The following is a 57288-nucleotide window of genomic DNA, read 5'->3' as shown; positions in this document are numbered from 1 at the left end:
ACACTGAACTTACTGCAAGGGACATCGTTTATGCCTCAAATCAAGGATGCCATCTTATTTGTAGAGGATGATGAGTTGGTCTTCCCTGAAATGTTCGCCAGAGACCTCACCTCCCTCATGCAGCATGCAGAATCAATCAAAGGGTTGATCATCGGACGCTTCCAAAAGAAATCCGAGATGACAGAGGAACATTTGAGGTTCATTTTAGATAAACATCCAATGCTCAAACACATCCCAGTGATCTACGATGTCGATATCGGACATACGCAGCCGGTCTTCACCTTACCGATTGGCGGAGACGTGAAGCTAGCGTGTAAAGATGGAGCCGTGCAGCTGCGCATTCTATCATAAAACAGAGCCAAAAAAGCACCCAAATAAACGGTGCTTTTTTCTATGCCACGATCTTTTATAAAATTTTTTTAGAAAAAAGTGATCCAACCCTTTTCCCCCTTCGTTAAGTAGATGTAAAAAGAAAAGAGAGGAGGCAACAACATGTTTTCTGATGTACTTAGCCAATTATTTGATTCTATTTCTAACATTATTAATACGCTTGGGTAATGTTCAACACCTGCTGTCCTTAGAAGATAGCGGGTGTTTTCACATCAAAAAGCCCCACTCCTATAGTAGAGCGGGGCTTTTTTGTATTACATCTTTTCCGGTGCCGATACACCAATTAGTTTTAATGCATTAGCAAGCGTAATTTGTGTAGCTTTCATAAGTGAAAGACGTGCTGTTGTTTTTGTTTCGTTTTCTACATCAATGACCTTCTCGGCATTGTAGAAGCTGTGAAGGGCTGATGCAAGGTCATAAATATAGTTCGTCACGCGGTGCGGAATGCGCTTTTCAGCTGCTTCTGCTACAACTTCTGGGAAGCTGCCAATGATTTTGAGAAGATCGTATTCTTTTTCCGATTGAATGTGAGAGAAATCTGCTTTTTCAAGGTTCGGCTCGTAGCCTTTTTCTTCACCTTGACGCAGCATGCTGCAAATTCTCGCATGTGCATATTGTGCGTAGTACACAGGGTTTTCGTTAGACGTAGAGATGGCTAAGTCTAGGTCAAAGTCCATGTGTGTCGCCGCACTTCTCATCGCAAAGAAATAACGAGTGGCATCTAAGCCTACTTCTTCAATCAGGTCACGCATGGTGACAGCTTTTCCTGTACGCTTACTCATTTTCATCTTTTCACCGTTTTTGTAAAGGTGAACGAGCTGAATGATTTCTACTTCGAGCTTGCCAGCTGGATATCCAAGTGCTTGAATCGCCGCTTTCATTCGGGGGATATAGCCGTGATGGTCCGCTCCCCAAATGTTAATGAGCTGATCAAAGCCTCTGTCTAGTTTGTCTTTATGATATGCGATGTCTGGAAGCAAGTAAGTGAAGCTGCCGTCTTTTTTAATCAGCACGCGGTCCTTGTCATCGCCAAAATCAGTTGAACGTAGCCACGTTGCACCGTCTTCTTCAAAGACATAGCCTTTAGCGCGAAGGGTTTCCAGCGCTGGTTCGATTTTTCCGTTTTCATATAAAGAGGTTTCTGAATACCATACATCAAATGGGACACGGAAATTCTCAAGGTCTACACGCAATTTCTCTAATTCGTATTTTAATCCGTATTCACGGAAGAACTTCATCCGCTCTTCTTCTGGCTCATGCACGAAACGGTCACCAAATTCATCCGCAAGCTTTTGCCCGATGCCTTTGATGTCTTCTCCTCTGTAGCCGTCTTCAGGCATATCTTTCTCAAGACCGAGTGCCTCAAAGTAACGTACTTCTACAGATAAAGCGAGGTTATTGATTTGATTCCCTGCATCGTTGATATAGTATTCACGGCTCACATCGAACCCTGCTTTATCAAGGATGTTGCAAAGGGAATCACCTACAGCTGCTCCGCGGGCATGTCCAAGGTGAAGGTCACCTGTTGGGTTGGCTGAGACGAATTCGACTTGCACCTTTTGGCCGCCGCCTGTATTCGTTTCGCCATATGCCTCTTTTGCTTCAAGGACAGCTGGGATGAGCTTTGTTAAATACTGATTGTTCATATAAAAGTTAATGAATCCTGGACCTGCGATATCCAGTTTTTCAATAGAAGCTTTCCCTTTATCAAACGCTTTGACAATGTCCTCTGCGATTTGGCGAGGTGCTTTTTTCGCAATGCGGGCAAGCTGCATCGCCATGTTGGTGGAGTAATCACCATGAGTTTTGTCTTTCGGCACTTCTAAAAGGACATCTGGTACCTGGCTTTCATCAGCAAGTCCTGCTTTGACGACTGCCGCAATGATTTCTTCTTTTAACGCATCTTTGACCTGTTCTGCGATATTCATGAACGTAAATCCTCCTTATACGAAATCGATAATGTATGTAAATGCTTTTGATCTTCCCCTGTCAGCATATCGTACGTAATGTGCAGCAGTCCCTTGTCCACATCGAGATCAATGCCATGTGTGTGTACATCAAGCTGTAGTGTACCGAATGGCATCGTGTAATGTGTGACGGTCGTTTCTCCGATGAGAAAGCGCTGCTTCATTTGAATGGCCCCTGATCTCATGACAAAAATTTCTTTTTCACTCATTTTCACAACGGTTTTTACTTGACCCATTTCATGTTCTTCATGGTAAGTGAGATACGTTTTGTCATCCTTCTCTTGATACGTTCCAGTCGTGCGGAATTCGGTCGTTTCAGCCGGCTCCGTCTCTGGTTTCATCACTGACTTGACATGAATTGAAATTTGGTTTTGTGTCATTTTGCACTTCCTTTGCTAAGACCCGTTTAACTAAAATAGTATACCATATTCATGATCGCCTATCATACCATCATTTCTCTTCTTCACGGCGATTAAACTTCGTTTTTGATCTTCCGCCATCCCTTTAGAAAAAAAGAAACAGGACACTCACTAATACCACCAATCCAGCCTTTACGCCCAAGTCTTTTCTGTTGATTAAATAAAAAAGAGCTTGTACGCCTGAACTTGCCAAAAATACCTAAAAAAAATCAAATGGCACGATTTGCGTCTGCTTACATACCACCTGCATGAATAACGCAATGGCCGTCAGATAGAAAAAGCCTCGATCCTGAAACAGCCCCAACATCTCTTCCTTTGCTTCTTTTTTCGAAGCAAAAACGGGCGGCTCAGCTTTGAGCTCTCGTTTCAGCGTGAGAATGCCTGCCGCTAACACACATAAAGCGAGAAGCACCATCAATATAGAAGAAAACATGAACTGCCTCCTTTTCCATGTAAAAAAAGAGCTTGTCCACATGAGATGACAAGCTCCTCTATCAAGGTGTTATTTCACAAATCCAAGCAGCATTTCGCGTAAAAGCTTGCTCGCTGTATTCGCTGTTTGGTCAGAATGATCATATACAGGTGCTACCTCAACAAGGTCTGCACCGACTACTTGGACATCAGAACCTGCAATCGCATGAATAGATGCAAGCAGCTCTTTTGATGTAATACCGCCAGCATCCACCGTGCCTGTACCAGGTGCATGAGCCGGGTCTAATACATCAATGTCGATCGTCACATAAACTGGACGCCCCTTCAGCTTTGGCAATACTTGCTTCAATGGCTCCAGCACTTCAAATTTAGAAATGTGCATGCCCGCTTCTTTTGCCCATTCAAATTCTTCCTTCATCCCAGAACGAATCCCGAAAGAGAACACATTCTCAGGTCCAATAAGTCCTGCTACTTTACGAATCGGTGTTGAATGAGACAGCGGCTCACCCTCATATTCCTCACGAAGATCCGTATGTGCGTCCATATGAATAATCGCCAAATCAGGGTATTTCTTATGCATCGCACGGAAAACCGGCCAAGACACAAGATGCTCACCGCCCATTCCTAATGGAAACTTCCCTTTTTCTAAAATGCTGTCGACATACTCTTCAATTAAGTCTAAGCTTTTCTGTGCATTTCCAAAAGGAAGTGGAATGTCACCGGCATCAAAGAATGGCACCTCGTGAAGCTCACGATCTAAATAAGGGCTGTACTCCTCTAAACCGATCGATACTTCACGAATGCGGTTCGGACCGAAACGTGAGCCTGGGCGGTAACTGACGGTCCAGTCCATCGGCATGCCGTATAAAATGACTTTTGCATCTTCCCATGTCGGATGACTTCCAATAAACACTTTTCCTGAATAAGCCTCGTCGAATCTCATGCAAGATTCCTCCTTTTACGCTTCAAAAAATGCGCAAACTGTCATTTGCGCATTTCCACTTCGCTTGATTTATTTGATTAAGTCACTCACAAATTTCGGCAGAACGAATGCCGCTTTGTGCAATTCTTTTGTGTAATATTTAGTCTCAATATCAAAGAAACGGCTGTCTTCTACAGCAAGTGGATCATATTTTTTTGAACCGATGGTAAATGTCCAAAGACCACTTGGATACGTTGGAATATTCGCTGTGTAAAGCTTCGTGATTGGGAAAATCTCTTTCACATCGCGCTGTACATTTGTAATTAGCTCAGGTGTGAACCAAGGGTTGTCCGTTTGTGCCACGAAAATACCGTCTTCTTTGAGTGCTTTTGAAATTCCTGCGTAAAATCCTTTAGAGAACAGGTTCACAGCTGGTCCAACTGGTTCAGTTGAGTCCACCATGATGACATCATACTCATTGTCAGCTTCAGCAATGTGCATAAAGCCGTCTCCGACTTTAACATCTACACGAGGATCGTCTAGTTTCCCAGCAATAGAAGGAAGGAATTTCTTCGAGTATTCGATGACTTTGCCATCAATATCAACAAGTGTCGCTTTTTTCACACTTGGATGCTTCAGGATTTCACGAATGACACCGCCGTCTCCTCCGCCTACGACAAGAACATTTTCCGGGTTTGGATGAGTGAAAAGAGGAACATGTGCCACCATTTCGTGGTATACAAACTCATCTTTCTCAGATGTCATCACCATACCGTCTAAAAACAGCATATTGCCAAACTCTTCTGTTTCCACCATTTCTAAATGCTGAAAATCTGTTTGTTCTGTGTGAAGGGTTTTGTTCACCTTCAATGTAATACCAAAATTCTTCGTTTGCTTCTCTGTATACCAAAGTTCGCTCATTGTCCATCTTCCTCTCATCCAATAATAAACAAACATCTATTGTTAGCGCCTTTATCGGCTATGACTATATCGATTGTCCAAGAAAAAAGTATAGTGGATTCATATCAAATTGTAAAGAACCGCATGAGTTCTCTTCAATTTTAATGCACGCTCTTGCAATCATTTGTTTAAAACGGTTTTCTTTGTTCCATACTGATAAAAAACCGTCAAAATGGGGGCTTTGCATGGACACAATCATGAGTAATAAAAAAATCCGCATGACCGTGAAAACGATTCGAGCCTGTTTTTTTATCGGCTTGCTCGCTTTTCTATTTGCAGGCACTGTCTTTTTGACGATTCTTTTACTTGCCAAATGGCAAGGTGCCCCTTCTGTTCAAGTTCCCCAATCCACGACCATTTATGCAGCCGATGGTTCAAAGCTTGGAGAATCCAGCTTTGGAGAAAAGAGATATTGGGTGCCATTAAAGGACATGTCCCCTCATATCAGGCAGGCAGCTGTAGCTGTAGAGGATAAAACCTTTTATGAGCATCATGGCTTTGATGTGAAACGGATGGCGGGTGCTGCAGTGGCTGATATTCGTGCCATGGCTAAGGTACAAGGAGCCAGCACGATCACCCAGCAATATGCACGAAACCTGTATTTAGATCATGATAAAACGTGGAAGCGGAAGTGGAATGAAGCCTTTTACACGATCCGCTTAGAGCAAAACTATACAAAAGATGAGATTTTAGAAGGATACTTGAACACCATTTATTATGGTCACGGAGCGTATGGCGTAGAAGCGGCGTCCCGGCTGTATTTCGGGAAAAAAGCGAAGAATTTGACCCTCGCTGAATCTGCCTTACTTGCCGGTATCCCAAAGGGCCCTTCTCTCTACTCCCCTTATGTGAATGAAGAGAAAGCCGGCGCAAGAAAGAATATGATTTTGAGGCACATGCAAGAGGACGGCATGATTACGAAAAAGGCAGCCGCTGAAGCCGCGAAAGAAAAACTGTCCTATCGCCCTTTGCAGAAGAAGCAGCTGCAAGCAAAGCAAGCCCCGTATTTTTATGATGATGTAATTCGTGAGTTGAAACAAAGCTTGGGGTTAACTGAGGAGCAGATCGAAACCTATGGCCTTCATATCCAAACGACTTTAAATCCAGAGTTACAGAAAATCGCAGAGAAGACGTTAAAAAACACGATGTATTCGAAATCAGACATCCAAATCGGTTTTACTGCTATTCATCCCCAAACAGGTCATGTACTCGCCCTCATAGGGGGAAGAGATTATGAGAAAAGTCCATTCAACCGAGTGACACAAGCGAAAAGACAGCCCGGTTCAACAATGAAACCTCTTCTCTATTACATTGCCTTGCAAAATGGGTTTACACCAGCAACCGTCATGCGCAGTGAAGAAACGGTTTTTGAGCTCGATGATCAAGGAAGCGGTGCTGCTTATTCACCAAGCAATTATCATGGCTATTACGCCAATGATGGCATTACCATGCTTCAGGCCTTGGCGCTGTCTGATAATATTTATGCCGTGAAAACCCATCTATTTTTAGGAATGGAGCAGCTTGTACGTGCTGGCAAAACATTTGGAATCAACGAAAAACTAGATCAAGTGCCATCACTTGCCCTTGGCACGTCCCCTGTCAAACCAATTGAAATGACCAATGCTTACGCCATGCTGGTCAACGGCGGAAAACGCGTCAAACCAACCTTTATTACGAAAGTAACGGACGCAAAAGGCAACGTGCTTTATGAAGAAAAACAAAAACGAGAGCAAGTCCTAGATGAAAAAGCAGCATTTATTACCACCGATATGATGTCAGGAATGTTCAATGATCAGTTAAACGGCTATACGAGTGTCACTGGCCGCACCATTATGAAGGATCTCACACGAACATACGGAGGGAAATCGGGAACGACAGGAGCCGACAGCTGGATGATCGGCTTCTCTCCCCAGCTCGTCACAGGTGTGTGGACGGGCTATGATAAAGGGCGCACCATTGACTCGGTCGAAGAAACAGCCTATGCAAAAAAGATATGGGCATCCTTTATGGAATCAGCCCTCTCGAAGCAGCCAGCCTCCTCCTTCATGCCGCCAGACGGTGTAAAAGGTGTGTATATCAATCCAAAAACCGGCGATCTCGCAGGCCCAGGATGTGAATCAAAGGTATTCACCTATTTTATAGAAGGAACGGAGCCGACAGGTGTCTGCTACGGTGCTGAGGACAAAGCCTCTGAACAAGATCCGGTTCAAGATCAAAAACCAAAGAAATGGTGGGAAAAGTGGCTGAAACGTTAAAAAAAGACATGAAAAACCCCGAGATCTGCATCTCGGGATTCTCCATGTCCTAGCTTTAACACCAGTTTACTCAAAAACCAGCTGGAATTGGTAGCAATTCACCATTCTTCACAAAAATTTCACAATTATTCAGAGACAGACAATCCTTCTTTTAATTCATCTGTGGATGCTTCCCATAGTGCTTCATTATGACTCTTCAAGAAATCAGCCAGCACCTTTTTCGAGACGTCATCCATATGACTGACGACGATTTTTCGCTTCATTGATTTATCCATTAAATTCACATGCTCTGGAAGCGACTTATACCCGCGGCGGATTGAACGGTCGACGGTCATTTCACATGCCGTCACACCCGCATAATAAGGGCCTTCTTCTCTGCGGTCAATGGTTACCCATACGAGCCAATACGGCTTTCCGTTCGGTACCTCTTCTTTGCTTTTCAAGAATTTAATCCCTTTTTCCACGGCACTTCTCGCATGCATTGCACCAATATCAATGACCGCTTCCTTTTCCTCTACGTCAATGATCACTGGCGAAATGTTATCTAGGCTGAGCGCACCCGCTCCAAAGCCTCCGTGTCCGTCGGTTGCATCTGTTTTTTTAATGATATTAAAACCAATTGGTTTCTTCTTTTTACCTTCCATTCATTAAACCTCCTAAAGCAGCGGCTTCAAAATAAGTCCAAACCATTGAATGATTTGATCCCGCATTCCGATCAATGGACCAAAAATAAATTGTCCTAGCGGCGTGATCACGAATATGAGAAAAATAATGATCCCATATTGTTCGAATTGCGTCATTTTCGCCCGGATACGAGGGCTGACGACGTCCTCAATAATACGATACCCATCCAGCGGTGGAAGTGGCAATAAGTTAAATAGGAACAAAATGACGTTTAAGTTAATAAAGATTCGGAAGAAATAATCGACTCCCGGCTCAAAGCGCATGAGCGTCTCCCCACCAAATTTCTGAAGAAGCACGTACACGAAAAAGCCTAGAAACGCCAACACCAAATTACTTAAAGGACCAGCAATCGAGACGCAGATTCCTGCTAAGCGCGGGTTTTTAAAATGGTAACGATTGACCGGCACAGGTCTCGCCCAGCCGAATCCAGCCACAAAGATCAAAATCGTCCCAAATACATCAAGATGCTTCAGTGGATTTAATGTGAGTCTCCCTTGGTTCTTAGCTGTCGGGTCTCCGAAACGATACGCAACATATGCATGCGCCAGCTCGTGCATCGTAAATGCAACAACAAGCGTAATGGCGACATATGGAATAAGTTCTAATGGATACACAAGAAATTGGTCCAAAGGCATGAATCCCTCTTTCTTTCTATACAATGATTTACTTCATTCAGTATACTATAAGAAGTCCCTTAAACTAAAGGGAAGCGTAGCACGAAAAGGAAAAAGGAGGTTTTCGCATTGCCGATTGTCACCGTTCAAATGCTAGAAGGAAGAACAGACGAGCAGAAAAGAGCTCTTGTAGAGAAAGTCACTGATGCTGTTGTTGAAACAACAGGCGCAGGTGCAGAAAAAGTCTCTGTCATTATTGAAGAAATGAAAAAAGAACACTATGCCGTAGCAGGAAAACGAATCAGCGACCTGTAAGCATAAAAAAAGGACAAGCACATAGGGTGTTTGTCCTTTTGTCTCTTATTTTATCTGTACCACGCTTTGTTACGGTTCACTTGATTTTTATGAGCCGCATCAAAGAAATCGACTGTGTAGGAATAATCATAATTCATTAAGCAGACAATGCCGCTGCCTTGAGGGTCATGCGGTAAGCCAAAGTTATGACCGTATTCATGCGTAGCCGCTTTTGCTGTATTCGCTGTTCCTTGATCAAGGTTGACGGCAAATGCACTTCCGCTCGGTGCACTATTGTATACATATGCGATTCCGCCCGCATCAAAGTTTGGATTTGCTGTAAATCCTGTGACAAAATCGTATCCTCTGCCATCAAAGCTGCGCTGAAGGTTTGACAAGATTTGCTCTGCATTTGATCCAGAAGATGTCCAAGATCCTACTGCTTGTACGACAAAGTCTACATCATGGTCACGGTTAAAGGTGACGTCCGCTTGCTCAATAATGCTGACAATCCGCGTCTGCCAGTCACTATATTTCGCACGATACTGCGCATCTGCTACAGCATAGACCGTTACTTTCTGACTGCCTGTACTTGCCTTTGTTGAAATAGAATCTCCTGTATTCGCCTTAAAGGTTCTAGAGCCTACCTGCTTACCAGACTCATCTAATACCTTTGTTTTCACATCTCGTTCAATTGGAGGTGCTTTCGTCAAATCTTTAAAATCGTTTGCCTTTGGCAACCCCTCACTAATATGTGTTTCGAACGGCGCATGACCATGATCATGCCCATGACCAGCACTCGCGACTGGTGCCGAAGCTGAACTTACTCCCGGTAACAAACTACCTACCAATAAAAATGACAAAAAGACTGAACGCTTTTTCATTCCTATCCCTCCTTTGATTTTTACAAGGTTATATATTCACTGAAAATTCACCATTTTCCTTCTATTCAGTCAAAAACAGGGAATTAGATACACAGAAAAAAGTCGAAATACGTCATATTCACTAATTTTTCGGATATTTCAGCACACATTTCATCGAAAAATAGCGCTTTTGGTCTGGGTCTTACAAAACAAAAAAAGCCCTAAATGCTGGGCTTTTGCGAAACTAGTTCAATTCCTTCAATTGATCAATATAAGCAAGCGCATCCTCAAATTCTTCGTCCGTATAGCGCTGCTTGCTTTTAATGGTGAAGACCTTTTCCTTTACCTCATCTTCTGGCAGGTCATCAAAGTATAAAATTGTGGAGACGAGCTCTAGGAAACGAGACGACTGCTCGTTCATCTGCTGCGTCAGTACTTTGAGGTCAGGCATGTCCACTTCACACTGATCGAGAAACTCTTTCCCATTGTCCGTCAGCGAATAGCGATATTGATAGTATCCGCCCTTTTTTTCCTTCATTTCGTCCAAGAATCCAAGGTTGCACAGCTCTTCAATTCTGAGCGTCAACTCCTCTGAATAGGGGCCATAAAAATGAAAATCGTATTTCTCGTAAAAAGGCAAATCTAGCTTTTTTGCTATGTAAATCATCTTTTGCAGCTTCTTCCGTCCAACGATTTCCCCTGATTCAGAGAATACCTTCATCAACTTTGCATGCTCTTTCAACAAATTCCCGACATCTCCTTTTTCAGTACTTCCTTATCCCAATCCAAGCAGCTTCATGATCGCCTTCTTTTCTTCAGCTTTTTCCGACATATCTACAATTAAGTCCATCGGGAAATAAAGTTTATGATCGGTTCTTCGTTTACCGGAAATGGCGTCAACAATATCTGACTGTCTCGACAGCTCTTTAATATGACCACTTTGCGTCAAAAGGTGGATCGGCAGTCTCTCTTCTTCCTCTCCTGGTCTGTAGAAGTCGTAGGGCAAGTCAGAGGAAGAGTCGACGACTAAATAATAGTCAGGATCAATGCCTGCCTCCTTGAACAAGGCGGTCAGCTTGAAATATTTCGTCATTTCTTCATTCGGATTAAACTCTGTATATTGGAACAATCGGCGGTTCATAAAACGGCGGCACAAATCAGCCAGCACGTGATCTTCTTCGTCTTCCCACGCCTGAAAATAAAATAAGACAATGGATTCATCCAGCTTAATATAGTCCTCTGTGGTGACATTCCCCTCAAAGATCGAATAAAAATGAACAGGGGCATGTGTGAAAATATAGCCCGTTTCATGCAGCTCTTTTGCACGATGGAGAATTTTCGTTAAAATGACTTCCGCACTGCGTGTCACTGGGTGGAAATAAACTTGCCAGTACATTTGATAGCGGCTCATAATATAATCCTCGACCGCATGCATCCCGCTCTGCTTCATCACAATCTGATCTTCTCTCGGACGCATCACGCGCAAAATACGTTCCATATCAAAATGGCCGTAGCTGACGCCTGTATAGTAGGCATCACGCTGCAAATAGTCCATACGGTCGGCATCAATTTGACTTGAGATCAAACTGACCACCTGTTTGTTTTGATACGTTTTGGCAATCACTTCTGCCACATGCTTCGGGAAATCATCACTAACCCGGCGAAGCACTTCATTGACTTCGGTTTGCCCTAAAATAATATCTCTTGTAAACGATTCATGGTCTAAGTGGAAGACCTTTTCAAAGGAATGAGAAAATGGACCATGTCCGAGGTCATGAAGCAAGGCTGCACTCAGTACAAGCTCGCGTTCTCCCTCATCCCATTCCGGCCGACCTTTGAATACATCATCCACAATCCGTCTCACAATCTCGTATACACCGAGTGAATGATTGAAACGGCTGTGTTCTGCACCATGAAACGTCAAGTAAGTGGTTCCTAGCTGTTTAATTCGTCGCAGGCGCTGAAATTCTCTTGTTCCTATTAAATCCCATATTAATGCGTCCCGTACGTGAACATAACGGTGCACAGGATCTTTAAATACCTTTTCCTCAGATAATTTCCCTTTTGGATACGCCATCGTTTCGTCCCTCTTTTTTTAAGACGTGTTTCTATTATATCGGGTAACTTTCCCCGAAAACATCCTTGAATTTGCTGGTGAATGTGTTCTCAAAGATTGCACGGACGTAAAAAGCCCGACCTGACAGGGACGGACCTCTTTTTAGGTCGACTGAACACATTCAGTGACATTTATTTGACTTTTTTTTGAACCTTTTCGAGTAACTCATCCTCTGTTGGTGCGGATAATGGGCGATTGTTTACAAACGCAAAAGCCTTTTTTCGTCCTGGACCACAATAGGATTGACAGCCAATCTCAATTTTTGCATCAGGGTCAACCGATTTGAGTCGAGGCAGCAACGTCTTTAGGTTCGTCGCATCACAATCGTCACATACGCGAAACTCATTAGCCATGGTCTTACGCTTCCTTTCAATGATGAACTTCATTCTATATGAAACAGTTGGAAAACCAAGAGTCATAATATACCACCCAACATTGTACATCGAAGCGGCTGGACTTGCAAGACGCATTGTAACCGCCGATACGTGCTTACATAAAAGCTAGTATTTTCCACTATCCTTTTAGCAAACTTGTATAAACTTTCTTGAACTTGGCTAATCTAATACCATCAAATCATATGGGGGTTTAAACATGTCAAAACAAAGACAAGATGCTTGGTCAGAGGAAGATGATCTCCTCTTGGCAGAAACCGTCTTACGTCACGTCAGAGAGGGCAGTACACAGCTGAATGCGTTTGAAGAAGTAGGAGACAAGCTGAACCGTACCTCAGCGGCATGCGGTTTTAGATGGAATGCTGTTGTAAGGCATCAATATGAAAAAGCGTTAGCTCTTGCCAAAAAACAGCGAAAACAACGGATGCGCGCACTCGGAAATGGCCAGCCTGCAAAGAAACGATTACTCTATCAGCCGCAAGTAGAAGAAACGGTCACGCAAGAGGAATTCTCACAGGAGCTGGAACCAGCGCAGGAAGAAACGTTTGCACCAGCATCTGAAACAGCCGAGCAGCTCCAGTTTGTGGATCAAAGCTACAATGAAGAGTTAGCTAGTTTATCACATTTATTGTCACAGGCTTCTCATGTCGTAGAGAAAAAGCCAGAAGCCAATCCTTTTAGGCAGCAACAGGATTTAACCATCGAAGATGTCATTGATTTCTTGCGCCGCTATGAAGGCGATGGCCAGCAATCGTCTGCCTTACGCATGGAAAACAGCCGGTTAAAACGAGAAAACAACGAACTTTCACATAAAGTCACACAGCTAGAAGCGGAAGTGAAAAAGCTTGAAAAGGATCAGCTCACCATTCAAGAAGATTATGAAACACTTGTCAAAATCATGAACCGTGCAAGAAAACTAGTTTTGTTTGAAGAGGACGACACTGCCGCTCCAACCTTTAAAATGGACCGGAACGGCAACCTCGAAAAAATGGCAGAATAACCAAAAGTGCTCCCCATCTGCGGGAAGCACTTTTTAAATACCCAAAAATAACATCACACTAAAAAGGACATTAATTAAAAAGACGAACATAAAAATATACCTGACTTGTCTCACCTGAAAATCACCAAATATAAAAAGATAAAGACCTGCGATGCCAAGTGTCAGTACAGGCTGAAGAAACGGCACCAAAAGCGAAATGCCGTAGCCGGCTCCCATGATGACAGGAAGCCATAGTAAATAGAGGTAACCGCCGTTTTTGGATTTCACCAGAACCCTTCCTTTCTTTTTACGAAAACACCTTTTCATTCCGCTCAATCATCCGCGTCATGTTTTTCTCAAATTCCAGCTGTTCTTCTGCGTTCAGTCCTGACGCTGTCAGCTGATCACTGAGCTTTTGAAGCTCTTCTAGCAAAAGACGCATAAGAAGCGTACAATCGATAGGTTCACCGATTAATTCTGATAAAGACGCCATCGTATCAGGCTGTATATCAGGAAATACTGCCTTCACTTCTTGTCGTTTGTCCTTTAAGGCGGCGTTATAAAAACGACGGATCAAGTCGGCACGTTCCCGCCCGCTTCCATCTGCACACAAATAAATTTGCACAGCGACTCCACCGCGTAATCTACGCTGAGAAATGCCTGCAAATTTCTTTCCATTGATGCTTAGATCGTAGCTGCCCGGACAATAAGAGCCGACAATCTCATAAGCTTCAATGTCCACCTCATACTTAGACAGCATCCGGCGGACCAATTCCACCATCGCATCATACCCGCGGTCAATATCAATGCCCTTCTTTTGTTCTGCAAAGATTAATGACACATTCAAGACACCTTCATCCAGCACCACAGCAAGGCCGCCTGAATTGCGTACAATGACGCGATAGCCCTCTTCCTCAAGCAGTTTCACGCCATCTTGCAGAAATGGAAGTCTTGTATCCTGAATCCCAAGCACAATCGTATTGTGATGTACCCAAGAACGCGCTGTCGCTGGTGAGAGACCCTTCCCAACCGACGCACAAAGCGTATCATCCATCGCAAAGGATTGCTTCGGGTCCACATAAAGACCGAGGCTCGATTGATCTATGATTCGCCATTTCGGCTGTGTCAGTAACTCAATAGGTTCATTTTTCATGTCCTGCATATCCTCTCGTTCATAAACTGTGTTTATTATAACATGGGATGAATGGAGGGAGAATGAGAGAGATATCATCAAAATAGCTCCATGACATTTGGCGTCACAGAGCGTTTCAGTTGGATGATTTGGTTTTACTTTTCAGTGATTCATGCATTCAAGCAGTGTGATCATTCAATGATACATCCCTCACTCACCCATTTCAGCAAGTTTCCAGTCATCAACTCAGCATGCTGAGGGTCCATTACACCAGCATCAACAATCCATACCTTTTTCTCATCTTCAACCAGCCGCATGAGAAGTACTTGTCCGCCGCCATCGTCGCCAATCGCTACATAGCTGCTTGCATACTGATAGACTTCCCACGTTGCATTGCGTTCCGCAATGTCCTCAGTGCCGTATAGTAGGACATCGCCTCCAATGGAACATCCATTTGTCTGTTTCAGCAAGGCCTTATAAGCATGGGGCAGCACCATGTTAGCTGGGATTCTGCCTCTTTGATGTGTTTGTCACTTGCTGGTTCATTCATGTGACTGTTTGGGTTTTGAGGGAAATTGATCATGTTTGAGAGCCTCCTATATTCATGATTCTTTTATACATTCGATAATCTGGAACTATAGACAGCAGTCCAAACTAATACAGCATTTCTTTTAGTAAAATTTCCGCTTTATGCAATTCATCTAGAAAGGGATTTAAATAGTCATTGTAACTATCCAAATAGGCTCTTACCCCTCCAATGATTAAGATCTTTTGGAGATCTCCATTGTTTTGAATAAAAATTTGTGCATCTTTATTTCTTTTGTATATTAATTGGAGAATACCTTGATTTATCTCTTGTGAATATTCTTTTTCTAAAAAGTTTATTAGGGTTTGAATTTGATTTATTAGCTCTTCTTTTTTGTTCATTGAACTCTCCTACTTTTCAGATCAGTCAATGGTACTTTACTGTGATTCATATTGATGGGAAGTTGATGATACATATACGTTACCATATTTCAGCTTAAACTGACCCAGTTATGAACCTTCAGAAATCAGTTTTGCCTATGGTCAACTTCGAGCATTTCACTAACTCATAAATATAAAAAAGCCCTCTTACACGAGGGCTTGAATTTAAAATTCTAAGATGTCAATTGTTATTCATCTGTCAATTTCCATACTATTTGACCATCTACCAAAATCTTATTTGGTGGATCATCATAAAGAGATATCTCAACTAAAGAGCTTTTCCCTTGAATTAACCAATCGTATACACTTCCACTGTTTTCATCGGGATGAGATAGTATATCATTTACTTGGAAAGCGGCAGCAATATATTCTGTAAAATGAATATCATCTTCATCTAACATATTGTTTGTTTCAAAAACTGTATCTAATTTTCCTAATATTTTCAATCCGCTATTCCATTCTAATATCATATCTTTTGTTTCATGCTTTATTAATGTTCCAATCAAAGGATCATAACTCATTTTTTACCTCACCTCATCATTTTATGGTCTCGCTGGTACTATGTGAGCTCCATCTTTTCCATAATGAATCATTCCCTTAGTAGTCTCTTCATACTTTCCAGTGTTTATATCATAGTATTTTCCTATCGCTTGGCCAAAGTCTATCCTTTCTTTATTTTTACCCAATTCTTTGCCTGATCCAGCATATTTATCAAGTAATTCTTGTGCCTTTTTATTATCTCCATAAAAAATGCTTTTCTTTTTTCCATTAGCTACTTCTTGCTTGTAATTTGGTGTTTCTGGAATATGTTTTTCTTGAGCTCCTGATTTTACTTTTGCAGGGAAACCATTTACTTCACAATACGGTCCTTTTGGTACGGATTGTTTACCGTAAGTAGGTGTTTTAACCCTCTTCACCGCATTCTTCCCTTGATCTATCTTAAAAACATATTTCCCAACCTTCACTATTTTCGTGATTGGGATAATAGAAGCTGCGGACAGAGCTTGGTCTGTGCTGCTGATGTTTTGGCTGGTTTCGGGGTCTTTGCCTGTGACGGCTCGATAGCCATCGTAGATGCCGCTGTATTCTAGGATGATGTTTTCGGTGGTTGAGACGACTTCACCGTCTAATATGCGTTTGGCGTTTCCGCAGCTGCGGATTTGATTTTTTCTGTATCAGTTCCTTCAAAATATCCAATCACTTTATCGATTTGTATTGTGCCATCATAAAACTAACTTAGATAGAAAAAAGATGAGCGACATCTCTGTAAACTCACCTTTTCTATCACTTATTCTCATTTATTCTCATTTATTTTGAAAAGAATCTGGTCTGTCCAACTCATATTAGAGGTTTATTTAACGATACATTCAGGTGAAAATTTCACAAAAACAGAGTTTGAACCATCATCCATCATTCTTTTCAATTCCTTACCTAATGAATAATTAGAATTTGGTTCTGTTTGCAATATACAAACAATATTTCCACCCTCCCCTTGAGTTAGGCAGGTTAATTGTAAATATTCATTGTTATCATAAATAAAAGAAACGATGTAATCATAGAAATTATCTTCTATGTTGTCCTTATTTATTTCCTCCTTAAAAACTCTGATTATAGTTCCAGCCCAAATTCGAGTATCGTCTTCAATTTCACGAACAGATATCCAATCATTCCCAATCATTTCTATTACATCCTCTCTACTTAATTTTTAAATTATGACCACCAGATGCATCAGCAGGTTTAGTTTGTTTGAAATCAAAATCAACTTCTCCTTGATGCTTCCCCTTGTTATTTGTTTTTTCAAAACGACCATGCTGCGTATCTACTGAATATAAATCTCCAGTTTTAGGGTCTTTATATACATCCCTACTATTAATCTTACTTAATTTTGAATCTTTTATTAAGCCATTACTTTTAGCAACTTCTTTTACTTTTATTTTTACAGCTGCAACGCGCTCTGCTGGAGGCAATTTCACTAACGACTTTTCAAAATCTTTAGCCCCATTCCTCGCACTTCCAGCACTCTTCTCAACCCTCTTAGCTACCTTCTCCCCTTTAATAATTTTAAAAACATATTTCCCCACTTTAACAATGTTGGTACTTGGAACCATGTACACCCCGGATACTAAACGATCCATATCAGCGACTTTATCACCTGTTACAGGATCTCTTCCTGTAATCGCTCGAATGGCGTCGTTTATTCCTGTAAATTCAACCGCTGTATTTAAGATGTTTTGGGGTTGATCGCCTGTTTTTACATCTGACATCGGTTTAACGCTCTCAATTGTTACTTTGTTCTTTTCAGATATTCGTAACCGATACAGCATTCCGTCTCGCATGACCTCAACCGTTTTGGCATTTTCGAAGTTGATCTTTTTGTACTCATTTATATGATATACTTTTCCATTTAAGGTCACGGTCGTTTGATTGATTTTACTAGACGGCTTTTCGTGGACAACCGTCTCCACATTCGCCCGTTCTTTCTCACTCAGTTTCTTCAGCATGAGCGTCATCGGATTGTCTTTCGGGTTATCTACTTTGTCATTCAATCCACTGATGGTGCTGCTTATTTTTTCTTCTTTTCCATTTTTGAAAATAGACCCTTTTTGATAGGTGGTGATGTCGATTTTTGGGCCGGTGAACATGGTGCTTAACGTGTTGATGTATTGCTTCATTGTTTGAAGGGCGCTTTTTGTTTCTTGTAAAGCGCTTGTCTGCTCTCTGTCAAATGCATGAAGCAGACCAATGGTTCTTGAGGTCTCGAGCCATGCCTTTTGATAGTTTTGCTGAAAAGCTGATTCGTCTACATTTGGCAAATGAACAATATGACTAATGCTACCTATGGCATGGTTTACATCTGTTACAATCTCGGATATCGTGCGCTCTGCTTTTTTTAGTCCTTGATCTAGTTCGTGTTCAATAAATGATTGTGAGATCAAGCCGTGCTGATTTGATTCAAGAGCATGAAGCGCCTGTTTTGTGTTTTTCAGCGCAGTGCTGTATTCCTCAATGACGATCTGAAAGAATTGCAGGAAGGGAATATGACATTCTGTATAAAAGGTGCGGATGGCTTGTCCCGCCTCTCCCTTTAGTGCACCATCGAGTGAAATGATATGATGAATTTGTTTTTCTAAAGAGCTGATTTGTTGTGATTGCTGCTTTAATATATTCAGCGTTTGGTCAATTCCGTTTATTAGCGCAAAGGCGTCAAGGGTTTTCATTGCGTTCTCCTTTATTTTCTTTTACTGCTGGAGGCAAGCGCCTTGTCCGTTTCAATCATGGTGTTCACCGCTTGTTCTGTTTGTACAAGCTGTTTCTGAAGAATGCCTATGTAGGATGTACTTAATTCGTTCAACTGTTGGTTGATTTTTTCTAATGTGTCTGCTGCCAGGAGCTGGTTTCTCCCTTTGATGGTTGTTGGAAGTTTTGCATTCATTTGAGCGCCTGATTGTTTGGCCTGTTGTAAAACTCGATTGATTTCACTGGCATCTATTTTGATTTCTCTACTCATGTGACTTCCCTCTTTTTTCTTCCAATTGTTTCTGCTTTTCTTTCTCTATTTTTCTTTCAACGGAATGGATCTCATGTTCTAACGAATGGATCTCCGATTTTAGGTCACTGATTTTCTCATCAATTCGATTCACTAAATTGGTCAGCTGTACACCTTTTATCTCTTGACTGGCAGATGCCATCTCGTCTCGAATGTCATCAAACGTATCTGCAAGACGGCCAAACCATGTATGTGATGTCAGATCAGGATGAGTGATTTTCTTGTTAGCATCTGCCAGAGCCGATTTTGCTTCTTTTATTTCTTTTCGACACATGTTGAGTTCTATGATTTGTTCTTTTTTTATGGATATGTCTGCCTTTAACGAATACAAGGCTGTTGTATAACCGATGATAGCTCCAGACATCGTCAAACACCTCTATTCCTCAAATAGTCCTCCGTTATGTTACCATTTCCTAGCACAAGAGGCATATGATTGAAAACGAATTCAACGAAAAATGAATCGTAGGTATTGGGTTTTTATACCTATTTAACACGCGCAAAAAAAGCTAGCTTCGTGTGAAAACGAAACTAGCTTTTTTGATCGTTACTATTATCGTGCTTGAGCTGCTGTGATGAGCGCAAGGTTGTAAACGTCTTCGGCATTACAGCCTCTTGAAAGATCGTTTACTGGCTGGTTTAAGCCTTGTAAGATTGGACCTACAGCTTCAAAGTTACCTAAGCGCTGTGCAATTTTGTAGCCGATGTTTCCAGCTTCTAGGCTAGGGAAAACAAATACGCTCGCATCGCCTTTGATGACGGAATCTGGCGCTTTTTTCGCTGCTACTGAAGGAACGAAAGCTGCATCGAATTGGAATTCTCCATCAAGTACAAGCTCAGGTGCCTTTTCTTTTGCAATGCGAACTGCTTCAGATACTTTTTCTGTTTCGTCTGATTTTGCTGAGCCTTTTGTAGAGAAGCTAAGCATTGCCACACGTGGTTCGATGTCGAACATTTTGGCTGTGTTTGCACTTTCGATCGCAATTTCAGCTAGATCTTGGCTGTCTGGTGCAATGTTGATTGCACAATCAGCAAACACATATTGCTCTTCGCCGCGAGCCATGATGAAGACGCCAGATGTTTTCTTTACGCCTTCTTTTGTTTTAATGATTTGAAGTGCTGGGCGCACTGTGTCAGCAGTTGAGTGTGCTGCACCGCTCACAAGTCCGTCTGCAAGACCTTTATATACAAGCATTGTACCGAAGTAGTTTTCATCTAGTAATGCTTTTCTTGCCTGCTCTTCTGTTGCTTTGCCTTTACGTCTTTCTACGAAAGCTTGTACAAGCTCTTCAAAACCTTCATATGTATGAGGATCATACACATCAACACCATCAAGTGTAAGACCTAATTCTTTTGCTTTTGCTTCAACTTCTTGTTTTTTACCTACAACAATTGGCTGCAATACTTTGCCATCTGCTAGTTTTTGAACGGCTGTTAGAATGCGTTCGTCCATTCCCTCAGGAAAAACGATCTTTACTCCTTTACCTGCAACCTTTTCCTGAACTGTTGAAAAAATATCTGCCACTTATATACCCTCCTTGATTTTACAAAAAAAGCGTTCTCTTTTAAGCATACTCTTCTTCTACATAAATTCAAACTACCAACTTACATTATAGCGCTTACAAATTAAATTCTTATTTTTCAAACTAATTTAACCAATTTCCATAAAAGTTGTTTTCGTCGTTCAAGTTTTGATCACATCTTCATTTGGACAAACTATGTTATAGTTGGAACAGATGGAAAACTGTAAATAGGAGTGAAATAAATGAGCGAACAACATACAACCAATGAAGCAGCTCAAACACTGGACGGCTGGTATGCACTGCATGATTTTAGAACCTTTGACTGGACAGCTTGGAAGCTGCTGACAAGTGATGAGCGACAAGCGATTCTTCATGAGTTCACAGGTCTATTAGAAAAATGGAAAACAGCTGAGCACGATAAGGCGGGAAGCCAAACAATCTATAGTATTGTCGGCCAAAAAGCAGATATTATGCTCATGATTTTGCGTCCAACCATGGAAGAACTGGGTGAAATTGAACTTGAATTCAACAAGACACGACTAGCAGAGTTTACGATCCCAGCTTATTCGTACGTTTCAGTTGTGGAACTCAGCAACTACTTAGCTGGAGGCGGAGATGGCGGAGATCCTTATGAGAACCCGCATGTACGTGCGCGTCTATACCCTGAGCTCCCTTCTTCTCAATACGTGTGCTTCTATCCAATGGATAAAAGACGTTCTGGCAATGACAACTGGTACATGCTCTCTATGGATGAGCGTAAATCACTCATGAGAAGCCACGGCTTAATTGGCCGCAGTTATGCTGGGAAAGTAAAGCAGATCATTACAGGCTCCGTCGGTTTTGATGATTATGAGTGGGGCGTCACTCTTTTCTCTGACGATGTGCTTCAATTTAAAAAATTGGTTTATGAAATGCGCTTTGATGAAGTCAGTGCACGCTACGGCGAATTTGGTTCCTTCTTTGTCGGAAACCGATTAGCAAACGAGCAGCTGGCGTCTTATTTCCATGTATGATAAACACTTAAGGCTTCGGAACTTTCCGAAGCTTTTTTTATGTATTTGTTTAGAAAGGTGATCACATCATGAAAAACTTCCCCATCGCTATTTTTGCTTTAACGCTCGGTGCGTTTTCGATTGGCATGACTGAATTTGTCATTATGGGACTTTTGCCAAACGTCGCAAATGATCTCCATGTATCTATTTCTGCTTCAGGTCAGCTGATTACCGGATACGCACTTGGTGTCGCAGTTGGCGGACCTATTTTAACATTATCAACTGGGAAAATGTCGAGGAAACGTCTTCTCATTCTATTAATGATCCTGTTCGTGGCGGGAAATGCTGTTGCCGCTGTATCGACCACTTACGGTCTATTAATGGCCGCACGTATTTTGACGTCATTTGCTCATGGAACCTTCTTTGGCGTCGGAGCCATAATGGCTGCGCGGCTTGTGCCTAAGGAGAAAAGTGCAAGTGCGATCAGCTTCATGTTTACAGGACTGACGGTCGCCAATGTACTGGGTGTGCCGTTTGGTACCTTCATCGGAAATCAATTCGGCTGGCGTATGTCGTTTCTTGTTATTGCCGTCATTGGGCTCATTTCCTTAATCGGTATCATCAGCTTAGTACCCAATCAATCGAAGGAAGAAGTACTGGATATTCGAAATGAAGTGTCTGTTTTGAAAAAGCCACAGGTACTCGTTTCTTTTGCAATGACGATCTTTGGTTTTGCAGGTGTGTTTACCGCCTTTACGTATATCAGCCCGATCCTGCTGCAAGTGACTGGTTTTCAGGAAAATGGGGTGACGCTCATCCTTGTTCTCTTCGGGCTTGGGGTGACCATCGGGAATTTAGTTGGCGGAAAGCTTGCCGATTGGAAGCTGATGCCGAGTATTATGGTGACACTGATCCTGCTGATGGCTGTCCTGTTATTGTTTACAATCACTTCCGAATTCAAAGTACCTGCTGTGCTGACCATTTTTGTTTGGGGAATCATTTCATTTATTCTTGTTCCTACCTTGCAATACCGCACGATGAACATGGCACATGAAGCACCGACACTCGCATCGACGCTTAGTCATTCTGCCTTTAATATTGGGAATGCTGGCGGTGCAGCGCTTGGCGGTCTCGCCATCGAACTGACACATTTACAGCTTGTTCCGTTATTTGCTGCAGCTGTAACCTTCATTGGGCTCATCATTACGATTATGAGCTATCAGTCAGATAGACGAACAAAAAGGACCTGAGTCAGGTCCTTTTTTATTTCATCACGGTCATTTCTGGCTCTTCTATTTGTTTCACACGTTCCTGAACTGGATGGGAAAAGGAGTGCTCGGATAAGACGATATGAGATACGGTTTTTGTAAACCCAGACACTGCCTGAATAAAGGCTTCAATTTCTTCAAGAGAAGCGACTGACAGCTTAATGAAAAAGCATGACTGTCCTGCCACTCGATAAGCAAAAAAAGCGCGTGGGTGCTGATTCATAAAAGCCACAAAATGTTGATACTCCCCGTTTAGCACTGTGACTTCCAGCAGGCAGTCAATCATAAGCCCTAATTTTTTATAGTTAACCTGAACCGAATACCCTTCAATAATTCCTGCATCCTCTAATTTACGTACTCTTTCTGCTACCGCAGGTGCGGATAAATTGACTCGTTTGGACAATTCCCTCATAGACAAGCGGGCATCTTCTTTCAATTCATTTAAAATATGCACATCAACATCGGTGATTTTCATTCGTACCTCTCCTATCCGAAAGTCGTTCCATTTGAAAAGTATTTTATGATAATACTTATGATTCGAAATGTAAAATAAAACTAAATAATGGTAGAATTTATTTTAACGGAATTGAATGAAAAAGCAAGTATGGAGGGATCACCTGATGAAAGAATCTTTGGACAGCAAGGCTTCTAAAACGTTTCCCATCACACTTGCCATCGCGCTCACACTTGGCGTCTTTGCGGCGGGATCGGAAGAACTGGTGATTTCACCACTGCTGCCTGATTTATCAAACTCCTTTCAGCACTCTCTTGATATTCTCGCCCTTTCCATCAGCATTTATGGGTTAGCTGTGCTGGTTGGAGCCCCGCTGCTCGTTCCTTTAGGGGACCGGTATTCAAGGGAACTGTGTTTGATCATCGGGCTTTCTTTCTTTTTGATTGGAACCGTGATGTGTGCGGCTGCCCCGAATTTGGCAGTGTTTTTTGCTGGCCGTGCCATTTCTGGGCTGGCGACCGGTGTATTTGTGCCAACAGCCTATGCTCTTGTAGGCGACCGGGTTCCTTACGAATATCGAGGCAAGGTGATGGGACTCATTGTGTCGAGCTGGTCTCTTTCTCTTGTCCTTGGTGTACCAATTGGCGCCTTTATCGGTCAGAGTTTGAACTGGCGCTGGACATTTTGGATCTTCGCCATCATGAGTCTCGTTGTCCTGCTGCTCGTCATCCTTGAATCACGCAAACAAACCGCCACAGCGAATACAGGAACACCTCAAGCTAGGGAGAAAACTGCCTCTTTATGGGGAGCTTTGAAAATTGATCGTGTCCCCGCCTATTTGACCGTGACATTTTGTAATATGCTGGGATTTTATGGCATGTACTCGTTCTTAGGAGCTTATCTGCAAAGTCTGTTTTCTGGAGGGCAATCGACCGCGGGACTTCTGATCATGGCTTACGGCGTCGGCTTTTCCATGAGTGTATTTACAGGGAAATTAGCAGACTGGTTTGGCAAAACACGTACTCTTTTCTTTGTGCTGGGCGGCATTACGCTCGTTCTCGCCTTACTTCCTTATGCACCTTTCTCATGGACATTGCTGATTTTTGCCCTATTTATTTGGGGTGCCATGCAAAGTTTATCTGTCACGCTTTTGAGCACTGTCCTAAGCGACTGCTCCCAAACCCACCGAGGCAAAGTGATGGCTTTTTACAGCCTTGCGTCCAATCTTGCCGTTATGCTTGGTTCCGCTCTTATGGGACCTGTCTATGTCCATTTCGGCTATCATACGGTAGGGCTTGTATGTGCACTCATTACGCTTGTTGGTTTTCTCATTAGCTTCGCCAGCTATAAACGTGAACGAACCTTACAGCAGAAACATAAAAACACATTTGAAACGTAAGCTCATTTCACTGCACATCTCGGTATGTGCAGTTTTTTAGATCAATTTTTAATATCATCATAAAATACATTTTTTATAAATTTTGTTGACAATTGCCAATTTTATTTTTTATAATCTAGTAAAAATTTGAAAAAGATTGGATGGTAAACATGATCTTAAAGAATGATGTTTTTCATTTCAAAGAAGAGCCCATCGTTTCACCTAAGATGTTTACAGTCAATACACTAGGCCCTGAGGGGACAAGCAGTGAATATGCAGCAAAACATTTCATCTCTCATTCCACCACTACACTCGGCACTCATACGAAACTATCCCTTTACGACACGTTCGAAACTTGCATTGAACATACTCTCTCTAACGCACTCCAATACACTCTCGTTCCACACGCATACGAAGGAATCAAACACTTCTACATGAGACCTGACCTGCAGCTTTTACAAATTTTCAGATGTGACACACCCATGTATGGTTTGGCTGTCAGACCAGATTTCCCATTTCAAGAACAAATGCTCCACCATTTAAAAATTGTCTCTCACCCTGCACCTGTCAATTTGATTCAATATTTCATTCACCAAAATGCTGAATTTGAGCTAGTCAATTCGACAAGTACTGCCGCAAAAAAAGTAAGAGACGGCGAATTTGATTTCGCTTTAACTAATGAGGTAGCCAGAGCCACATACGGCCTCACCTTCATTCGAACGTTTAAAAGCATCCCAATGAGCTGGTCCATATTCGGAAAAGGAGAGATATAATATGCAAACTGAACAAAAGACGCAAGAACGATATTTTCCTCAAGCCAAAAAAGTAGAATGGGAGAATGGTGTCACACAATATTCCACGGTCAGAGGTGATACGGAAGTGTTAATTTCATACGTCCCTCCTCACACGATCATAGAACCTCACGAGCATCCCGAAGCACAAATCGGCATCGTATTAAAAGGCGAGCTTCAAATGACGGTCGGCCCATCGACCCAATTGCTCACCCCTTTAGAATCAGCCTATATCGCACCACCTTTTGTCCCTCACGGCGCATCTAACCTGACAGATGAGGAAGCGATCGCCATTGATATTAAGAGATTAAAAGATGGCGAGGAATATACGGCTCCTCCTACTTATTTCTTAGATATTTTCAAAACACGGGATTTACTCCCTGGCATGGAAGTCACCTTTTTTGTTGAGGATTGGATGGAGCTCATGATTGCCAACATTCCTGGAAATGGCGGTGAAATGCCTTTTCATAAACACCGCAATGAACAAATCGGCATTTGCATCAGCGGAGGTTATGATATGACCATTGAAGGCTTTACAGAGAAAATGGCATTTGGCACCACTTATTTCTGTGATCCAAAGGAAGATCATGGTGCGATAAATCCAAAGCCGGAAGCATCAAAGTCTATTAATCTCTTCTTCCCTCCCCGCTATAATCGGTTGAAGCCAAAAGCGTCTAAGGTGAAGAAATGAACCTCGACGGAAAAGTCGTCCTGATTACAGGAGGTGCATCAGGGATTGGGCTTGCCGCAGTCAAGCTTTTCCTTAAGCATGGAGCAAAAGTAGCAGTGGCTGACATCAATGAACAGAGCGGCAAACAACTCGTCGAATCATTGCCGCACGAGCATCTTGCGTTTTTCAAAACAGATATTACGAATGAGTCTGACTGTCAAAAAACCGTTCAGTTCGTGCTGAACCGTTTTGGAACAATTGATGTTTTGATTAACAATGCAGGCATCGAAATTGTCTCCCCCGTTCACGAGATGACGCTGGAGGATTGGAACCACATTTTACAGGTCAACCTGACGGGTGTATTTCTTATGAGTAAGCATGCATTGCCGCATATGCTTGAAAAGAAAAGCGGAAGTATTATCAATACAGGATCTGTCGGGGGTCTTGTCGGCTGGCCTGACATCCCTGCATATAACGCAACAAAGGGCGGTGTCATCCAGCTAACCAAATCCATGGCGGTCGACTATGCCGCCCATCAAATCAGGGTGAACTGTATCGCCCCGGGCATTATTGATACGCCATTAAATGAAAAATCCTTTTTAGACAATCATTCAGAAAGTCTTGAGGTTGTCAAAAAAGAAAAAGCAAAGGTGAACCCATTACTTCGTCTCGGAAAACCCGAAGAAATTGCGGGCGTCATGCTGTTTCTCGCCTCTGATCTATCCAGTTATATGACTGGAAGTGTTGTCACAGCAGATGGCGGTTACACCGCTAGATAAAAAGGAGTGCTTTCATTGAGTAAAAAAACCGTACTTGTCATTGCTGATCTGGGAGGATGCCCGCCCCATATGTTTTACGAAAGCGTGGCTGCATCGTATCATATCGTTTCTTATATCCCGAGACCCTTTGCTATTACAAAGGGACACGCTGAGCTAATCGAAAAATACTCCATTGCCGTCATCAAAGATCGAGATTATTTTGACACAAACCCTTCTTTTGAACATCCAGATTCTATTTACTGGGCACATGACGATTATCTGAAATCCGAGGAAGAGGTGGTGGACGACCTAGTTCGTGTGGCTTCCTTTTTCAAAGCGGATGCGATCACCACCAATAATGAATTATTCATTGCACCAATGGCAAAAGCCGCTGAGCGTCTTGGACTGCGCGGCGCTGGGGTAAAGGCAGCTGAATTAGCGCGTGATAAAAGTCAAATGAGGGCTGCATTCAACGCGGCTGGGGTCAAAGCAGTAAAAACTCAGCCTGTCACTACTTTAGCTGATTTCCAGCAAGCCATTGAACATATCGGGACACCGCTTATTTTAAAGCCTACATATTTAGCAAGCTCCATTGGCGTGACCCTTTTTCATGACCGAGCCGGCAGTGATGATCTCTTTTTAAACGTACAATCCTATTTGCAAACCATTCCCGTTCCAAACGCTGTGACGTATGAAGCTCCGTTTGTCGCTGAAACATACTTAGAGGGTGCTTACGAGGATTGGTATCAAGAGGACGGCTACGCTGATTATGTCAGTGTTGAAGGGTTAGTCGTTGAGGGTGAATATATCCCTTTTGTCATTCATGATAAGACCCCTCAAATCGGTTTTACAGAAACGGCTCATATTACTCCGTCGATCCTAGACAATGAAGCCCAGCAACTCATCATTGAGGCAGCAAAGAAGGCAAATGAAGGGCTAGGTCTTGAAAACTGTGCCACTCATACAGAAATCAAGCTCATGAAAAATCGAGAAACCGGATTAATCGAATCAGCAGCTAGATTTGCTGGCTGGAATATGATTCCGAATATCAAAAAGGTCTTTGGGGTAGATATGGCCAAGCTGCTGATTGATGTATTAGTCGATGGAAAAAAGGCTGATTTGCCAAAAGAACTGCTTTCTGGACATACGCATTATTTAGCAGACTGTCATTTATACCCTCAGCATTTCAAAGAGAGCGGACACATTCCGCCTGAGGTCACACACATCACCATTGATCATGTGCATATTCAGCAGGACACTTTGGTTGGAGATACTGTCATCATCAGTGAATCCGTCCCACCTAAAGGAACCTTTGTGGATCTATCTTTATTTGAAGCATTTAATGGCATCGTGTCTCTTGAATTAAAAGGCTCGTCTTCTCAGGATGTTGCCGCATCCATCCGTAACATTCAGAAGCAGGCTACCATTCAGTTAATGGATGAACTAGTGAAGGGATAGAAAGAGAGGGTAACGTGGTGAAGATCTTACCATCTAACATGATTGAACGGCTGCCAGAACAAAAATTTGGAACCGTATTTGAGAAAATTGCACATAAAACACAAAACGGAGCGAACATTGTGAACCTTGGTCAGGGAAATCCCGATCTTCCTACTCCTGCCCATATTGTGAGTGCCCTTCAAGAGGCAGCAGGCACTTTGCAATTTCAGCAATATGCTCCTTTTAGAGGCTTTGACTTTTTCAAGCAAGCCATTGCAGATTTCTACAGAAAGGAATTCGGCATTGAGGTTGACCCGCAGAAGGAGATTGCCCTTTTCAATGGAGGGAAAACAGGCCTTTATGTGATGAGTCAGTGCCTGCTTGATCCAGGGGACATTGCCCTCGTCCCCGATCCTGGATACCCAGAATATCATTCAGGCATCTTGATGGCGGACGCAAAGCCATACTGCATCCGACTGGAAGAGGAAAATGGCTATTTGCCGAATTTCCCGTCAATTGATCCAGACGTGTTAAAAAAGGCAAAGGTTCTTTTCTTAAATTATCCGAATAACCCTACAGGTGCTGTGGCAAGTGAAGCATTTTTTGAAGAGGCTGCGGAATTTGCCTCAGCTCACGGTCTGCATGTGATTCATGATTTTGCCTATGGTTCATTTCATTATGAGCAAAAACCAGTAAGCTTTCTAAAGGCACCTCTTGGAAAAAAAGTAGGCGTGGAATTATATTCTTTATCCAAAACATTCAATATGGCAGGATGGAGAGTCGCTTTTGCTGTAGGGAATGAGGACATCATTCATGCCATAAACGCCTTCCAAGATCATGTGTTTGTCAGTATGTATGGCGGATTTCAACAAGCCGCCACCATTGCCTTACAAAGTGATGACTGTCATATTCAATCCTTGAAAGAAGTCTACCTTGAACGAATGAATTTCTTCATCCGTCAAGCGGAGAAGCAGCTTGGCTGGACCATTGAACGTCCAGCCGGCGCCTTTTATTTATGGGCTTCGATCCCTGATGATTTCGAGGATTCTCATGCTTTTGCCGACTATTTACTCGAGCATGCAGATGTCGTCGTGACGCCTGGGGGTGTATTTGGAGCACATGGAAGACGTCATGTCCGCATCTCAATGGTGGCGCCAATTGAACAGCTTGCCCTTTTTATCGATCGGCTCCATATACTGCCGATTCGCTTTCATCAAAAAACCCGCATATAGCGGGTTTTCATGTTATATACTTTTCATTGAACCACCATCGACGGATATTTGCTGTCCGGTGACATAGGAGGCTTCCTCTGATGCGATAAAAGCGGCCAATGAAGCCATTTCACTCGCTGAACCTACTCTTTGCATCGGGATTTCTGACGCAACATCCTGTACAGCTTCTTCCCGTGATAATCCCTGTTGACGCATCATGTTTCCGATAAATTGTTCATACCGATCTGTAGCAATAAATCCTGGGTTTAAACAATTTACTGTGATTCCTGAGGGCGCAAGCTGTGTGGCTGCATTTTTACTAGCATTGATAATCGCTGCATTCATCATACTGTTCGTAAACATTTGGTCACCAGGTTCCTTCCAGAGGTTCCCGACAATTTGAATGATCCGGCCGTATTCATGTCTTTTCATCATCGCTGCCGCACGTTTCATCGTATCAATGTACGCAATGGCTTTCTGAGAAAATGCTGCGAGCATCTGCTCACTTTCACATGAATCAAAAGTATCTGGCTTCCCTCCTGGAATGTTATTAATCAACACATCCAGTCTGCCAAACTCTTTTTCTATTGCCGCAAAGGCCTCAGCTCGCACTCCTTCATGCGACATATCGCCACAGAAAAGAGACACCGGCTCTTTTGTTTCTGCCATACGCCCAATGTGCTGCTGCGCATCTTCTAGTGAGGATTGATTTCTAGAATTGATGATGACTTTTACATGGTCTTGGGCGGCAAGCTTTATAGCAATTGCCTTTCCAATCCCTGTACTTGCCCCTGTGACAAATGCAATTCTTTTAGACAAACTCATCCACATCCCTTTTCTACTCAACTTAGTAAACATACATAAAATGACACATATAGAATGTATTTCAACAAAAAAAGACCTTTCTCCTGCGAAAGGCCTCTGTTCTTTATTTAAATGTCGTTTCCCAATCAAATCCGATCGTCTCGTCATTCCAAGCGATTCTCTTTTCATCTGGGTTTTTCGGGTCATAAGATTCTGTCGTGAAATAGACAATTTGCAGCGGCGTCTCGCCTAGTACTCGGTATCCATGTGCGACACCCTTTGGGATGAGGAGCAGCATTGGATTGTCTTCCCCCATATAATACACGTCGGTTTGACCCTTTGTAGGAGAATCCTCACGCAAATCGTATAAAACGACCTGGGCATGACCTGCTGGGAAAAACCAAACATCGTCTTGCTTTTCATGATAATGAAAGGCTTTGATCACTCCTGGAAAGCTTTTCGACCACGATGCCTGCCCAAAGCGTTTCAGCATCGGCTCATCATCTCGAATGAGCTCTGAAAAAAAGCCGCGATCATCACAATGTTTCATGAGTCTTTTCGTTTGTACACCATCAATCATGCTGATGCCATCTCCCTTCTTTCTGCAAATATTCGTGAAGTGCATCCTTCCAATGTCTTGGTTGCCAGCCTGTGGCTTCAATCGCTTGAAGGTCTAACACAGAATAGGCTGGACGAGGCGTTTGGAAGCCGTACTCTTCCGTGGAAATTGGCTCAATGGTCGTAGACAGGCCGCTTTTTGCGACAATTTCTGACGCAAAGTCAAACCAGGAACAGCTGTCTCGGTTACTGACATGGTAAATCCCTGCCTTCTGATCAAACAAATGAATGATTGCCTCTGCGACATCCTTTGTATAAGTAGGTGATCCTACTTGATCGTTCACGATGCGCAAATGATCCTTTGTTTCTGCGAGCCTAAGAATGGTATTCACAAAGTTATGTCCCTCATGTCCGTATAGCCACGATGTACGGATGATTTTCACTTCGTCTGACACGAGATGAATCAATTCCTCACCAAGCTTTTTACTTTTTCCATAAATGGTTTGAGGATCTGCTTGTGCATCGACTTGGTAAGGGCTGTCTGCTTGCCCGTCAAATACATAATCTGTACTGACATGTAACACATCAGCCCCCACGTTCTTTGCCTCCAGCGCTGTATAATAGGCGCCAATGCCATTGACAAGATACGCCTTTTCCGTTTCTGTTTCACATTGATCAACAGATGTATATGCTGCTGCACTGACAACAATATCAGGCTGAAAGTGTCTCATTGCGTGTCTGACTGCTTGCTGGTCTGCGATATTGAGCATACTCCTCGTTAAGGCAATGACGGTGATATCTTTTTCCTTGAGCTGTCTGCTCAATTCTTTCCCTAGTTGCCCGCCTGCACCGGTGATTAAAACTTTCATCCGTCACCCTTCTTCGCCCTGATCAAATTTGGCACAATACCAATTGATCGTTTTTTCAATACCTGCTTCAAATGACGTCTCCTGCGTCCAGCCGAGCTCCCGTTTTAGCTTACTGGCATCAATGGCATACCGTCTGTCATGCCCTTTTCGATCTTGAACAAACGCAATACGGTCATGACTGATCCCGAGCTGCGTCAGAATGGTCTTGGTCAAATCGAGATTCGTTTTCTCGTTGCCGCCGCCAATATTGTACACCTGCCCAGCTGTTCCGCTTTCAAGGACCTGCTTTACAGCTCTCGCATGATCCTCTACATACAGCCAATCGCGAATCTGCTGGCCGTCTCCATAAATCGGGATGTTTTCACCATTGATCGCTTTTCTAATAATAGTCGGTATTAATTTTTCTTCATGCTGATACGGTCCGTAGTTGTTGCTGCATCGTGTGATCATCGCGGGTAATTGGTGAGTGTGGATATAAGATTTCACAAGCAGATCTGAACTCGCCTTGCTTGCTGAATAAGGATTATTCGGTGAAAGTGGTGTTAGTTCTGTGAAAGCAGGATCATCCAGCTCCAAATCTCCATATACTTCGTCTGTTGAAATATGAATGAGTTTTTTCGCCTTTCCTTTTAAGACTGCCTCCAGCATACGATAGGTGCCGAGCACATTGGTTTGAATAAAGGGCTCAGCCGATTCAATACTGCGATCAACATGGGATTCCGCTGCAAAATGAATGATGGCATCATAGACTTCATCAAATGCTTGATCCAACTCATGCTGAAGGGTGATATCCCCTTGAATAAAACGAAAATGAGACAGCTTTAATAATTCATCCATCTCCTCTGGATGACTGGCATATGTTAACTTGTCAAAAACAGTGAGCCGGACATCGGTTTCCTGAAGCAGCAGCTTCACAAAATTTAGTCCAATAAATCCCGCTCCGCCTGTAATTAAATAAGACTTCGTCATTCGTATCCCTCTTTTTTCTTCATCGTTTCAAACATTTTCGTAGATGCTTGGTGGAGAGATTCATGTGTTCCTGCATCAATCCACCACCCTTTTAACATATCATAGGTCAGCTGGCTATTTGAGATATAGAGATTGTTTACATCTGTAATCTCTAATTCGCCTCGATCTGACGGCGAGATTTTCTCTATATATTGAAAGACTTCTTGATCATAAAAATAGATGCCTGTGACGCAGTAAGATGAACGCGGATGCTCCGGTTTTTCCTCAATTGATAATATCCGGTGGTGAGCGGCATCAATTTCTGCAATGCCAAACCGCTTTGGATCTGCCACTTCTTTCAACAGAACCTTCGCTCCACTTTCTTGCTGCTGAAAGGCTTCAACAAAAGGGCTTAGCGAATCCTCAAATACATTATCACCTAGCATCAGCACAAATTTCTCCTCTTCTACAAAGGGCTTTGCATAGGATAAACCGTCCGAAATTCCAGAAGCTTCAGGCTGTACCTGATAGACAATGTTCATCCCGAGTTCCTGATCGCCTTCAAGTAGCTTTTGAAACAGCGGGATTTGTTCTTCTTGTGATATGATCATCACATCTAAAATCCCTGCTTCTTTCAGTTTGAACAAAGACCAATAAATCATTGGATATGGACCAACCGGCAATAAATGTTTATTGAAAATCTTCGTTAAAGGTGCCAGTCGTGATCCCTTTCCTCCTGCTAAAATAACTCCCTTCACATCTACACATCCTTATGTTCTTTTTGGTGATGATTCATGAGGTGTATAAGAATGTTTTTCACTCGTTCGGTTCCTTTTCCATCAATGAGTGACCGTCCATTGAGATGAATGCTCCTGCGGAGAAAGTAACTGGCGGATAGTCTTCGAGCAGCACGCCATATATCCTTTTCATCCACAAGGTCACCTAATCCAAGATGGTGGCAGGCTCCCTTTTGCGCAAAACGAGCGGCTGTCACTGTTTGGTGGTCTACTTGCGAAAGGACAATGCTGGGCACCCCGATACAAACTGCCTCATATAACGTCATCCCGCCAGCAACAATCGCCAGATCGGCTTCTGCAAGACGGGCAGGTAATTGATCCGTATGGCGAATGAATTGAATATGCGCAGCCTCGATTTGTTCTTCGATGCGAGAGGCTTTTCCTGTAACCGCTAGAATGTGTAAATGGCCAGCTTCGAAGAGTGCTGATACAGCCTTTGATAACAATCCGCCTGGATCACTGCCTCCAAGGCTGATAACCACCTTTTTGCATTCTTTTCGAACCTCATATGTGTCTTTTAATCTGCTGATCTCGTGATCTAACAATAAATAAGGTGTTCCATAAAAATAGTCCGTTCCATTTACTTGCAGACGCTTTTCGTCCAGACCACCATAAATGCCGTTCACGACAGCATCAGCAAGCTGGCAGGCTTCTGCTCTTTCTTCTTCAAATAAGACCAGCCTTGCAGAGGCGGAGGACGCTTTGATCGATCGAAGAAACTGGAGGTCACAATCAAGCACATCAATCAGCAGAAGATCAGGATTCAGCTCTTTTATGTCCTGCTCCATTTGAAGGAATACGTTTGGTTCCTGCACTAAATGAACGTGCCAAGCTGGATGCGAGAGCATTTCTACACAAATCTGTTCATTTGTATAGAAATATAAGTCGTTTCCTTCTTGAAACAATTCTTTTGCCAGCCGTCTCATTCTGGCGACATGGCCCATCCCTCTTAAAAAACCACCGTACACAACAATCATGATTTTTTTATTCATTCAGCATCCTTCTGTCTCACAAATTGATTCAACCGAACAATATCAGGATCTTGTTCACAAATGGAGATAAGCTCAGCCGTAGGCACAGCAATAGATCCACCAGCTTTCTCAAGTAAACGGGTGGCAAATACATAATCTTCTTCTGTATCAATCGTGAATCGATAAGCAGGATATGCGAGTTCTTTGGGCGGTGTGAATAATTGCAGTTGAAATCGCTCAGGATGCTTTCGGATATACAGCGTCACATGCTCACGCTCCGGCTGCGTAAGGGGAAAATTGTCGATTTCACGTAAAATTGATGCGTCGATCATTTCCCCGGAAATACCGAGTGGCGTTCCAGTCGTATACGTGTAATCAGCCTTCTTCTGTCTATGTTCTTCAACCATTTTCGACAAAAGCCTTGAATCTATAAATGGATTATCTCCCGTTAAACGGACAATGGTTTGCGGTTCAAAATGACGGACAATCTGCGCAAATCGCTGCAGTACATCTATCTCACTACCGCGAAATACCTTATAGCCCTTTGATAAACAATATTGAGCCAACAGATCATCCTCTGCCTCGACTGTTGTAGCAATCATGAGGTTCTGGGTTTTGTGATTGTAATGATCTGATTGCTTTACCCGTTCAACAATGAAATCGATCAGTGCCATACCGCCGATCGGTTTCATCACCTTTTTTGGCAGTCTTGTTGAGCCCATTCTAGCTTGTATGACAAAGAGCACATCATTGATCATGCTCGGACTCCTGCATGAGCACATCTTTCCACGAAACGCCTGTATGGGCTGGGATGTCTCTCACAGCCTTGGCGCCAAGTAAAATCTCCATGTACCGCGGATGCAGACCTTGGCTTTTTTGTCCTGGACGTAATACGGCTAGGTTTTGTGCTGTCAAAGTCTCGCCCTTTGCAATACCTTTTGTTGTAAAAATCCCTCGATACGCAAATTTACGAATCTGCCCTTCAATGGCTGTTGTCGTTTTATAAGAACTGCCAAGAATCTCCTCTGACAGAGGATGAGCGTCTTCTTCTGATTGATTTCGGTCCTTTTCCGCCGCTCGAATATGCTGAACCATTTCCTTTAATTCCTCTGGATCAAGTGCAAAGGAATGATCGGCCCCAGGCAGCGTCTTATCTACCGTGAAATGCTTTTCAATCATGGCTGCCCCAAGCTTCACAGCGGCAACAGGGGCTTCAGTTGGATGCTCACTATGATCAGAAAAGCCAATGACTGCCTCAGGAAAAGCCGAGGCTAAAGTTTGAAGCACACGAAGATTCGTGTAAGCTCTAGGTGCTGGATACTTTGCTACGCAATGCATAATGGCGACTTGATGGTTTTGCTCGCTTATAATTGCCTCATATGCTTCATGAACATCTGCAATAGTGGCTCCGGCTGTTGAAAAAATGATGGGCTTTTGAAAAGAAGCCGTGTGACGCAAAAGAGGCAAATAATTGATTTCATAGGATGCCAGTTTGAAAGCCGGCGGATCGGTTTGATTCAATAGATCCGCAGATTCTTCGTCACACACTGTGCTTAAAAACATCAGCCCTTTTTCCTCACAGCGCGTCAATAAAGCTGGCAGCCATTCTGGCGGCAGCTCCATTTGTTCGACTAAAGAAAAAATGGATACCTCTTCTCCCTTGGCTGTTTCGTATAAACCCGGTTCCTTTTGATACATCCGATCAGCTTGAAACATTTGAAACTTCACTGCATCGGCACCTGCTTCTTTTGCCACATCAATTAAAGCAAGCGCCTGATCCAGCTTTCCATCATGGTTAATGCCTGCCTCTGCAATGATAAAAACAGGCGCACCATCCCCCACTTTGCGATCTCCAATATAGAAATGCGCCATCTTATCTCTCTCCTTTTTTCGGCCATACATGGTAATACAAGAAGGCATTTGTTGTTCTAAAGCCCGTCTTTTCGTACAGCTGAATGGCGGTTGTGTTATGCAGCTGTGTTCCGGCAGAAATAAAACGATGCCCTCTCTCATAAGAGACCTTCATCATCTCGATAAACAGTTTTTTCCCGATCCCTTTTCCTTGTACATCCGGTCTAATCGCAAACAGCTCAAGCGCCATCTCATCGCCCTTGGTCATCCCTTGTATCAAGCCCACGACTTCATCGTTCACCTTTGCCACGAGATTGATATCTGCACGTCCGAGCAAATTGTTTCTCATCCATTCTTGATAGAAATGCTGGACGACATTCTGGTCTAAAAATGGATCGAGTGCATACCGGCTTTTCACAAAAGCCTGATGACCAAGTGAAACCGCCTCATCGTATTCCTTTTCATCCGGCAGACTTATCACCACATCTTCACCTGTTGATGGCATCTCCATGTGAACAGGCGGCGCCTCAAGCCGAGTGAGACCGCCCACATAGTACACATGTGACAGCCTTTGAACGATGCGGTTTTTTTCAAGATCAGCCGCTTCAAGACGTAAAAAGAAAAAATCGCATTTTTCTGTTCTCATCCAATTGATGAAGCGCTCCATCAATTCTTGAAAAGCAGATGATGACTCAGCTTCCGCAAACTTCACATGAAAAATATGCTGATCAAATATGCCGCTTTCCCATTTTGACCAGTCGAATAACAGCACCGCTTTGAGCTGGGCGCCACTGACAAGACCAAACTGCTTGAAGCCTTTCATTTGTTCAGCTTTCTGGCCGTATTTCTCCAGCCAAGCGGACAGCACCTGATCGTCTATTGCATGAACGGTCTTCATGAAGATGCCTTCTGTTCTTTTAAAATAGACAGCACCGCGGTGATGACATCCTGCACATCTTCATCTGTCATACTTGGATAAAGAGGCAGTGAGAGAGTCCGCTTGTAGTAAGCGAGTGACTTAGGGAAATCCTCTGGTGAATAGTGATAGGTTTGTTGATAGTATGGATGCAAATGAACAGGGATAAAGTGAACACTCGTGCCGATTTTATACTCCTTTTGCAGCTGATCAATCAGCTCATCGCGTGTGATGAATGCTTCTTTTGGATCCACTTGCAGTACATACAAATGCCATGCATGTCTTCCCTCATGATGGACAGGCGGCAGAATCAGCCCTGCTTCTTTTTGAAAAGCCTGATTGTATGTTTTCGCAATTTGTTCTCTCCGCGCCTGCATATCATCCAGACGGCTTAGCTGGACAAGCCCTAACGATGCCTGCACATCAAACATGTTCATTTTATAGCCAGGTTCCTCGACCTCGTAGTACCATGTTCCTTTTTCTCCATAACGATTCCACGCTCCCTTGCTCATCCCATGGAGTGCTAGTCTTCTGATCCGAGCGGCAAGCGCATCATCGTTTGTCGTCAGCATGCCGCCTTCTCCAGTCGCTATGTTTTTCGTCGCATAAAAACTAAAGGCAGTCGCATCACCAATCGCTCCAATGGGCTGGCCATGGTACGTTGTATACAGAGCATGAGCGGCATCCTCGAGCACAAATAGATCGTACTTTTTGGCAATGGCTAAAATCCGGTCCATATCGCACGATTGACCAGCAAAATGAACAGGGACAATCGCTTTTGTATGTGGTGTAATCGCCGCTTCTAGTTTCTCTGCATCGAGATTGAGAGTCGCTGGGTCAATATCGACAAATACAGGTGCTGCCCCTGTATGAATGATCGTATTGGCTGTTGCGCAGAATGTCAGAGGCGTTGTAATCACCTCATCCCCATTCCCAATCCCTCTAGCCTTTAAGGCTAAAAATAAAGCAGCCGTACATGAATTGACAGCGATCGCATGTTTTGCACCGGTCAGCTGCCGAAACTCTTCTTCAAACTGTCTTACTTTTGGTCCGGTTGACAGCCAGCCGGATTTTAATGTTCCAATGACTTCGTCAATTTCTTCCTGCTCAATCAACGGCAGGGCATAAGGAAGAAATTGCGCTCTCTTTTTTTCCATATCGCTTGCACACCCCTATCTTCATCTCTGAAAATCCACACCTGTTTTTGTTTTAAGCAGAGAAAGCAGAACATCGGTCGATCGCGCATGCGGATAATGTTGTTTAATGAATTGAGCTCCTTGCTGCTTTGCCAGCTTCATCTCTTGATCATCCGACAAAATACGAATGGCTTTCTCAGCCAGTTCAACAGGGTTTTCCATATGATAGCTGCCAAGCGACTCGTAATAAGGGTATCTTCTGCCTTCTGTCATTTTCCCGATCAGCACACTCTTTTCAAAGAGCATTGCTTCAAGACCGACGGTTGATGTGAGCGTAATGACCATATCCATATATGGCAGCAGGTCATATAAGTCGATATCTTTTTTAATCAATCTCACATGATTTCCAGCTCGTTCAATGGACACATACTCATTTAATCGGTTTCGGGCAATTTCCCACGGATGCGGCTTCATGATCAACTGAATGTCTTTCCGTTTTGCAATCGTTTTAAGAACATCACCATAGAAGGCTTTTGAGAACGGCTGCGTTGCCACAAGCACGGTCTTTTTGGCAGGATTGAAGTTCAATTTACGAAAGATGAGTTCCTGTTGAAGCGGCGTTCGATCCTTCACCAAATCAAACCTCGGATGACCTGTGATCTCCACCTGTTCCGGCTGACAGCCTTTGTCTACATACCAGTCCTTTTCATACTTTCCAAACACCCCATGGCACGTCGTGAAAATCGGCAAAAAGGCTTCGTCTCCCATAAGTGCGCCGTGCTGAAGACAGATACTCGTGAGCTGGCGTTTCACTGTTTGCAGTGCCAGTACGCGGCTGTAAGCATCCTCCGTCGTCCCCACAATGACGGCTGCAATTGGCTCCATCTGAAATAGAACTTCTGTCTGGTCAATCACATCAATAAATTGCACAATGTCCTTCCGAAGCTTTTCTCTAAAAAAGACATTGCCAAAGACGGGGTGCTTTGCGTAAGGTTTAAGGAGAGCATTTGCTTTTTCAATATATTCAGCATGGGCTTCTTTATTAACCTCTCCGGCTAATTCCGGCTTGCTGATGACAGGTAAACCGAAATAATCTGCCTTCTTCCAGCGAGCGAGCACCACCGTTTGACTCGGATGGAACCGCGTGTAATTTTGTTCAGTAAAACGCAGATGTTCAAAGTGAAGCAATACCTTTCCATTCGCCGGACGATAAGCAATTCGCTTGATCTGCTGTTTATGTTGATCAAAAAATGGCTGAATCTCTTCCGGCAATGGACAATCGGTTGTCAATTCTTGACCGAATGCTTCATCCTCCATGCGTTCCCTTACTTCAGGACTGATATATTGATAGAAATTGCTGATCAACCCAAGAGGAATTTGTTTATAGGACAAATCCTTCATGAGATTCACATACTCAAAGTACACCTGCCAATAATGATGAATATAGTGCGACACTTCAGGTCACCTCCCATGTCTTTGTTTTAATATGTGGCGGAGCTCCCAGCAGGTAGACTGCTCAGGAAGTGCTTGAATAAAGGCACTTTTCTCTTCTTCTGCCAGCTGATAGTGAATCGACTGTTCTGTGATGTAATTTGTATCTAAAACTTCATCAAAGGGATAGAACGGATAAAAATGATTTAATCGAAAAAAGAACCGGGCATCTCCTATTCGATAAAAATGCGGACTCTCGTCCCAGTAAGACCCAAATTCAGCTTGAATCTTTGATAAAATAGATGCACGATGAACGACCGAGCAATGATCTATGGCACAGGGTGCATTCCATTGCACCGTTTGCGCAGGTCGAATCGTTTCCTTTACTGGCTCTTTTTTGCTATTTAAATAGATTACTTTCGATGCAGAATAGACAATATCCTCACCTGGTCGTGCATCTAGATAATGAGTGAGCTTCTCTAAACGGTCCGGGGCATAGACATTGTCATCTGTGGCATAGGAAATATACTCGCCCTTTGCCAGTTCTAATGCTTGATTAATCAGGACGGCGTATCGAGTTTTCACTGTTCTCTCCTCCAGCGATTTGACACCGCTTTGGATAAAATGAACACGGGGATCTTTGCGAAAGGGCTCAATCGCAGCAAGGGTTTTTTCGTTTGAACCATCATCCATGATAAATAGTTCAAAGTCTGAAAGCGTCTGCTGCAAGACCGCTTCAATCGATCTGCCGACGTAAGCCGCCTTGTTGTAGCTCGTCATAATGACAGTTACTTTTGTCAAAGTTTTCACCTCGGTCTCTTTCAAACTATGTTTATCATATGTGTCTCCTCTTAAAGAGACTGTAGAGTGACCTATTTTTTATAAAATTGTATTTTTTTATTGATCTATCTTTGAAAAACGCGAACTTTTTGGTAATATAAGTAATCATTTATGTGTATTAAAGGAGTAAAGAACATTGGAAGCTATGAAGAATGATCACTCCCAAGAAGAGGAAGCAAAAGGTTTTTTTCGATTTTTTAAAATTTTCGTCGCAACAAAAACGATTATTCGCTCATATCAACATTCCTCTATTCCAATTTGGCTGATGATGCTCCTTGCAAGTATCGCTGGTACAGGCTGGGTCTACGAAGGTTATTTTAGCGAGTATATGGGCAATCATATTCCGTTCCCTTTTATTCTGTTACAAGGAGCGGGATATGGTATTCTTGCAGGCAATCTGGTTCTATTTTTCGGTGTACTCATCCTAAAGTGGTTAGGGCATCTTTTTTCTGGCAGTCAAACAGCATATCGAAATGTGCTCAAAGCCTGCACGCTGACGATCTTTTTCCCTTCCGCTTTATTTTCACTCAGTTGGATTTTCACTATTGGAATGCTTGGTCCGTATACGTTTGTCAAAATCTCACCTTATTTAGATCAGCATTATGAAGTTTGGTATTATCTCGATCTTTTGACACTGATTGATGCTTATGCAAAGACGTGGATATTTGGAATGACTGTTTTAGGCATTGTCGCTGTGATGAAGCTCAGATTATGGCAAGCCTTTCTCATTGTGATCACACCGCTTGCGGCATGTTTTCTTATCATTACACTTTTATTTGGTGTCCAGCGCGCTGTAAATTGGATGATGTAAGGAAGGTTGAGCATCAGAGAGAATTTGATATTCGTGAGCAACGAAGCGCAGATCTGGCAAAGAATGCGAGGGTTTGCCCACGCCTAAGGAACTGCACCGCAGTTCCTTTTTTTCGTTCAATGTACATATTCCATCCTCCTGTCTCATAGTGTGAAAGAGAGAAAGAATGCTATGGAAACAACAGGTGCTTAAGCGCCTTCTGTTTAGAACACCATGAGGAAAGAGGAGGAACGTTATGAAATTGAAAAATCAATTTGGGCAAGGTTCGGGTTTCGAAGGTCAAGATTTTCGCCAGCAACAATATGGAGCAAATCCGTATCCTGCGCAGCAGATGGGTTATTCAGTCCCTCCCCAAATGCAGGGTCAAATGCAAGGACAAATGCAGCAGGGATTTTCACCAATGCCGTCTACTGGTTCTTCACAAGGGGGGCAGGGCACGCAGAGCGGCGGGCAGCCGTATCAAATTCCTTCTGGACCGATTTATCAGCAGAATGTCACTGGTCAGCTGCCAATCGAGCAGTCCTATATTGAAAATATTTTACGATTGAACCGCGGCAAGGTAGCCACGATTTACATGACGTTTGAGGCAAGTAAGGAATGGAACTCGAAGATTTTCAGAGGCGTCATTGAAGCTGCAGGACGTGACCACATTATCATTAGTGATAATAAGACGGGAACACGATACTTACTATTAACGATCTATCTTGATTACATTACGTTTGATGGGGAAATTCAATACGACTATCCATACTCTATGTCCACGTATTCTCCGAGATAGATAACGCCACATATAGCAAAAGCAAGGAGCAGGCGCCCTTGCTTTTTTCTTTTGACTAGGTTTTTGTCACACCTCTAAGGCGCTGGTCATAAGATGCCTAGTAGTTTTTATCAAACGCCTAGAGGTGACATCAATGACTGTTGAGCTGGATTATACATCACCGAATGTTAAATATTCATACGATCTGAGTCAAAGCCCCCTTGTGAAGTACGATCAGCATAATCTGATTAATGTTTTAGGAAAAAAACAATTAAACTCGTTGGATCAAGTATCCCTGCTGGATATATATTTGAGTAAAAGCAAAGTCGTAGAGCCTCATTATCATCAAAATGCCGCAGAGCTTGTTTATTGTATAGCCGGTTCTGCTGCTGTCTCGATGCTGAATCCATTCACAAAAAAACTGCACACCTATACCATCACCCCTGGACAGGTGGCAAACGTACCTCAAGGCTGGTGGCACTATGAAGTTGCCCTCCAAGACAGAACTCATTTGTTAGCCGTTTTTAACGCATCTACGCCAGAAGTGATCCTAGGCTCAGACCTTCTCACCCTCACCCCTGCTCACATCATGGCACATACGTATTGTATGAACGAAACACAGTGGAAGCAGGCGACACAGCCTGTGAAGCCAAGTGTGTTTATCGGACCATTTTGCCACAGAGAAGAGGAGGCACAAACGCATCCTGTCCCTCCGTCTCACTACATCCCTTATTATCAAGCACCGCCAAATTATGCCCCTTACTGGAATTAAGAAAAAAACCGATGCCCCTCTCAGAGCATCGGTTTTTTGACTTATAAATTTTTTGCTGCTGCAACGACAAGCATGATCCAAGAAGCGATAAACGCCACTCCGCCAATTGGGGTAATGGCACCTAGAATCTTCACCTGTGTCAATGCCAGCACGTAAAGGCTTCCTGAGAAGAAAAGGATGCCTGCAAGCATCACCCAGCCAGCGGTTGGAACTAGAGAAACACCTGACAGCTTATCTGCAAGAAAGGCGACAATAAATAATCCAATCGCATGGAACATCTGATATTGAACTCCTTTGTTCCATATCTCTATATACTTTTCAGGGATTTTCCCTTCCAGACCGTGCGCACCGAAGGCTCCGAGTCCAACAGCTAGCATGGCATTAATCGCACCTAAAATGAAAAATAGTTTCATTCGTCATTCTCCTTATCTCGTCAATTATGTTTATCATAGCGCGGGTGACAGACGACAATCAACTTTCCCTTTACGTTGACACGAGATTGTCGGATTTCTTTTTCTTTCGTAACAGGACTTGATCGACCGCGATCGCAATGAGTGTACCTAGAACAAGACCATTGCTTAATAATGAAATGAGCACAGGATGCATGCCTTTCAAGGCTCCCTGCGGTACAAACATCGCCCCTACACCTGCTAAAACGGCAATCCCTAGGACAAAGCGAATCCGCGGAATTTCTTCTTTCTCATACTGATCAAACTCTGACATCGCAATCCCAATCATCGAGGAGAACACCACAAAGTTTACAGCAAGCCCCACAGGTGATGGCAATGCGGAGAAAAAGCTCATGAGCAGCGGGAACAAACTAATGAGTACAATGAGCAGACTTCCTATGAAAAATGGCTTTCTCGATGGAATTTTCGTTGTCTGTATAAATCCTGCTGCTCCGGAAATAGGTACAGGCGCAATGGCACCGATCAATCCGCTCAGTAAGTGACCAAATGCTGCGACAAAACCAGCCGGCCGAGCTCTCTTCCGCTCACGCAGTTCACCAAATGCCTTCACTGAACTTTCAACAATTCGAATACTTGCCAGCATGTTCACAATGAGTAAGATCGTAATAAAAAAGGACGTGACAAGTAGTCCACTGTCAAAGACCGGCATGCCGAATGGGAACAGCTTCGGAAACTCGATGATTTTTTCTGGAATTCGAACCGGCTTTGCCAACCCGAGTAGAGCGAATAACAACCAGCCTCCTGCAAGGGCAAATAACACAGAAAACTGCCTTAAGTAATGCCATTTTGAGCGGCTGATCATGAAGGTAAGGATAATAATCAAGATCGATAAGCAAAAGACAAGCCCGTCCACCTGATTTCCTCGATAGCCGATGCCCATCAGCCCTTGCATGATCGGCTGACTTAACTGCACAACTAGCAGCAGCAAGTAAATGCCTGTGACGACTGGCGTAAATAAAGAAGCGAGCCAATTAATGATTTTAAATAAACTAAAAATAAAAAAGAATGCGGCACTAAAAATTAAAGCTCCTTGTAAGGCTTGCAGGGTTTCAGGATACGTCGCAAAAATTGTTCCTGTCATGCCTGCATAAAGGGTATACACACCCCACCAAAGCCCTGCTGGACTTTCATTGATCGGCAGCATATGGCCGCATAAACATTGCACCATCGCCACAAGACCAAGTGAAAAGAATGTACTTTGAATCAGCTCCGCTGACTGCACTTGGTTTAATTCAAACGCTTGTGCAATCGCAATTGGTACGGCAATAGAAGCTGCGATAAAAAATGCCATCCACTGAATGGCGCCCAAAAATAGTTTCAAACCGATCACCTTCCCTTTGTCGTGACAAGACCATTAAAAATCAAAAATAGAGTCGCCGTTCCCATCCTTCTCTTTTTGCCTCTCTTCTTGATGCTGAAATTTCTTCGCCCCACTCGCACCCATCAGTTTCTCAAGCATGGCTTGATCTGAGGATACGGGCGGCGCAGACGGTGTCTGTATCGAAGAAGGTGGCGAGATAACCTGCGACTGCGGCATTTGCACCTGTGATGGTGCATCGAGAATGACATCACACAGTGAAGAAATCGCCGCCACTTGACGTTTCACCTCTTCATCATTTCCACTTTGTTTCGCCTTTTGAACCGCTTCCTCCATTTTTTGAAGCAGACTTGATATATGAATATTCAAGGGCATACCCTCCAATCTAAAAAATTCGTTTTCCAACATTATTTTACCAAATGAACAAACGAAATGGGTTCATTTTTTCAAAGCAGTGCGCTCATGTTGCTCTTATTTGACCCGTCAAAGCCCTTCACACATAATAAAAGGAACAAAATCGTCTATGAAAGGATTGAATAATGGACAAACTCACTGCTCTTTTTCAGAAACAAAAAGTCTTTCAAAAGCCGCCGGTTCAAGAACGCATCCGTCTCCTTAAAGACTTAAAAGCAGAAATCAAACAGCATGAAAAGGATATTTTACAAGCCTTAGCCCATGATTTACATAAATCCGAACAAGAAGCCTATACAACAGAGATTGGGATGGTATATGAAGAAATCAATCATACCATCAAGCATCTTCACAAATGGGCAAAGCCAACACACGCGCGAACACCTCTGACTCATATCGGATCGAAAAGTATGATCATCAAAGAACCTTACGGCAGTGTGCTCATCATTGCCCCTTGGAACTATCCTTTCCAATTGGCTCTTTCTCCATTAGTCGGAGCTATTGCTGCGGGTAATGCCGTCATCTTAAAACCGTCTGAGCTGACGCCGCAAGTCTCACAAATAATCAGCGCAATGGTGGAACGTGTATTTCAAGAAGACCATGCAGCTGTCGTAGAAGGCGGTGTAGATGTCAGTACAGAGCTGCTGAAACTGCCCTTTGATTATATCTTCTTTACAGGAAGTGTGGCAGTAGGCAAAATCGTCATGGAAGCCGCCGCAAAGCATTTGACCCCTGTCACACTTGAGCTTGGCGGAAAAAGCCCTTGCATCGTCATGCCTGATGCAGACATCAAACTAGCGGCGAAGCGAATCACTTTCGGCAAATTCACCAATGCAGGGCAAACATGCATTGCGCCAGACTATTTGCTCGTTCATGAGTCCATTAAAGAGGACCTTTTGCGGGAAATGACAGCTTGTATCCGGGACTTTTATGGTGAACACCCTGAAACACATCCGCACTTTGGGAAAAATGTCAGCCAGCGTCATTTTGACAGACTCTCACAATTCCTCTCAAATGGAACGATTGTCACGGGTGGACAGCGCAATGAACACGAGCTCAAAATCGCTCCGACCATTTTAGACCACATCACATGGGAAGATCCCGTCATGCAGGAGGAAATTTTCGGACCGATTCTGCCTGTCATGACCTTTGATTCTCTGCATGAGGCAGCGCATATGATCAAAACAAGGCCGAAGCCGCTTGCTCTTTACTTATTTACAACAAGTAAAGAAACAGAATTCTATATCCTAGACCATCTCTCATTTGGCGGAGGATGTATCAATGACACGCTCATGCATGTCGCTACCCCTTACCTGCCATTCGGAGGCGTGGGCGAAAGCGGCATGGGACGATATCACGGGAAAGAAAGCTTCTTTACTTTTACACATGAAAAAAGCGTCCTGCGCCAAACCAATCGCTTCGATTTTTCCTTCCGTTATCCAAATGCGAAAAACGGACTAGACTTGGTTCGTAAATTTTTAAAATAAACAGGACGAAGGGGCTCTCCCCTCGTCCTCTTTTCACTCAATACCTTGGATACACCAGTTGATTTCTTCGATCCCCATTTGTTTTAAATACGCGTTTACCTTTGAAAACGGACGACTGCCAAAAAAGCCGTTTCTTGCAGAAAAAGGACTTGGATGAGGTGACTCAATGATGTAATGCTTGTTTTGATCAATGCGTTCTTTCTTATTTTGAGCATGTCTTCCCCATAACACAAAAACGACGGGCTGATCACGTTCATTCAGCACATCAATGACACGGTCTGTCACACGTTCCCAGCCCTTGCCTTTATGCGAGTTCGCCTCGCCCTTTCTCACGGTCAGCACAGTGTTTAAGAGCAGCACACCCTGCTCTGCCCAGCTCACAAGTGAGCCATGATTTGGAACAGGACAGCCAAGATCATCCTTTAGCTCCTGAAAAATATTTCTCAATGAGGGCGGATGCTTCACGCCAGGCTGAACAGAAAAGCTTAATCCATGTGCCTGACCTGGGCCATGATAAGGGTCTTGTCCCAAAATCACCACTTTGACCTCTTCATAAGACGTCAAATGAAGCGCACGATAAACGTCATCCGGTTTCGGAAAAACGGTCTGCGTGCGATATTCTTCCTTCATCCATTCACGTAATTCCTGATAATACGGCTGTTCAAATTCACTTTTCATCACAGCCCACCAGCTATCATTTAAAAATGGCTTCATTGGGGTTCTCCTCCTTCTATTTGCTGCGTTAGTCTGGAGATCATCGGTTTTCCGTCCCACACAATATCACTCTCTGATTCTCGTTTTTTCATCGCTGGTTCTTCTAATAAGACAGCAAAGTTAGCTGTCGGCAGGTCACCCAGCTCATGCTTTTCACTTAGATCATCTAAGTAGTTCTTCCTTGTTTCACCAAGATCACTAGACTGATTCCCACCGCCGTCAAAAAACGCATAGATCACGCTGGCAGCTGGCACTCGTTTGACACGGGCATGCTGTGATACACGCAAAAAGAAGTCCCAGTCCCAATAATGATGCATCGCTGGATCAAAGTAGCCAATCTCATCGTGTATACAGCGTTTGTACATACTGCCGGAAGGAACATAGGTAGAAAAAACACGCATATCCTCAATAGCTGCTGTATAAGCAAATAAACGTCTCGACACCGGGAAACGGGTCGCGCCTTTTTCTTCAAATGACACAATTTCTGCATCAGAAAAGACAAAATCGGCGTCCTCCAGCGCCTTACTCATACGTTCAATATGACAAGGTGTAAAGTAATCATCGTCGTCACTCAGCATGATGACATCGCCTGTCAGCTCCCGCACCCCCACGTTTCTAGCATTCACATGCTGGACATTCTCATCTAAATGGATCAAGCGGATCGGAAGTTCAGAGTAGAGTTCCTGGATGATGTCGACTCGCTCTCCTGCATCATTCACGACCACAATTTCAAAAGGCTGTACAGTTTGTCTCGTAATGGATTCAAGCAGCTCACACAGTGCGCTGAGCCGGTTATGTGTCACAATTAATAAGGAAATCTTCATATTCAGCTTACTCCTTTAATAGATTCGTCTTTTTCCATTAAAACATAAAATGACGTTCTTCTCATGATATAAAAGGCGGTTTGATGTGACGGGAAAATGGGAATTTTTGATGAAAAGGAGTGATCACGATGGAATACTTCACAGTAGAAAATAGCAAAGAAGCCAAACAGACCATTGAACAAATACATTCAGCAAAGGATGATATTTTCGTTTTCGCGTACGATCCAGAACGCTCTGATACCGTCACAGAGCATACAAATGCCAAAAGCATGACAGCGGTCGATCAAGGGATTTTAGATCAAATCGCCAATGTCATCCGCACCCGGGATGACGAGCTCATGGCCAAAATGATGTCGGTTGGCGCGGATCAGGAATTAGCCTTAACACTTTTAGACGAACTGAAAAAAGGAAAATTGGTGATTTGTAAAAGGTAAGGAGAAAGGCGTTCCTCCTAGGGTGGAACGCTTTTTTATGTCGTTTCATTGTGATAAACGGAAAAGCTGATTATAATAAGGGATAGAACAGTAACTGTTACACATCACATTGGAGGTTCAGCAACTATGTCTATGAATAAAGCACTCACCATCGCAGGGTCGGATTCAAGCGGCGGTGCAGGTATCCAAGCAGATTTAAAAACGTTTCAAGAAAAAAACGTCTACGGGATGACAGCTTTAACCGTTGTCGTTGCAATGGACCCACATAACCATTGGGATCATCAGGTGTTTCCAATTGATACGGCGACGATTCGTGCGCAGCTCTCTACCATTGTAGAAGGCATTGGGGTAGATGCACTGAAAACGGGTATGCTCCCAACGGTCGACGTGATCGAACTTGCAGCTGACACCATCAAAACATACGACCTAAAAAATGTCGTCATTGATCCTGTTATGGTTTGTAAGGGTGCGAACGAAGTCCTTTACCCAGAGCACGCTGAAGCACTGCGCGAAAAACTCACACCACTGGCAACCGTCATCACGCCTAACCTTTTCGAAGCAGGTCAATTAAGCGGAATCGGTGAGATCAAAACGATTGAACAAATGGAAGAAGCGGCAAAACGCATTCACGAACTTGGTGCCAAGTATGTGGTCATCACGGGAGGCGGTAAGCTAAGCCAAGATAAAGCGATCGATTTGCTTTATGATGGACAAACCTTCGAACGCCTTGAAACAGATAAGATCGACACAGAATACACACACGGCGCAGGCTGCACATTCTCAGCAGCAGTCACAGCTGAACTAGCAAACGGCTCAGACGTGAAAGAAGCCATTTATGCAGCAAAAGAATTCATCACAGCTGCCATCAAAGGCTCTTTCCAGCTAAATGAATACATCGGACCAACGAAGCATTCTGCTCATCGTTTTGATAAGTAGAATAGATAAACCCGATCCGCCTTGTTAATGGGCGAATCGGGTTTTGTTTGTACTTACAAGCTCTTGTATACCTTCTCTATTCTCTCAAATTCATCACGTAAATCACTTATCATCAGGTCTTCCCGTAATCACTTTTAAAAACTCGATAAATTGACGACCTGATTCAATGAGTTGATATACAAACTCTTTAAAGTCGGCCACCAATATCTGATTTTCAAGTGATAACATAATTTCTCGATCGGATTTTCTCTCCAACTGTATTTCTAGAGGTAAACTTGGATAATAAATCTTTCCGTACCCTTGTTCCATAAAATCTTCTTTCGTAGCAACGAATGTTTTGATCTTTTCAATATCATCAATGGGTACAAACTTCTTCTTGTCCTCCAAATAAATATACGTTTCTATCTTCAATTGACGTCACCCTTTCATTTCATGAAAAAAAGCATACCCGCGTCTGGGTACACTCTTTTATCCATACAGGAATACCTACTTTTGCTGATCAGATTCTTTCGCCATTTTTCGAATAAAGGCTTCAATGGATTCAACAAATAAGGCATATTCTTTCATTTGTTTATACGTATCTGACAGCTTCTCTTTTAATTCTTCCTGCTCTAGAGAAGGTTCACCGAGAATAGATTGGACTTGAATGAGCAATTCTTTATATTCTTCACGTTTATCTTCAACATGATCTGCCATTGTCTCCAAGCGTTTTCTAGTCGTCGGCTGCTGTTTTGAATTCAAGTAAACAACCCCTTTTTGTCCTACCGCATTTGGATAAACGTCAGCCTCAGCTGTATATATTTTAAAATGATACCATAATTCCACTTGTTATCATATATGTAAAACGTCATCAAACCGCTTCAGACCACCCTTGTATATACATGTTATAGGTTCTAAGATACAGGCGGATTTCACTAGAAAAAGCAGATCATTGATCTGCTTTTCTTTGTAAATGCCATGTTTTTAGTTTAAGCTTTGTTTCATTTCTGCCACTGATCGAGATTGATTTATTTCCCGGGGAAGGAAAGTAACGAGCAGTAAATACTTCTCGGCCTCCGTTTACAAAAATCTCGATCGACGATGCATCGATAAAGATGTGAAGGTCGTGTAATTCCTCTATTGCTACTTCTCGAACTTCTTTTGATCGATCTTCAAATCGATCTCGCTCTAATGTTAATTTGCCTTCATCTTTATCATAAATGATACGGGCTGCCGCTCGAATACAGCATTCAAACCCTTTTTGTGTGTCAATTTGATCAATGAATACCTCTGCGCTTGTAATATCATCTACAGGAATCGATTGGACGGAGCGTTTGATATGAAAAACATTCTCTTGTTCATTGGTTCTCATCGCCTGGAGCTCAGTGACTGGTTTTTGAATCAGATGTCCGTTATCATCTAAACGCAGCTCTCTCGGGATCGTGAGGCAGTGTATCCATTGATACGAAATCGTTGGATGATGCTCTTCTCCTTGATCAGGCACCCCCATCCATCCGATTAAAAGACGTCTGCCTGATTCGTCTAGAAAGGTTTGCTGCGCATAGAAGTCAAAGCCGCGGTCCAGCTCCTCAAACGCTCCGTGCGTATATTGATAGGTATGATCATCCAATCTCCCAACAAAATAGCCTGATTGATGTGTATTATGATATTTTAAGCCATCCGGCTTGAGCCCCTGCGGGGACACAATCAATACATCCCCGCCATCTAATTCAAATAGATCTGGACATTCCCACATATAACCGAAATCCTCTAATCCATTTTTCCCACTGCCAGCAATCATGCCTTGAAACGTCCAATTGTCTAAAGTATCAGAGGTAAACAAGACGAGATTCCCTTTCAGGTCCAGGCTTTGTGCACCAAGAACCATGTACCACTGGCCATTTCGCTTCCATACTTTCGGATCACGAAAATGGGCGGTGAATCCTTCTGGTAGCGTCGCCACGACACCTTTTTTCTGAAAATGAATGCCATCTTCTGAAACAGCTAAACATTGATATGTCTCACGGTTTCCTTGTTCATCGCGAACGTTTCCAGTGTACATCACATACATCTGTCCATCGTCAATGACTGCGCTGCCAGAATAACAGCCGTTTTGATCAAACCAATCACTTGGGGCAAGGGCGGCTTCCTCGTGCTGCCAATTCACTAGATCTGTCGATGTGTAATGGCCCCAAAATTTTGCGCCGTGTCCCGTTTTGAATGGCTGCCACTGATAAAAAACGTGGTAAACCCCTTTCCACTGAATCAACCCATTCGGGTCATTTAAAAGACCAACTGGCGGCATTAAATGAAAATGCTGACGGTACACATCTTTTTTCACCAAATGCTCATAGTTTCGAATACGGTCTGCTACCTTTTGACGAAGTGCTGCGTCGGTTGTTGTCATGACTGTGACCACTCCTTGATTATTTTTCTACTTCTTTTACTTTAAAGATGATGGTGAGAGTAAATGAAACAGCAACAGCGATTAACATACCAATCACATAATTCACCACATTCTGCACACCGTATGGCGCGGCAATCGCAATCATCGGAATACCCGTTAAACCATAGGCGTTGGCTGCAACCTTCGTGAAGACAACAAATGCCCCGCCTAATGCGCCTCCGATCATCGCGGCAATAAACGGCTTACGATAGCGGAGGTTGACACCGAATATGACAGGCTCGGTAATACCTAGGAAAGCTGAGAAAGCTGCAGGAAGTGCGATTTCTTTTGTTTTCGCGCGTTTCGCTAAGAAAAAGACAGCCAATCCCGCCCCGCCTTGAGCTACGTTGGACATGGCCCAAATTGGCAGCAAATAGTTACGCCCAATATCATTCAGCAGTCCTGCTTCAATCGCATGGAAGCTATGATGAACCCCTGTAAGAACAATGAGAGAGTAGGCACCTCCGAAAATGAGTCCTGCTAAGAAGCCTGCATGATCATAAATAAATGTCAATGCATTCGAAATTCCAGTACCGAGCATTCTTCCAAGCGGTCCAACTGCAATAAACGTCACAAATCCAGTCACAATCACCGTCACAAACGGGGTCACAAGTAAATCAATACTGTTCGGAACCACTTTTCTTAAATTCTTTTCAACAAGACACATGATGTACACAGTCAATAAGACTGGAATGACTGTTCCTTGGTAACCAAGAAGAGCAATATCAAAATTGAATAAATGCATATACTCTGGTTTCGCATCCGTCAGCCCCCACGGGTTGAGCAGGTTCGGGTGAATCATAATCCCCCCAATAACGGCTCCTAAATACGGATTTCCACCAAACTCTTTCGCTGCACTGACCCCAATTAAAATCGGCAAAATGATAAAGGCTGCACTTGAGAACATATCAAGCATTTGGAAGATCGCAGAGCTTGGGTCAGCCCATTTGAAGGCTTTCATCATGCCTAATAGGCCCATTAATAAACCGCTTGCAACAATTGCTGGAATGATCGGTACAAAAATATTTGATAACGTCTTTGCAAAACGTGCAAGTGGATTCATTTTTTGTTTCACTGCTTCATCATGGCTGACAGGCTTTTGTTTCTCGTCTCCTGTCTCAAGACCAGTCTCACGAGCAAATGGTTCATATACTTTGTTGACTGCCCCCGTTCCAAAAATGATTTGGAATTGTCCCGAGCTTGAGAAAGCCCCCTTCACCCCTTCAAGTTCCTCAATGGCTTCTTTGTCAATCAGTTCCTCATCTTTTATCACCAATCTGAGTCTTGTTGCACAATGCGTGGCACTGATGACATTTTCTTTGCCGCCTAATCGTTTTGTTAATTCTTTGGCTGTTTTTTGATAATCCATGTTGTCTCCTCCTTTTTTAAAGCAAAAAAGACCTAAAATTCACCAACGATAAAAGGACATACACGTCCCCTCGTTACGCAAATTTTAGGTCTTGCCTGCCTGGCAGTCACAATCCCACGATATCAAATTTTGATTACGCTTTCATCATAGTATAAGAGTGAGACGTGCGTCAACCTCTTTTTTCGAATCAATTGACCCATATACACTAATAAGAGTAGTGTGCATAAAAAAAGCCTGCATGCAGGCACAACCACTAAACCAATTCGGCATCCTGCAGACGCTGGACATGCAGCGTGATGTAGCCGATCTCCGATTCAGGGAGATGAAGTTCATATTCATTTTTTAACAAATCAGCGAGTCCACGTGCACACTGGTAAGCCAAATCATACTTTGTTTGGATAAAACTCAGCATGTCATCGTCCATGATTTGAAATGCCTCATTTGATTCCAACCTGCCTAATGCATACCTCAAATGTGTCACAAGCCGCTGATAGGAAATACTATCCTCATCAATTGAATGCTGAAAATAGCTTTCTATATGCTCGATCATTTCTTTGATCATCGTTGTATATTTCACGGTCTTTTTCATAGACTCCGTATTCATTTTGGCCGTATGAATATGGAGTGCCACATACCCTGCCTCATCGTCCGGCAGTTCAACCCCAAGCCGATCCTTTACATAACGAATGGCATACTTTCCAATATCATATTCCTGCTTATATAAGACTTTGATCTCACCAAGCAATTTATTATATAGCACAATGCCCTTTTGAATGCGCTCAATGGCAAAGGATAAATGGTCAGTCAGTGATATATGAATATGATCACTAAGCGGCATCATCAGTTCACCCTCTGCATAACTGATGATATGCTCTGCCACCTCAATATGCGCTTCTGGCAATGTCGCAAGAATTTGTTTGAATTTCTCATTTTCTTCACGCACAACAAAGATTTTCTCTATTTTTTGAACGGGAACGACGTCATTTTTCCCCTTCTGAAAAGCAATTCCAGGCCCCATCACAATTTTCTCCTGATCACCTTCCTTTACAATCACCGCATTGTTATTCAATATCTTATATATCTTCAAGGGGTATCCTCTCCCACCAGATAACGTTTCTTATGAGGGATTTTACCCTGTTTCATCTCTCATGTAAAGGTAAGAGCGGACCAGCACGCGCCTCTCTCGCCGTCTTCTCATCAAGCATCATCAGACTTTGCTGAAACGGTTTCTCTGACCTGCGCTTCTTCTTCTTTTCTTCTGCCAGCTTCTCTAGCTCTCTCTCTTTCACGACTTGAAAGAACCTATCATCCACCGCGACCGCCTGAAAACGTTGCTGCTTCATCATCACACCAGGATTCACAAGCACGTTCATCATGAAACCAAACCATACACTCAACCAGTTTTTGAATTTCCTCACTGAACATCCCTCCGCTTTTCTTAGAATCTAGCAGTTCTAGCAAAACAACTGCTCCTATCATATCCCGAGAAAAAAGAGAGGTTTGTCACAATCTGGGTGAAAAAACAAACTAGTTTTCAGAAGTTTTGTTGAAAAGTGCAGAAGATCATCAAGTACGAGGATGTTTGAATAAAAATTTTATACACACTCTATCCAAAAGATAAGCACACCTTATCAACAGGGTTTATCCACATATCAACATCCCATTACTAGATTTTGTGTATGCGATTTTTTTATTTTCCATATATATATCTAAATAATTGAGTTATCAACAGGAGTTTGTGCATAAGTGAGACTTTATAAACAAAATAGTTCTTTATAACTATGTAAAATAAGACCATTTTAGTAAAGGAATTGTTTTCATCGTATTGAATACTTAATAACGGGCAGTGAATCTTTCCTATTTATCCACAAAAAGAAAGGCTATCTCCCTAAAAACACAGCTAGAAAGGGGAAAATTAATGAAAAAGGTCATCTCTCGTTCTTCTGTTCTATTGTTCTCCACTATTTTTATTTTATCCACATTCTTTACAGGTCAACAGGCTGCTGCCGCTCCATCGAACAAACAGGTGGAATTGGAAAAAGCAGAAATCTTCGGTGAAATCAATGTCAACTCTAGAAAACATACCACTGTTATTGTTGAATTAAAGGAAAAATCCTTAGTTGAAGCCAAGCAAGAAGGCAAAGCTCAAACAAAGGCCTCCCTCAAAAAATCTCGAACAAAAGTAAAAAATGCAGCACTCAAAGAAATTGATAAAGCGAGTGTTCGTCAAGAATATGAAAAAGTCTTCTCTGGTTTCTCTATGAAACTTCCTGCAAACGAAATTCCGAAGCTGCTCGCAGTTGACGGAGTAAAAGCCGTTTATCCGGATGTTACATATAAAACAGATGAAGTGAAAAAGGAAAGCATTCAGCTTCCAAATGAAGATGTCTCCCCTCTTATGGATAAAAGCGCTCCATTTATCGGTGCACCAAAAGCTTGGGATGCCGGCTACTCTGGAAAAGGGGTAAAAGTCGCTGTCATTGATACTGGAGTAGACTATACCCACCCTGATTTAAAAGGAAACTTTGGTTTATACAAAGGCTATGATTTTGTTGATAACGATTATTCTCCGCAAGAGACGCCTAAAGGAGACCCTAGAGGTGAATCGACAGACCATGGCACACACGTCGCAGGAACAATTGCTGCCAATGGACAAATTAAAGGTGTCGCAAAGGATGCCACACTTCTTGCGTACCGTGTACTTGGACCAGGCGGGTCTGGGACAACTGAGAACGTTCTTGCAGGCATCGACCGCGCTGTTACTGATGGAGCAGATGTCATGAACCTCTCTCTCGGAAACAGTGTGAATAACCCTGATTATGCCACAAGCATCGCACTCGATTGGGCCATGTCTGAAGGCGTTGTCGCTGTCACATCGAATGGAAACAGCGGACCGAACAGCTGGACAGTCGGTTCTCCCGGCACGTCAAGAGATGCCATTTCTGTCGGAGCAACTCAACTTCCGTACAGCCTTTATAGTGTGAAATTCCCGAACTATTCTACTGCAAAAGTGATGGGCTACTATCAAGAGAGTGATTTAAAAGCACTTGACCAAAAACAAGTCACACTCGTCCATGCAGGTATCGGTGACGAAAAAGCATTTGAAGACATCGATGTGAAAGGAAAGGTTGCCGTGATCGAACGAGGAGCCATTGCCTTTGTTGATAAAGTCGACAATGCAAAAGCTGCTGGTGCAATCGGCGTTGTGATGTATAACAACACCGATGGAGAAATTCCAGTCGATGTACCGGGTCTCGCTCTTCCTACGATTAAGCTTTCAAAAGCTGAAGGAACAGCACTTGTTAAAACTATTGAGACTGGTAATAATACAACGACTTTCTCCATTCAATTTGTCAAAGAACTTAGTGAGCAAGTCGCTGACTTCTCATCTCGCGGACCAGTTGTGGATACGTGGATGATTAAGCCTGATTTATCAGCACCTGGCGTCAGCATTGTGAGTACGATTCCAACGCATAACCCTTCTCAGCCTTACGGATATGGCTCAAAGCAAGGAACAAGCATGGCTTCACCGCATGTGGCAGGGGTCGCAGCGATCATCAAGCAAGCAAAACCATCTTACTCAACAGAACAGATCAAAGCATTGCTGATGAATACAGCAGAAAAACTTTTTGACGCAAACGGCAGCCCATTCCCTCATAACACACAAGGGACAGGCAGTGTTCGCATCATCGAATCACTCCAAGCGTCATCTATCGTTTCTGATGCGAGTTATTCTTACGGCACTTTCTTGAAAGAAAAAGGCGTTCAAATCAAAACGAAGAAATTCAAGGTAGAAAACCTTTCAAAAGCACCGAAAACGTATACCATTGATTACAAATTCAATGGCAGCGGCATCAGCACAAACGGAACGAAAAAAATCACTGTCAAAGGGAATTCCACTGGGTCCTTTACTTCCGCGGTACAAGTGAAATACGGTAAAACCAAAAAAGGAACGTACCAAGGCAGCATTACCCTTCGTGAAAATGGCAGAAAGGTCACAGAGATTCCTACTTTATTGATTGTAAAAG

64 protein-coding genes and 1 pseudogene (2 of these 65 running past the window's edge) are annotated in these 57288 nt (G+C 43.1%); 19 read left to right on the top strand and 46 right to left on the bottom strand.

The annotated features are described in order from the left end of the window. Positions 1–351, top strand: partial view of a S66 family peptidase gene (locus C6Y03_RS05340; RefSeq protein WP_106038965.1) — the end only. The gene continues 621 nt to the left of window position 1, outside the view; only the last 351 of its 972 coding nucleotides appear in the window; its start codon lies beyond the left edge, outside the window; the stop codon is at positions 349–351. 293 nt (positions 352–644) lie between these two features. Here the strand turns inward: C6Y03_RS05340 and argS are convergent, their stop codons facing one another. The 5 genes from argS to speE all read right to left on the bottom strand — a co-directional run bounded on the left by argS (position 645) and on the right by speE (position 5051). Continuing rightward, positions 645–2318: an arginine--tRNA ligase gene (gene argS, locus C6Y03_RS05335; RefSeq protein ID WP_106038964.1), complete on the bottom strand. Its 1674-nt coding sequence runs from the start codon at positions 2316–2318 to the stop codon at positions 645–647. Then, positions 2315–2737 carry a YwiB family protein gene (locus C6Y03_RS05330; RefSeq protein ID WP_106030620.1) on the bottom strand — a complete coding sequence of 141 codons (423 nt, stop codon included), beginning with the start codon at positions 2735–2737 and terminating at the stop codon, positions 2315–2317. Before C6Y03_RS05330 ends, argS begins: the two co-directional genes overlap by 4 nt. 238 nt (positions 2738–2975) lie before the next feature. After that, positions 2976–3209, bottom strand: coding sequence for a hypothetical protein (locus C6Y03_RS05325; RefSeq protein ID WP_223256474.1), 234 nt, complete (start codon positions 3207–3209; stop codon positions 2976–2978). A gap of 69 nt (positions 3210–3278) precedes the next feature. Beyond that, complete coding sequence (gene speB / locus C6Y03_RS05320; protein WP_088003052.1) at positions 3279–4151, bottom strand: agmatinase; 873 nt, start codon at positions 4149–4151, stop codon at positions 3279–3281. 69 nt (positions 4152–4220) lie between these two features. Further along, positions 4221–5051: a spermidine synthase gene (gene speE / locus C6Y03_RS05315; protein ID WP_012011597.1), complete on the bottom strand. Its 831-nt coding sequence runs from the start codon at positions 5049–5051 to the stop codon at positions 4221–4223. Between the two features lie 224 nt (positions 5052–5275). On the opposite strand from speE, the gene C6Y03_RS05310 reads away from it, so the two are divergent. Next, the gene (locus tag C6Y03_RS05310) at positions 5276–7345 is read left to right on the top strand and encodes a transglycosylase domain-containing protein (RefSeq protein WP_106038963.1); all 2070 of its coding nucleotides are present in this window, start codon (positions 5276–5278) and stop codon (positions 7343–7345) included. Positions 7346–7470: 125 nt separating this feature from the next. Here C6Y03_RS05310 and C6Y03_RS05305 read toward each other — a convergent pair whose 3' ends face one another. After that, on the bottom strand, positions 7471–7989 hold the full coding sequence (locus tag C6Y03_RS05305) for a YwhD family protein (RefSeq protein ID WP_060597510.1): 519 nt from the start codon (positions 7987–7989) through the stop codon (positions 7471–7473). 12 nt (positions 7990–8001) lie between these two features. Further along, the gene (locus C6Y03_RS05300; RefSeq protein WP_189318230.1) at positions 8002–8658 is read right to left on the bottom strand and encodes a site-2 protease family protein; all 657 of its coding nucleotides are present in this window, start codon (positions 8656–8658) and stop codon (positions 8002–8004) included. A gap of 114 nt (positions 8659–8772) precedes the next feature. On the opposite strand from C6Y03_RS05300, the gene C6Y03_RS05295 reads away from it, so the two are divergent. Next, entirely contained in the window at positions 8773–8958 is a 186-nt protein-coding gene (locus C6Y03_RS05295; RefSeq protein ID WP_012011601.1) for a 2-hydroxymuconate tautomerase, read from the top strand. A 50-nt stretch (positions 8959–9008) separates the two neighbouring features. On the opposite strand, the gene C6Y03_RS05290 is transcribed toward C6Y03_RS05295, so the two are convergent. From C6Y03_RS05290 to C6Y03_RS05275, 4 genes are all read right to left on the bottom strand, one after another. Further along, positions 9009–9821: a zinc-dependent metalloprotease gene (locus C6Y03_RS05290; protein ID WP_060597512.1), complete on the bottom strand. Its 813-nt coding sequence runs from the start codon at positions 9819–9821 to the stop codon at positions 9009–9011. Positions 9822–10044: 223 nt separating this feature from the next. After that, the gene (locus C6Y03_RS05285; protein WP_012011603.1) at positions 10045–10545 is read right to left on the bottom strand and encodes a YwgA family protein; all 501 of its coding nucleotides are present in this window, start codon (positions 10543–10545) and stop codon (positions 10045–10047) included. 30 nt (positions 10546–10575) lie between these two features. Then, entirely contained in the window at positions 10576–11877 is a 1302-nt protein-coding gene (locus C6Y03_RS05280) for an HD domain-containing protein (protein WP_007497716.1), read from the bottom strand. Positions 11878–12047: 170 nt separating this feature from the next. Beyond that, positions 12048–12269, bottom strand: coding sequence for a YuzB family protein (locus tag C6Y03_RS05275; RefSeq protein WP_003215259.1), 222 nt, complete (start codon positions 12267–12269; stop codon positions 12048–12050). A gap of 238 nt (positions 12270–12507) precedes the next feature. Between C6Y03_RS05275 and C6Y03_RS05270 the strand changes: the two genes are divergently transcribed. After that, positions 12508–13308, top strand: a complete 801-nt coding sequence (locus tag C6Y03_RS05270) for an RsfA family transcriptional regulator (RefSeq protein ID WP_034660339.1) — start codon at positions 12508–12510, stop codon at positions 13306–13308. 33 nt (positions 13309–13341) lie between these two features. Here C6Y03_RS05270 and C6Y03_RS05265 read toward each other — a convergent pair whose 3' ends face one another. From C6Y03_RS05265 to pta, 11 genes and pseudogenes are all read right to left on the bottom strand, one after another. After that, on the bottom strand, positions 13342–13575 hold the full coding sequence (locus C6Y03_RS05265) for a DUF5970 family protein (RefSeq protein ID WP_034660341.1): 234 nt from the start codon (positions 13573–13575) through the stop codon (positions 13342–13344). Positions 13576–13594: 19 nt separating this feature from the next. Continuing rightward, on the bottom strand, positions 13595–14440 hold the full coding sequence (gene lipL, locus C6Y03_RS05260; RefSeq protein ID WP_066031595.1) for an octanoyl-[GcvH]:protein N-octanoyltransferase: 846 nt from the start codon (positions 14438–14440) through the stop codon (positions 13595–13597). A 170-nt stretch (positions 14441–14610) separates the two neighbouring features. Next, on the bottom strand, positions 14611–14916 hold the full coding sequence (locus C6Y03_RS05255; RefSeq protein WP_223253279.1) for an SMI1/KNR4 family protein: 306 nt from the start codon (positions 14914–14916) through the stop codon (positions 14611–14613). Positions 14917–15073: 157 nt separating this feature from the next. After that, positions 15074–15346: a hypothetical protein gene (locus C6Y03_RS05250; RefSeq protein WP_106030624.1), complete on the bottom strand. Its 273-nt coding sequence runs from the start codon at positions 15344–15346 to the stop codon at positions 15074–15076. A gap of 227 nt (positions 15347–15573) precedes the next feature. Further along, complete coding sequence (locus C6Y03_RS05245; RefSeq protein WP_106038961.1) at positions 15574–15906, bottom strand: hypothetical protein; 333 nt, start codon at positions 15904–15906, stop codon at positions 15574–15576. Between the two features lie 21 nt (positions 15907–15927). Further along, a pseudogene (locus tag C6Y03_RS19325) lies at positions 15928–16542 on the bottom strand (polymorphic toxin type 50 domain-containing protein); the annotation flags it as partial. Positions 16543–16736: 194 nt separating this feature from the next. After that, positions 16737–17063 (bottom strand): hypothetical protein, encoded by a 327-nt coding sequence (locus C6Y03_RS05235; RefSeq protein ID WP_034660349.1) that lies wholly within the window; start codon positions 17061–17063, stop codon positions 16737–16739. Positions 17064–17079: 16 nt separating this feature from the next. Beyond that, positions 17080–18603, bottom strand: a complete 1524-nt coding sequence (locus tag C6Y03_RS05230) for a T7SS effector LXG polymorphic toxin (protein WP_106030626.1) — start codon at positions 18601–18603, stop codon at positions 17080–17082. 11 nt (positions 18604–18614) lie between these two features. Next, positions 18615–18893 carry a YwqI/YxiC family protein gene (locus C6Y03_RS05225; RefSeq protein WP_106030627.1) on the bottom strand — a complete coding sequence of 93 codons (279 nt, stop codon included), beginning with the start codon at positions 18891–18893 and terminating at the stop codon, positions 18615–18617. Then, complete coding sequence (locus tag C6Y03_RS05220; protein ID WP_106030628.1) at positions 18886–19296, bottom strand: YwqH-like family protein; 411 nt, start codon at positions 19294–19296, stop codon at positions 18886–18888. The genes C6Y03_RS05225 and C6Y03_RS05220 overlap by 8 nt, the downstream gene beginning before the upstream one ends. A gap of 186 nt (positions 19297–19482) precedes the next feature. Then, a complete protein-coding gene (pta, locus tag C6Y03_RS05215) occupies positions 19483–20454 on the bottom strand; it encodes a phosphate acetyltransferase (protein WP_034660357.1) in 972 nt (323 codons plus the stop codon). A 240-nt stretch (positions 20455–20694) separates the two neighbouring features. Here pta and hemQ point away from each other — a divergent pair, with 240 nt between their 5' ends. Together hemQ and C6Y03_RS05205 are read left to right on the top strand one after the other, a co-directional pair. Beyond that, on the top strand, positions 20695–21465 hold the full coding sequence (gene hemQ, locus C6Y03_RS05210; RefSeq protein WP_003215092.1) for a hydrogen peroxide-dependent heme synthase: 771 nt from the start codon (positions 20695–20697) through the stop codon (positions 21463–21465). A gap of 68 nt (positions 21466–21533) precedes the next feature. After that, positions 21534–22694, top strand: coding sequence for an MFS transporter (locus C6Y03_RS05205; RefSeq protein WP_106030629.1), 1161 nt, complete (start codon positions 21534–21536; stop codon positions 22692–22694). 13 nt (positions 22695–22707) lie between these two features. Here the strand turns inward: C6Y03_RS05205 and C6Y03_RS05200 are convergent, their stop codons facing one another. After that, on the bottom strand, positions 22708–23187 hold the full coding sequence (locus tag C6Y03_RS05200; protein ID WP_106038960.1) for an Lrp/AsnC family transcriptional regulator: 480 nt from the start codon (positions 23185–23187) through the stop codon (positions 22708–22710). Between the two features lie 145 nt (positions 23188–23332). Between C6Y03_RS05200 and C6Y03_RS05195 the strand changes: the two genes are divergently transcribed. From C6Y03_RS05195 to C6Y03_RS05170, 6 genes are all read left to right on the top strand, one after another. After that, a complete protein-coding gene (locus C6Y03_RS05195) occupies positions 23333–24565 on the top strand; it encodes an MFS transporter (protein ID WP_106038959.1) in 1233 nt (410 codons plus the stop codon). Between the two features lie 149 nt (positions 24566–24714). After that, complete coding sequence (locus C6Y03_RS05190; protein WP_060597521.1) at positions 24715–25317, top strand: type 2 periplasmic-binding domain-containing protein; 603 nt, start codon at positions 24715–24717, stop codon at positions 25315–25317. A gap of 1 nt (position 25318) precedes the next feature. Further along, the gene (gene bacB, locus C6Y03_RS05185; RefSeq protein WP_106038958.1) at positions 25319–26026 is read left to right on the top strand and encodes a 3-((4R)-4-hydroxycyclohexa-1,5-dien-1-yl)-2-oxopropanoate isomerase; all 708 of its coding nucleotides are present in this window, start codon (positions 25319–25321) and stop codon (positions 26024–26026) included. Then, positions 26023–26784 (top strand): SDR family NAD(P)-dependent oxidoreductase, encoded by a 762-nt coding sequence (locus C6Y03_RS05180; protein WP_106038957.1) that lies wholly within the window; start codon positions 26023–26025, stop codon positions 26782–26784. Before bacB ends, C6Y03_RS05180 begins: the two co-directional genes overlap by 4 nt. 15 nt (positions 26785–26799) lie before the next feature. Further along, entirely contained in the window at positions 26800–28221 is a 1422-nt protein-coding gene (bacD, locus tag C6Y03_RS05175; protein WP_106038956.1) for an alanine--anticapsin ligase, read from the top strand. 17 nt (positions 28222–28238) lie between these two features. Further along, on the top strand, positions 28239–29432 hold the full coding sequence (locus C6Y03_RS05170; RefSeq protein ID WP_189288288.1) for an aminotransferase class I/II-fold pyridoxal phosphate-dependent enzyme: 1194 nt from the start codon (positions 28239–28241) through the stop codon (positions 29430–29432). A 12-nt stretch (positions 29433–29444) separates the two neighbouring features. Here the strand turns inward: C6Y03_RS05170 and C6Y03_RS05165 are convergent, their stop codons facing one another. The 12 genes from C6Y03_RS05165 to C6Y03_RS05110 form a co-directional block, all read right to left on the bottom strand. Next, positions 29445–30236, bottom strand: coding sequence for an SDR family oxidoreductase (locus C6Y03_RS05165; protein WP_317615031.1), 792 nt, complete (start codon positions 30234–30236; stop codon positions 29445–29447). A gap of 103 nt (positions 30237–30339) precedes the next feature. Further along, the gene (locus C6Y03_RS05160; RefSeq protein ID WP_106038954.1) at positions 30340–30795 is read right to left on the bottom strand and encodes a dTDP-4-dehydrorhamnose 3,5-epimerase family protein; all 456 of its coding nucleotides are present in this window, start codon (positions 30793–30795) and stop codon (positions 30340–30342) included. Next, entirely contained in the window at positions 30788–31642 is an 855-nt protein-coding gene (rfbD, locus tag C6Y03_RS05155; protein WP_060597528.1) for a dTDP-4-dehydrorhamnose reductase, read from the bottom strand. Before rfbD ends, C6Y03_RS05160 begins: the two co-directional genes overlap by 8 nt. A 3-nt stretch (positions 31643–31645) precedes the next feature. Continuing rightward, positions 31646–32611 carry a dTDP-glucose 4,6-dehydratase gene (gene rfbB / locus C6Y03_RS05150; protein ID WP_060597529.1) on the bottom strand — a complete coding sequence of 322 codons (966 nt, stop codon included), beginning with the start codon at positions 32609–32611 and terminating at the stop codon, positions 31646–31648. Further along, positions 32608–33348 carry a sugar phosphate nucleotidyltransferase gene (locus tag C6Y03_RS05145; RefSeq protein WP_106038953.1) on the bottom strand — a complete coding sequence of 247 codons (741 nt, stop codon included), beginning with the start codon at positions 33346–33348 and terminating at the stop codon, positions 32608–32610. Before C6Y03_RS05145 ends, rfbB begins: the two co-directional genes overlap by 4 nt. A gap of 2 nt (positions 33349–33350) precedes the next feature. Further along, positions 33351–34379 carry a PseG/SpsG family protein gene (locus tag C6Y03_RS05140; RefSeq protein WP_106038952.1) on the bottom strand — a complete coding sequence of 343 codons (1029 nt, stop codon included), beginning with the start codon at positions 34377–34379 and terminating at the stop codon, positions 33351–33353. Beyond that, positions 34376–35116 carry a cytidylyltransferase domain-containing protein gene (locus C6Y03_RS05135; protein WP_106038951.1) on the bottom strand — a complete coding sequence of 247 codons (741 nt, stop codon included), beginning with the start codon at positions 35114–35116 and terminating at the stop codon, positions 34376–34378. Before C6Y03_RS05135 ends, C6Y03_RS05140 begins: the two co-directional genes overlap by 4 nt. After that, the gene (locus tag C6Y03_RS05130) at positions 35106–36230 is read right to left on the bottom strand and encodes an N-acetylneuraminate synthase family protein (protein WP_106038950.1); all 1125 of its coding nucleotides are present in this window, start codon (positions 36228–36230) and stop codon (positions 35106–35108) included. Before C6Y03_RS05130 ends, C6Y03_RS05135 begins: the two co-directional genes overlap by 11 nt. Position 36231: 1 nt before the next feature. Beyond that, positions 36232–37107, bottom strand: coding sequence for a GNAT family N-acetyltransferase (locus C6Y03_RS05125; protein ID WP_060597532.1), 876 nt, complete (start codon positions 37105–37107; stop codon positions 36232–36234). Then, positions 37104–38282 carry a DegT/DnrJ/EryC1/StrS family aminotransferase gene (locus tag C6Y03_RS05120; RefSeq protein WP_106038949.1) on the bottom strand — a complete coding sequence of 393 codons (1179 nt, stop codon included), beginning with the start codon at positions 38280–38282 and terminating at the stop codon, positions 37104–37106. Before C6Y03_RS05120 ends, C6Y03_RS05125 begins: the two co-directional genes overlap by 4 nt. Before the next feature lie 21 nt (positions 38283–38303). Further along, the gene (locus C6Y03_RS05115; RefSeq protein WP_106038948.1) at positions 38304–39716 is read right to left on the bottom strand and encodes a capsular polysaccharide export protein, LipB/KpsS family; all 1413 of its coding nucleotides are present in this window, start codon (positions 39714–39716) and stop codon (positions 38304–38306) included. A 6-nt stretch (positions 39717–39722) separates the two neighbouring features. Then, a complete protein-coding gene (locus C6Y03_RS05110) occupies positions 39723–40493 on the bottom strand; it encodes a glycosyltransferase family 2 protein (protein ID WP_066031799.1) in 771 nt (256 codons plus the stop codon). A gap of 184 nt (positions 40494–40677) precedes the next feature. Here C6Y03_RS05110 and C6Y03_RS05105 point away from each other — a divergent pair, with 184 nt between their 5' ends. The 3 genes from C6Y03_RS05105 (at position 40678) to C6Y03_RS05095 (ending at position 42872) form a co-directional block, all read left to right on the top strand. Continuing rightward, on the top strand, positions 40678–41343 hold the full coding sequence (locus C6Y03_RS05105; protein ID WP_223260733.1) for a YIP1 family protein: 666 nt from the start codon (positions 40678–40680) through the stop codon (positions 41341–41343). Positions 41344–41578: 235 nt separating this feature from the next. Next, positions 41579–42121, top strand: coding sequence for a spore coat protein GerQ (gene gerQ / locus C6Y03_RS05100; protein ID WP_106038946.1), 543 nt, complete (start codon positions 41579–41581; stop codon positions 42119–42121). 133 nt (positions 42122–42254) lie between these two features. Next, entirely contained in the window at positions 42255–42872 is a 618-nt protein-coding gene (locus C6Y03_RS05095; protein ID WP_060597536.1) for a cupin domain-containing protein, read from the top strand. Between the two features lie 41 nt (positions 42873–42913). Here C6Y03_RS05095 and C6Y03_RS05090 read toward each other — a convergent pair whose 3' ends face one another. The 3 genes from C6Y03_RS05090 to C6Y03_RS05080 form a co-directional block, all read right to left on the bottom strand. Then, positions 42914–43285 carry a DUF423 domain-containing protein gene (locus C6Y03_RS05090; protein WP_008360968.1) on the bottom strand — a complete coding sequence of 124 codons (372 nt, stop codon included), beginning with the start codon at positions 43283–43285 and terminating at the stop codon, positions 42914–42916. 70 nt (positions 43286–43355) lie between these two features. Next, positions 43356–44663, bottom strand: coding sequence for a purine/pyrimidine permease (locus C6Y03_RS05085; protein WP_106036416.1), 1308 nt, complete (start codon positions 44661–44663; stop codon positions 43356–43358). Positions 44664–44696: 33 nt separating this feature from the next. Next, the gene (locus tag C6Y03_RS05080) at positions 44697–45029 is read right to left on the bottom strand and encodes a YwdI family protein (RefSeq protein ID WP_106038945.1); all 333 of its coding nucleotides are present in this window, start codon (positions 45027–45029) and stop codon (positions 44697–44699) included. A gap of 170 nt (positions 45030–45199) precedes the next feature. Here C6Y03_RS05080 and C6Y03_RS05075 point away from each other — a divergent pair, with 170 nt between their 5' ends. After that, a complete protein-coding gene (locus tag C6Y03_RS05075; protein WP_106038944.1) occupies positions 45200–46558 on the top strand; it encodes an aldehyde dehydrogenase in 1359 nt (452 codons plus the stop codon). 33 nt (positions 46559–46591) lie between these two features. On the opposite strand, the gene C6Y03_RS05070 is transcribed toward C6Y03_RS05075, so the two are convergent. Together C6Y03_RS05070 and C6Y03_RS05065 are read right to left on the bottom strand one after the other, a co-directional pair. Beyond that, the gene (locus tag C6Y03_RS05070) at positions 46592–47272 is read right to left on the bottom strand and encodes a uracil-DNA glycosylase (protein ID WP_034660393.1); all 681 of its coding nucleotides are present in this window, start codon (positions 47270–47272) and stop codon (positions 46592–46594) included. Further along, positions 47269–48096 carry a glycosyltransferase family 2 protein gene (locus tag C6Y03_RS05065; protein ID WP_034660394.1) on the bottom strand — a complete coding sequence of 276 codons (828 nt, stop codon included), beginning with the start codon at positions 48094–48096 and terminating at the stop codon, positions 47269–47271. Before C6Y03_RS05065 ends, C6Y03_RS05070 begins: the two co-directional genes overlap by 4 nt. A gap of 128 nt (positions 48097–48224) precedes the next feature. Here C6Y03_RS05065 and C6Y03_RS05060 point away from each other — a divergent pair, with 128 nt between their 5' ends. Further along, positions 48225–48530 carry a YflT domain-containing protein gene (locus C6Y03_RS05060; protein ID WP_034660395.1) on the top strand — a complete coding sequence of 102 codons (306 nt, stop codon included), beginning with the start codon at positions 48225–48227 and terminating at the stop codon, positions 48528–48530. A 126-nt stretch (positions 48531–48656) separates the two neighbouring features. Beyond that, positions 48657–49466 carry a bifunctional hydroxymethylpyrimidine kinase/phosphomethylpyrimidine kinase gene (locus tag C6Y03_RS05055; protein WP_106038943.1) on the top strand — a complete coding sequence of 270 codons (810 nt, stop codon included), beginning with the start codon at positions 48657–48659 and terminating at the stop codon, positions 49464–49466. Between the two features lie 102 nt (positions 49467–49568). Here C6Y03_RS05055 and C6Y03_RS05050 read toward each other — a convergent pair whose 3' ends face one another. The 6 genes from C6Y03_RS05050 to C6Y03_RS05025 all read right to left on the bottom strand — a co-directional run bounded on the left by C6Y03_RS05050 (position 49569) and on the right by C6Y03_RS05025 (position 54678). Beyond that, the gene (locus tag C6Y03_RS05050) at positions 49569–49877 is read right to left on the bottom strand and encodes a hypothetical protein (protein WP_106038942.1); all 309 of its coding nucleotides are present in this window, start codon (positions 49875–49877) and stop codon (positions 49569–49571) included. A 75-nt stretch (positions 49878–49952) separates the two neighbouring features. Next, positions 49953–50207, bottom strand: coding sequence for a hypothetical protein (locus C6Y03_RS05045; protein WP_008359596.1), 255 nt, complete (start codon positions 50205–50207; stop codon positions 49953–49955). A gap of 187 nt (positions 50208–50394) precedes the next feature. After that, on the bottom strand, positions 50395–51852 hold the full coding sequence (locus C6Y03_RS05040) for a sucrose-6-phosphate hydrolase (protein ID WP_106038941.1): 1458 nt from the start codon (positions 51850–51852) through the stop codon (positions 50395–50397). Between the two features lie 19 nt (positions 51853–51871). Further along, the gene (locus C6Y03_RS05035; RefSeq protein WP_106030643.1) at positions 51872–53260 is read right to left on the bottom strand and encodes a sucrose-specific PTS transporter subunit IIBC; all 1389 of its coding nucleotides are present in this window, start codon (positions 53258–53260) and stop codon (positions 51872–51874) included. Positions 53261–53513: 253 nt separating this feature from the next. Beyond that, on the bottom strand, positions 53514–54347 hold the full coding sequence (locus C6Y03_RS05030) for a PRD domain-containing protein (protein WP_106038940.1): 834 nt from the start codon (positions 54345–54347) through the stop codon (positions 53514–53516). Between the two features lie 52 nt (positions 54348–54399). Next, positions 54400–54678 carry a hypothetical protein gene (locus C6Y03_RS05025; RefSeq protein ID WP_106038939.1) on the bottom strand — a complete coding sequence of 93 codons (279 nt, stop codon included), beginning with the start codon at positions 54676–54678 and terminating at the stop codon, positions 54400–54402. Between the two features lie 500 nt (positions 54679–55178). Between C6Y03_RS05025 and C6Y03_RS05020 the strand changes: the two genes are divergently transcribed. Next, positions 55179–57288 carry the 5' portion of a S8 family peptidase gene (locus tag C6Y03_RS05020; RefSeq protein WP_106038938.1) on the top strand. The gene runs 317 nt beyond the window's last position, so 2110 of the gene's 2427 nt are visible here — the first part of the coding sequence; its start codon is at positions 55179–55181; its stop codon lies off the right edge, out of view.

The organism is Bacillus sp. LNXM65 (genome assembly GCF_002998575.1).
Classification (GTDB): Bacteria; Bacillota; Bacilli; order Bacillales; family Bacillaceae; genus Bacillus.
Note: the sequence above shows the minus strand (reverse complement) of the source record. Positions and strands in the feature narration are given on the sequence as shown.

Bases quoted from the DNA above. Each gene is read 5' to 3' on its own strand.
- C6Y03_RS05225 (WP_106030627.1), bottom strand. From the start codon at position 18,893: ATGAGTAGAGAAATCAAAATAGATGCCAGTGAAATCAATCGAGTTTTA.
- C6Y03_RS05235 (WP_034660349.1), bottom strand. From the start codon at position 17,063: ATGATTGGGAATGATTGGATATCTGTTCGTGAAATTGAAGACGATACT.
- C6Y03_RS05195 (WP_106038959.1), top strand. From the start codon at position 23,333: ATGAAAGAATCTTTGGACAGCAAGGCTTCTAAAACGTTTCCCATCACA.
- argS (WP_106038964.1), bottom strand. From the start codon at position 2,318: ATGAATATCGCAGAACAGGTCAAAGATGCGTTAAAAGAAGAAATCATT.
- C6Y03_RS05305 (WP_060597510.1), bottom strand. From the start codon at position 7,989: ATGGAAGGTAAAAAGAAGAAACCAATTGGTTTTAATATCATTAAAAAA.
- C6Y03_RS05070 (WP_034660393.1), bottom strand. From the start codon at position 47,272: ATGAAGCCATTTTTAAATGATAGCTGGTGGGCTGTGATGAAAAGTGAA.
- rfbD (WP_060597528.1), bottom strand. From the start codon at position 31,642: ATGAAAGTTTTAATCACCGGTGCAGGCGGGCAACTAGGGAAAGAATTG.
- C6Y03_RS05040 (WP_106038941.1), bottom strand. From the start codon at position 51,852: ATGACAACAACCGACGCAGCACTTCGTCAAAAGGTAGCAGACCGTATT.
- bacB (WP_106038958.1), top strand. From the start codon at position 25,319: ATGCAAACTGAACAAAAGACGCAAGAACGATATTTTCCTCAAGCCAAA.
- C6Y03_RS05165 (WP_317615031.1), bottom strand. From the start codon at position 30,236: ATGAGTTTGTCTAAAAGAATTGCATTTGTCACAGGGGCAAGTACAGGG.
- speE (WP_012011597.1), bottom strand. From the start codon at position 5,051: ATGAGCGAACTTTGGTATACAGAGAAGCAAACGAAGAATTTTGGTATT.
- C6Y03_RS05090 (WP_008360968.1), bottom strand. From the start codon at position 43,285: ATGAAACTATTTTTCATTTTAGGTGCGATTAATGCCATGCTAGCTGTT.
- C6Y03_RS05160 (WP_106038954.1), bottom strand. From the start codon at position 30,795: ATGATTGATGGTGTACAAACGAAAAGACTCATGAAACATTGTGATGAT.
- C6Y03_RS05255 (WP_223253279.1), bottom strand. From the start codon at position 14,916: ATGGTGCTGCCCCATGCTTATAAGGCCTTGCTGAAACAGACAAATGGA.
- C6Y03_RS05120 (WP_106038949.1), bottom strand. From the start codon at position 38,282: ATGGAAAAAAAGAGAGCGCAATTTCTTCCTTATGCCCTGCCGTTGATT.
- C6Y03_RS05075 (WP_106038944.1), top strand. From the start codon at position 45,200: ATGGACAAACTCACTGCTCTTTTTCAGAAACAAAAAGTCTTTCAAAAG.
- C6Y03_RS05290 (WP_060597512.1), bottom strand. From the start codon at position 9,821: ATGAAAAAGCGTTCAGTCTTTTTGTCATTTTTATTGGTAGGTAGTTTG.
- C6Y03_RS05275 (WP_003215259.1), bottom strand. From the start codon at position 12,269: ATGGCTAATGAGTTTCGCGTATGTGACGATTGTGATGCGACGAACCTA.
- C6Y03_RS05055 (WP_106038943.1), top strand. From the start codon at position 48,657: ATGTCTATGAATAAAGCACTCACCATCGCAGGGTCGGATTCAAGCGGC.
- C6Y03_RS05220 (WP_106030628.1), bottom strand. From the start codon at position 19,296: ATGTCTGGAGCTATCATCGGTTATACAACAGCCTTGTATTCGTTAAAG.
- C6Y03_RS05140 (WP_106038952.1), bottom strand. From the start codon at position 34,379: ATGAATAAAAAAATCATGATTGTTGTGTACGGTGGTTTTTTAAGAGGG.
- C6Y03_RS05130 (WP_106038950.1), bottom strand. From the start codon at position 36,230: ATGGCGCATTTCTATATTGGAGATCGCAAAGTGGGGGATGGTGCGCCT.
- C6Y03_RS05270 (WP_034660339.1), top strand. From the start codon at position 12,508: ATGTCAAAACAAAGACAAGATGCTTGGTCAGAGGAAGATGATCTCCTC.
- C6Y03_RS05125 (WP_060597532.1), bottom strand. From the start codon at position 37,107: ATGAAGACCGTTCATGCAATAGACGATCAGGTGCTGTCCGCTTGGCTG.
- C6Y03_RS05105 (WP_223260733.1), top strand. From the start codon at position 40,678: ATGAAGAATGATCACTCCCAAGAAGAGGAAGCAAAAGGTTTTTTTCGA.
- lipL (WP_066031595.1), bottom strand. From the start codon at position 14,440: ATGAAAAATGAACCTATTGAGTTACTGACACAGCCGAAATGGCGAATC.
- C6Y03_RS05325 (WP_223256474.1), bottom strand. From the start codon at position 3,209: ATGTTTTCTTCTATATTGATGGTGCTTCTCGCTTTATGTGTGTTAGCG.
- C6Y03_RS05245 (WP_106038961.1), bottom strand. From the start codon at position 15,906: ATGAGTTATGATCCTTTGATTGGAACATTAATAAAGCATGAAACAAAA.
- C6Y03_RS05200 (WP_106038960.1), bottom strand. From the start codon at position 23,187: ATGAAAATCACCGATGTTGATGTGCATATTTTAAATGAATTGAAAGAA.
- speB (WP_088003052.1), bottom strand. From the start codon at position 4,151: ATGAGATTCGACGAGGCTTATTCAGGAAAAGTGTTTATTGGAAGTCAT.
- C6Y03_RS05065 (WP_034660394.1), bottom strand. From the start codon at position 48,096: ATGAAGATTTCCTTATTAATTGTGACACATAACCGGCTCAGCGCACTG.
- C6Y03_RS05190 (WP_060597521.1), top strand. From the start codon at position 24,715: ATGATCTTAAAGAATGATGTTTTTCATTTCAAAGAAGAGCCCATCGTT.
- C6Y03_RS05230 (WP_106030626.1), bottom strand. From the start codon at position 18,603: ATGAAAACCCTTGACGCCTTTGCGCTAATAAACGGAATTGACCAAACG.
- hemQ (WP_003215092.1), top strand. From the start codon at position 20,695: ATGAGCGAACAACATACAACCAATGAAGCAGCTCAAACACTGGACGGC.
- rfbB (WP_060597529.1), bottom strand. From the start codon at position 32,611: ATGACGAAGTCTTATTTAATTACAGGCGGAGCGGGATTTATTGGACTA.
- C6Y03_RS05135 (WP_106038951.1), bottom strand. From the start codon at position 35,116: ATGATCAATGATGTGCTCTTTGTCATACAAGCTAGAATGGGCTCAACA.
- C6Y03_RS05095 (WP_060597536.1), top strand. From the start codon at position 42,255: ATGACTGTTGAGCTGGATTATACATCACCGAATGTTAAATATTCATAC.
- C6Y03_RS05060 (WP_034660395.1), top strand. From the start codon at position 48,225: ATGGAATACTTCACAGTAGAAAATAGCAAAGAAGCCAAACAGACCATT.
- C6Y03_RS05180 (WP_106038957.1), top strand. From the start codon at position 26,023: ATGAACCTCGACGGAAAAGTCGTCCTGATTACAGGAGGTGCATCAGGG.
- C6Y03_RS05280 (WP_007497716.1), bottom strand. From the start codon at position 11,877: ATGGCGTATCCAAAAGGGAAATTATCTGAGGAAAAGGTATTTAAAGAT.
- gerQ (WP_106038946.1), top strand. From the start codon at position 41,579: ATGAAATTGAAAAATCAATTTGGGCAAGGTTCGGGTTTCGAAGGTCAA.
- C6Y03_RS05035 (WP_106030643.1), bottom strand. From the start codon at position 53,260: ATGGATTATCAAAAAACAGCCAAAGAATTAACAAAACGATTAGGCGGC.
- C6Y03_RS05205 (WP_106030629.1), top strand. From the start codon at position 21,534: ATGAAAAACTTCCCCATCGCTATTTTTGCTTTAACGCTCGGTGCGTTT.
- C6Y03_RS05250 (WP_106030624.1), bottom strand. From the start codon at position 15,346: ATGAACAAAAAAGAAGAGCTAATAAATCAAATTCAAACCCTAATAAAC.
- C6Y03_RS05310 (WP_106038963.1), top strand. From the start codon at position 5,276: ATGGACACAATCATGAGTAATAAAAAAATCCGCATGACCGTGAAAACG.
- C6Y03_RS05330 (WP_106030620.1), bottom strand. From the start codon at position 2,737: ATGACACAAAACCAAATTTCAATTCATGTCAAGTCAGTGATGAAACCA.